Source organism: Cellulosimicrobium sp. NPDC055967, assembly GCF_042269845.1.
Lineage (GTDB): Bacteria > Actinomycetota > Actinomycetes > Actinomycetales > Cellulomonadaceae > Cellulosimicrobium.
This window is the reverse complement of record NZ_JBHJYJ010000022.1, coordinates 1-53,546: the sequence shown is the minus strand read 5'-3', so window position 1 is coordinate 53,546 and position 53,546 is coordinate 1. Positions and strand designations below refer to the sequence as shown.

The 53,546-nt window shown below is 74.3% G+C and carries 54 protein-coding genes and 1 tRNA gene; 23 read left to right on the top strand and 32 right to left on the bottom strand.

The features are described 5' to 3' along the window. Positions 1–179 precede the first annotated feature (179 nt). The 5 genes from ACFC2L_RS19260 to ACFC2L_RS19240 form a co-directional block, all read right to left on the bottom strand. Entirely contained in the window at positions 180–1,469 is a 1,290-nt protein-coding gene (locus ACFC2L_RS19260) for an MFS transporter (protein ID WP_375825956.1), read from the bottom strand. A 120-nt stretch (positions 1,470–1,589) separates the two neighbouring features. After that, a complete protein-coding gene (locus tag ACFC2L_RS19255) occupies positions 1,590–2,333 on the bottom strand; it encodes a metal-dependent transcriptional regulator (RefSeq protein WP_375825955.1) in 744 nt (247 codons plus the stop codon). 34 nt (positions 2,334–2,367) lie between these two features. Next, entirely contained in the window at positions 2,368–3,072 is a 705-nt protein-coding gene (locus ACFC2L_RS19250; RefSeq protein WP_375825954.1) for a YceI family protein, read from the bottom strand. 54 nt (positions 3,073–3,126) lie between these two features. Next, positions 3,127–4,986, bottom strand: a complete 1,860-nt coding sequence (locus ACFC2L_RS19245) for a metallophosphoesterase (protein WP_375825953.1) — start codon at positions 4,984–4,986, stop codon at positions 3,127–3,129. Positions 4,987–5,083: 97 nt separating this feature from the next. After that, positions 5,084–6,646: an MFS transporter gene (locus ACFC2L_RS19240; RefSeq protein WP_375825952.1), complete on the bottom strand. Its 1,563-nt coding sequence runs from the start codon at positions 6,644–6,646 to the stop codon at positions 5,084–5,086. A gap of 203 nt (positions 6,647–6,849) precedes the next feature. On the opposite strand from ACFC2L_RS19240, the gene ACFC2L_RS19235 reads away from it, so the two are divergent. Continuing rightward, entirely contained in the window at positions 6,850–7,479 is a 630-nt protein-coding gene (locus tag ACFC2L_RS19235) for a TetR/AcrR family transcriptional regulator (RefSeq protein ID WP_375825951.1), read from the top strand. A gap of 88 nt (positions 7,480–7,567) precedes the next feature. Here the strand turns inward: ACFC2L_RS19235 and ACFC2L_RS19230 are convergent, their stop codons facing one another. From ACFC2L_RS19230 to ACFC2L_RS19220, 3 genes are all read right to left on the bottom strand, one after another. Next, on the bottom strand, positions 7,568–9,049 hold the full coding sequence (locus ACFC2L_RS19230; RefSeq protein WP_375825950.1) for a hypothetical protein: 1,482 nt from the start codon (positions 9,047–9,049) through the stop codon (positions 7,568–7,570). A gap of 134 nt (positions 9,050–9,183) precedes the next feature. Next, complete coding sequence (locus ACFC2L_RS19225; protein WP_375825949.1) at positions 9,184–9,636, bottom strand: VOC family protein; 453 nt, start codon at positions 9,634–9,636, stop codon at positions 9,184–9,186. Between the two features lie 128 nt (positions 9,637–9,764). Beyond that, a complete protein-coding gene (locus tag ACFC2L_RS19220; protein WP_375825948.1) occupies positions 9,765–10,775 on the bottom strand; it encodes a Ku protein in 1,011 nt (336 codons plus the stop codon). Positions 10,776–10,915: 140 nt separating this feature from the next. On the opposite strand from ACFC2L_RS19220, the gene ACFC2L_RS19215 reads away from it, so the two are divergent. Further along, positions 10,916–11,218, top strand: coding sequence for a DUF1905 domain-containing protein (locus tag ACFC2L_RS19215; protein WP_047233722.1), 303 nt, complete (start codon positions 10,916–10,918; stop codon positions 11,216–11,218). A 6-nt stretch (positions 11,219–11,224) separates the two neighbouring features. Here the strand turns inward: ACFC2L_RS19215 and ACFC2L_RS19210 are convergent, their stop codons facing one another. Continuing rightward, a complete protein-coding gene (locus ACFC2L_RS19210) occupies positions 11,225–11,893 on the bottom strand; it encodes a response regulator (protein WP_375825947.1) in 669 nt (222 codons plus the stop codon). Next, positions 11,890–13,089: a histidine kinase gene (locus ACFC2L_RS19205; protein WP_375825946.1), complete on the bottom strand. Its 1,200-nt coding sequence runs from the start codon at positions 13,087–13,089 to the stop codon at positions 11,890–11,892. Before ACFC2L_RS19205 ends, ACFC2L_RS19210 begins: the two co-directional genes overlap by 4 nt. 175 nt (positions 13,090–13,264) lie before the next feature. Between ACFC2L_RS19205 and ACFC2L_RS19200 the strand changes: the two genes are divergently transcribed. Further along, on the top strand, positions 13,265–14,236 hold the full coding sequence (locus ACFC2L_RS19200) for an ABC transporter ATP-binding protein (RefSeq protein ID WP_375825945.1): 972 nt from the start codon (positions 13,265–13,267) through the stop codon (positions 14,234–14,236). Continuing rightward, positions 14,233–15,039: an ABC transporter permease gene (locus ACFC2L_RS19195; RefSeq protein ID WP_375825944.1), complete on the top strand. Its 807-nt coding sequence runs from the start codon at positions 14,233–14,235 to the stop codon at positions 15,037–15,039. The genes ACFC2L_RS19200 and ACFC2L_RS19195 overlap by 4 nt, the downstream gene beginning before the upstream one ends. Before the next feature lie 51 nt (positions 15,040–15,090). Here the strand turns inward: ACFC2L_RS19195 and ACFC2L_RS19190 are convergent, their stop codons facing one another. Continuing rightward, positions 15,091–15,789, bottom strand: coding sequence for a GTP pyrophosphokinase family protein (locus ACFC2L_RS19190; RefSeq protein WP_375825958.1), 699 nt, complete (start codon positions 15,787–15,789; stop codon positions 15,091–15,093). A gap of 255 nt (positions 15,790–16,044) precedes the next feature. Here ACFC2L_RS19190 and ACFC2L_RS19185 point away from each other — a divergent pair, with 255 nt between their 5' ends. From ACFC2L_RS19185 to ACFC2L_RS19160, 6 genes are all read left to right on the top strand, one after another. After that, the gene (locus ACFC2L_RS19185; protein ID WP_375825943.1) at positions 16,045–18,735 is read left to right on the top strand and encodes an ATP-dependent DNA ligase; all 2,691 of its coding nucleotides are present in this window, start codon (positions 16,045–16,047) and stop codon (positions 18,733–18,735) included. Between the two features lie 94 nt (positions 18,736–18,829). Next, positions 18,830–19,339: a nitroreductase/quinone reductase family protein gene (locus ACFC2L_RS19180; protein WP_375825942.1), complete on the top strand. Its 510-nt coding sequence runs from the start codon at positions 18,830–18,832 to the stop codon at positions 19,337–19,339. 113 nt (positions 19,340–19,452) lie between these two features. Further along, positions 19,453–20,709: a hypothetical protein gene (locus ACFC2L_RS19175; protein WP_375825941.1), complete on the top strand. Its 1,257-nt coding sequence runs from the start codon at positions 19,453–19,455 to the stop codon at positions 20,707–20,709. Beyond that, entirely contained in the window at positions 20,706–21,935 is a 1,230-nt protein-coding gene (locus tag ACFC2L_RS19170; RefSeq protein ID WP_375825940.1) for an amidohydrolase, read from the top strand. The genes ACFC2L_RS19175 and ACFC2L_RS19170 overlap by 4 nt, the downstream gene beginning before the upstream one ends. 130 nt (positions 21,936–22,065) lie before the next feature. Next, positions 22,066–22,473 carry a VOC family protein gene (locus ACFC2L_RS19165; protein WP_375825939.1) on the top strand — a complete coding sequence of 136 codons (408 nt, stop codon included), beginning with the start codon at positions 22,066–22,068 and terminating at the stop codon, positions 22,471–22,473. A gap of 128 nt (positions 22,474–22,601) precedes the next feature. Next, positions 22,602–23,537, top strand: coding sequence for an NADP-dependent oxidoreductase (locus tag ACFC2L_RS19160; RefSeq protein WP_375825938.1), 936 nt, complete (start codon positions 22,602–22,604; stop codon positions 23,535–23,537). A gap of 20 nt (positions 23,538–23,557) precedes the next feature. Here the strand turns inward: ACFC2L_RS19160 and ACFC2L_RS19155 are convergent, their stop codons facing one another. After that, positions 23,558–23,938: a cupin domain-containing protein gene (locus tag ACFC2L_RS19155; protein WP_375825937.1), complete on the bottom strand. Its 381-nt coding sequence runs from the start codon at positions 23,936–23,938 to the stop codon at positions 23,558–23,560. Between the two features lie 125 nt (positions 23,939–24,063). On the opposite strand from ACFC2L_RS19155, the gene ACFC2L_RS19150 reads away from it, so the two are divergent. Then, positions 24,064–25,242 (top strand): M24 family metallopeptidase, encoded by a 1,179-nt coding sequence (locus ACFC2L_RS19150; protein WP_375825936.1) that lies wholly within the window; start codon positions 24,064–24,066, stop codon positions 25,240–25,242. After that, positions 25,239–25,844, top strand: coding sequence for a class I SAM-dependent methyltransferase (locus ACFC2L_RS19145; RefSeq protein WP_375825935.1), 606 nt, complete (start codon positions 25,239–25,241; stop codon positions 25,842–25,844). Before ACFC2L_RS19150 ends, ACFC2L_RS19145 begins: the two co-directional genes overlap by 4 nt. Before the next feature lie 11 nt (positions 25,845–25,855). Here the strand turns inward: ACFC2L_RS19145 and ACFC2L_RS19140 are convergent, their stop codons facing one another. Beyond that, complete coding sequence (locus ACFC2L_RS19140) at positions 25,856–27,259, bottom strand: MFS transporter (RefSeq protein ID WP_375825934.1); 1,404 nt, start codon at positions 27,257–27,259, stop codon at positions 25,856–25,858. A gap of 121 nt (positions 27,260–27,380) precedes the next feature. On the opposite strand from ACFC2L_RS19140, the gene ACFC2L_RS19135 reads away from it, so the two are divergent. The 4 genes from ACFC2L_RS19135 (at position 27,381) to mqo (ending at position 31,222) form a co-directional block, all read left to right on the top strand. Continuing rightward, positions 27,381–27,956 carry a TetR/AcrR family transcriptional regulator gene (locus tag ACFC2L_RS19135; RefSeq protein WP_375825933.1) on the top strand — a complete coding sequence of 192 codons (576 nt, stop codon included), beginning with the start codon at positions 27,381–27,383 and terminating at the stop codon, positions 27,954–27,956. Further along, complete coding sequence (locus ACFC2L_RS19130) at positions 27,953–28,642, top strand: pyridoxal 5'-phosphate synthase (protein ID WP_375825932.1); 690 nt, start codon at positions 27,953–27,955, stop codon at positions 28,640–28,642. The genes ACFC2L_RS19135 and ACFC2L_RS19130 overlap by 4 nt, the downstream gene beginning before the upstream one ends. Next, on the top strand, positions 28,633–29,466 hold the full coding sequence (locus ACFC2L_RS19125) for a maleylpyruvate isomerase family mycothiol-dependent enzyme (protein ID WP_375825931.1): 834 nt from the start codon (positions 28,633–28,635) through the stop codon (positions 29,464–29,466). The genes ACFC2L_RS19130 and ACFC2L_RS19125 overlap by 10 nt, the downstream gene beginning before the upstream one ends. A 235-nt stretch (positions 29,467–29,701) precedes the next feature. Further along, on the top strand, positions 29,702–31,222 hold the full coding sequence (gene mqo, locus ACFC2L_RS19120; protein WP_375825930.1) for a malate dehydrogenase (quinone): 1,521 nt from the start codon (positions 29,702–29,704) through the stop codon (positions 31,220–31,222). 193 nt (positions 31,223–31,415) lie between these two features. On the opposite strand, the gene ACFC2L_RS19115 is transcribed toward mqo, so the two are convergent. Beyond that, positions 31,416–31,847: a hypothetical protein gene (locus ACFC2L_RS19115; RefSeq protein ID WP_375825929.1), complete on the bottom strand. Its 432-nt coding sequence runs from the start codon at positions 31,845–31,847 to the stop codon at positions 31,416–31,418. Between the two features lie 90 nt (positions 31,848–31,937). Here ACFC2L_RS19115 and ACFC2L_RS19110 point away from each other — a divergent pair, with 90 nt between their 5' ends. Beyond that, a complete protein-coding gene (locus ACFC2L_RS19110; RefSeq protein WP_375825928.1) occupies positions 31,938–32,891 on the top strand; it encodes a helix-turn-helix domain-containing protein in 954 nt (317 codons plus the stop codon). 150 nt (positions 32,892–33,041) lie between these two features. Beyond that, positions 33,042–34,151: a fatty acid desaturase family protein gene (locus ACFC2L_RS19105; RefSeq protein WP_375825927.1), complete on the top strand. Its 1,110-nt coding sequence runs from the start codon at positions 33,042–33,044 to the stop codon at positions 34,149–34,151. A 52-nt stretch (positions 34,152–34,203) separates the two neighbouring features. On the opposite strand, the gene ACFC2L_RS19100 is transcribed toward ACFC2L_RS19105, so the two are convergent. After that, a complete protein-coding gene (locus ACFC2L_RS19100; protein WP_375825926.1) occupies positions 34,204–35,034 on the bottom strand; it encodes a siderophore-interacting protein in 831 nt (276 codons plus the stop codon). Positions 35,035–35,208: 174 nt separating this feature from the next. Between ACFC2L_RS19100 and ACFC2L_RS19095 the strand changes: the two genes are divergently transcribed. Beyond that, positions 35,209–35,427 (top strand): SCO4848 family membrane protein, encoded by a 219-nt coding sequence (locus tag ACFC2L_RS19095; protein ID WP_375825925.1) that lies wholly within the window; start codon positions 35,209–35,211, stop codon positions 35,425–35,427. On the opposite strand, the gene ACFC2L_RS19090 is transcribed toward ACFC2L_RS19095, so the two are convergent. From ACFC2L_RS19090 to ACFC2L_RS19070, 5 genes are all read right to left on the bottom strand, one after another. Beyond that, entirely contained in the window at positions 35,414–36,334 is a 921-nt protein-coding gene (locus ACFC2L_RS19090; RefSeq protein WP_375825924.1) for an RNA polymerase sigma-70 factor, read from the bottom strand. The two genes, ACFC2L_RS19095 and ACFC2L_RS19090, sit on opposite strands and share 14 nt — an antisense overlap. Next, positions 36,331–36,924 (bottom strand): carboxymuconolactone decarboxylase family protein, encoded by a 594-nt coding sequence (locus tag ACFC2L_RS19085; RefSeq protein WP_375825923.1) that lies wholly within the window; start codon positions 36,922–36,924, stop codon positions 36,331–36,333. Before ACFC2L_RS19085 ends, ACFC2L_RS19090 begins: the two co-directional genes overlap by 4 nt. 107 nt (positions 36,925–37,031) lie before the next feature. Next, positions 37,032–37,283, bottom strand: coding sequence for a hypothetical protein (locus tag ACFC2L_RS19080; protein ID WP_375825922.1), 252 nt, complete (start codon positions 37,281–37,283; stop codon positions 37,032–37,034). Between the two features lie 9 nt (positions 37,284–37,292). Next, positions 37,293–38,573: an MFS transporter gene (locus ACFC2L_RS19075; RefSeq protein ID WP_375825921.1), complete on the bottom strand. Its 1,281-nt coding sequence runs from the start codon at positions 38,571–38,573 to the stop codon at positions 37,293–37,295. Further along, on the bottom strand, positions 38,570–39,523 hold the full coding sequence (locus tag ACFC2L_RS19070; protein ID WP_375825920.1) for a LysR family transcriptional regulator: 954 nt from the start codon (positions 39,521–39,523) through the stop codon (positions 38,570–38,572). The genes ACFC2L_RS19075 and ACFC2L_RS19070 overlap by 4 nt, the downstream gene beginning before the upstream one ends. Before the next feature lie 162 nt (positions 39,524–39,685). Here ACFC2L_RS19070 and ACFC2L_RS19065 point away from each other — a divergent pair, with 162 nt between their 5' ends. The 3 genes from ACFC2L_RS19065 (at position 39,686) to ACFC2L_RS19055 (ending at position 42,064) form a co-directional block, all read left to right on the top strand. Beyond that, positions 39,686–40,546: an aldo/keto reductase gene (locus ACFC2L_RS19065; protein WP_375825919.1), complete on the top strand. Its 861-nt coding sequence runs from the start codon at positions 39,686–39,688 to the stop codon at positions 40,544–40,546. Positions 40,547–40,589: 43 nt separating this feature from the next. Then, positions 40,590–41,522, top strand: coding sequence for an aldo/keto reductase family oxidoreductase (locus ACFC2L_RS19060; protein WP_375825918.1), 933 nt, complete (start codon positions 40,590–40,592; stop codon positions 41,520–41,522). 92 nt (positions 41,523–41,614) lie between these two features. Next, complete coding sequence (locus ACFC2L_RS19055; RefSeq protein ID WP_375825917.1) at positions 41,615–42,064, top strand: hypothetical protein; 450 nt, start codon at positions 41,615–41,617, stop codon at positions 42,062–42,064. An 80-nt stretch (positions 42,065–42,144) separates the two neighbouring features. On the opposite strand, the gene ACFC2L_RS19050 is transcribed toward ACFC2L_RS19055, so the two are convergent. Beyond that, entirely contained in the window at positions 42,145–42,990 is an 846-nt protein-coding gene (locus ACFC2L_RS19050) for an aldo/keto reductase (RefSeq protein ID WP_375825916.1), read from the bottom strand. Positions 42,991–43,161: 171 nt separating this feature from the next. On the opposite strand from ACFC2L_RS19050, the gene ACFC2L_RS19045 reads away from it, so the two are divergent. Then, on the top strand, positions 43,162–44,136 hold the full coding sequence (locus tag ACFC2L_RS19045) for an SH3 domain-containing protein (RefSeq protein ID WP_375825915.1): 975 nt from the start codon (positions 43,162–43,164) through the stop codon (positions 44,134–44,136). A gap of 16 nt (positions 44,137–44,152) precedes the next feature. Here ACFC2L_RS19045 and ACFC2L_RS19040 read toward each other — a convergent pair whose 3' ends face one another. The 11 genes from ACFC2L_RS19040 to proB form a co-directional block, all read right to left on the bottom strand. Continuing rightward, entirely contained in the window at positions 44,153–45,490 is a 1,338-nt protein-coding gene (locus ACFC2L_RS19040; protein WP_375825914.1) for a hypothetical protein, read from the bottom strand. A gap of 156 nt (positions 45,491–45,646) precedes the next feature. Next, on the bottom strand, positions 45,647–46,420 hold the full coding sequence (locus ACFC2L_RS19035) for a MerR family DNA-binding transcriptional regulator (protein ID WP_375825913.1): 774 nt from the start codon (positions 46,418–46,420) through the stop codon (positions 45,647–45,649). 44 nt (positions 46,421–46,464) lie between these two features. Next, positions 46,465–47,271 carry a hypothetical protein gene (locus tag ACFC2L_RS19030; protein WP_375825912.1) on the bottom strand — a complete coding sequence of 269 codons (807 nt, stop codon included), beginning with the start codon at positions 47,269–47,271 and terminating at the stop codon, positions 46,465–46,467. Between the two features lie 222 nt (positions 47,272–47,493). Continuing rightward, positions 47,494–47,566, bottom strand: a tRNA-Ala gene (locus ACFC2L_RS19025). 79 nt (positions 47,567–47,645) lie between these two features. Beyond that, complete coding sequence (locus ACFC2L_RS19020; protein WP_375825911.1) at positions 47,646–48,326, bottom strand: histidine phosphatase family protein; 681 nt, start codon at positions 48,324–48,326, stop codon at positions 47,646–47,648. Further along, a complete protein-coding gene (rsfS, locus tag ACFC2L_RS19015) occupies positions 48,323–48,769 on the bottom strand; it encodes a ribosome silencing factor (protein WP_375825910.1) in 447 nt (148 codons plus the stop codon). The genes ACFC2L_RS19020 and rsfS overlap by 4 nt, the downstream gene beginning before the upstream one ends. Positions 48,770–48,794: 25 nt before the next feature. Then, complete coding sequence (locus tag ACFC2L_RS19010) at positions 48,795–49,904, bottom strand: hypothetical protein (protein WP_375825909.1); 1,110 nt, start codon at positions 49,902–49,904, stop codon at positions 48,795–48,797. Beyond that, positions 49,897–50,502: a nicotinate-nucleotide adenylyltransferase gene (gene nadD, locus ACFC2L_RS19005; RefSeq protein ID WP_253050436.1), complete on the bottom strand. Its 606-nt coding sequence runs from the start codon at positions 50,500–50,502 to the stop codon at positions 49,897–49,899. Before nadD ends, ACFC2L_RS19010 begins: the two co-directional genes overlap by 8 nt. Positions 50,503–50,545: 43 nt before the next feature. Next, a complete protein-coding gene (locus tag ACFC2L_RS19000) occupies positions 50,546–50,701 on the bottom strand; it encodes a hypothetical protein (protein ID WP_021483496.1) in 156 nt (51 codons plus the stop codon). A 191-nt stretch (positions 50,702–50,892) separates the two neighbouring features. Further along, on the bottom strand, positions 50,893–52,239 hold the full coding sequence (locus ACFC2L_RS18995; protein ID WP_375825908.1) for a glutamate-5-semialdehyde dehydrogenase: 1,347 nt from the start codon (positions 52,237–52,239) through the stop codon (positions 50,893–50,895). 53 nt (positions 52,240–52,292) lie between these two features. Beyond that, complete coding sequence (proB, locus tag ACFC2L_RS18990; protein ID WP_375825957.1) at positions 52,293–53,438, bottom strand: glutamate 5-kinase; 1,146 nt, start codon at positions 53,436–53,438, stop codon at positions 52,293–52,295. Between the last annotated feature and the right edge of the window lie 108 nt (positions 53,439–53,546).

The following is a 53,546-nucleotide window of genomic DNA, read 5'->3' as shown; positions in this document are numbered from 1 at the left end:
GGTGGTGGTGCCGCGTCTACCATCCGCGCCGCTCGTTCCTCGCGTCGCTCCCGCCGGGCCCGACCACGACGCGGCACCACCACCCACCCCGACCCGGTGTCGACTCACCCGGGTCGGTGCTCACCACGACCAGGGCTCTACCTCGGCCGACCAGGGCTCTACCTCGGCGGACCTGGGCTCTACCTCGGTAGGCTGACCGGCTCCGTCGCAGGCGAGCGGGCGTCGTCGGGCGGGGTGGCGCCGGCGACGCCGACGACGTCGGCGGGGCGGCGGCCGACGAGGAGGATGATCCCCAGGCCGGCGGCCGTGAGCACGACGCCGGTCCAGGCCGGGGCGAGGTAGCCCCAGCCGGCGGCGATGACGAGGCCGCCGAGGAACGCGCCGTTGGCGTTGCCGACGTTGAGCGCCGAGTGGCACAGGGCCGCGCCGAGCGACGGCGCGGCGGGCGACAGGTCCATGAGGCGCGTCTGCAGCGCGAGACCGAGGACCTGGGAGGTGACGCCGAGCAGGAAGAGCGACAGCACGGCGGGGACGGGGTGGCGGCCCGTGAGGGCGAACAGCGCGAGCGTCACGCCCGTGGAGACGAACCCGAGGTAGACGGTGCGCATGACGGAACGGTCGGCGAGCCGGCCGCCGAGGACGGTGCCGACGGTCATGCCGACGCCGAAGATCGCGAGCACGAGCGGTACCGCGGCGGACGAGAGGCCGGTGACGCGCGTGATGGTCGGCTCGACGTAGGAGTAGACGGCGAACATGCCGCCGAACCCGACCGCGGCCCCGACGAACCCGAGCCAGAGCGGACCGTTGCGCAGGGCGCCGAGCTCGCGGCGCACGCTCGAGTCCTCGTTCCCCGCGCCGGCCGGGATCAGCCACCAGAGGGCGGCGAGCGTGACGAGACCGAGCGCGCCGACCACGACGAACGCGGCGCGCCAGCCGAGCTGCTGCCCCGCGAACGTCGAGAGCGGGACGCCGACGACGTTCGCGATGGTCAGCCCGGCCATCATGGTCGCGACGGCGCGCCCCCGGCGCCCGGGGCCCGCGACGGCGGCGCCGACCGCAGCCCCGACGCCGAAGAACGCGCCGTGCGGCAGCCCCGCGAGGAACCGCCCGGCGACGAGCGTCTCGATGCTCCCGGCGGTCGCGGAGAACAGGTTGCCGAGCGTGTAGAACGCCATGAGCGCGACGAGCAGCGTCTTGCGGGGCAGGCGCGCCGCCACGACGGTGAGCAGCGGCGCCCCGACGACCACGCCCACGGCGTAGGCGGTGATGGCGTGGCCCGCCGTGGGGATGGAGACGTCGAGGTCGGTCGCGATGTCGGAGAGCAGGCCCATCGTCGCGAACTCGGTCGTGCCGATGGTGAAGCCGCCCATCGCGAGCGCGAGGAGCGCGGGCCCGGCCCCGCGCAGGCGTCCGGCGCGTGTGGGAGGGACGTCCGCGGGGGGCGCGGGCGTGGCGGTGCTGTCGGTCATCGTGTCCTCGGGGCGTCGTGGCAGGGCGGCGGTGGAGACCTCGGACCGAAACACCGGCGATCGAATCGATTCGAGGATCGTCGACGACGTCGGCGACGAGAACAGGGGCAGGCGGCCAGTCTAGGCGGGGACCGGCTCCGCGCGCACGACCCACACGTGGTCCGCGGCGCGCAGGCCGAGCTGCGCGGGCGGCGTCGGGCGCGCGCCCGACGCGGCGTCGGGACCGACGCCCGCTTCGTTACCGTCCGGCGGCGACCACACGACGGAGAGGATGCCCGCGTACTCGCGGCGCTCGCGCACCTCCACGCCCGTGTCGAGGCCGACACCGATCTCCGCGAGGTAGCGCAGGACGTCCGGGTCGGCGTCGGAGATCCGCACCACGGTCCCCCGGTCCCCCACGACGAGGTCGGCGAGCGGGACGGCGGGCGGGCGGACGACGGTCCCGTCGGCACCGGGGATCGGGTCGCCGTGCGGGTCGCGCGTCGGGTGCCCGAGGCGCGCGTCGATCCGCTCCACGAGCAGGTCGGAGACGGCGTGCTCGAGCACCTCGGCCTCGTCGTGCACCTCGTCCCAGCCGTAGCCGAGCTCGGACACGAGGTAGGTCTCGAGGAGGCGGTGGCGTCGCACCATGGCGAGCGCGAGGCTGCGCCCGCGCTCGGTGAGCGTGATCGCCCCGTAGGGCGCGTGCTCGAGGAGCCCCTGGGCGCTGAGCCGGCGGACCGTCTCCGACACCGTCGAGGCGCCGACGCCGATGCGCTCGGCGAGGAGCTTGGTCGTCACCTTCTCGTCCGACCACTCCTGGGCGGCCCAGACGACCTTGAGGTAGTCCTGGGCGACGGGCGTCAGGTCGGTCGGGTGGTCCACCCGACCACCCTAGGTCACGGGCCCGTCGAGGCCCTCAGGGGCTCGCGGGCCGGACGAGCTGGAGCCGCACCTCGACCGTGCCCTCGTCCCGCACCTGGACGGGGGCGCCGGGCGGCACCGCGATGCCGTAGTCGGAGAAGCGCACGCCGATCGCCCCCGTCGCGAGCACCCCGTCGCCCGACCGGCGGGCCTCGAGCGCCACCGTCACGGCCTCGGTCTCGTCGCGGATCGTCAGCGCACCCGACGCCTCGAGGCGCACCGGCGCCGTCGTGGACGCCAGCTCGCTCACGTCGAGCGGCGAGGTGAGCGAGAACAGCGTGGTCGGGTAGAGGTCGGTCTCGAGGGCCTGCTGGAGCTGGCGGTCCGCCACGGAGGACCCGGTGCGGAGCGTCGTCGTCTGGACCGTCACCGTCGCGGTCTGCAGCGAGCCCGACCGCACGTGGAACGCTCCCGTGACGTCCGGGGTGACGCCCAGGAGCACGGCCTCGTCCGCCGGGACGTCCAGGACGTCGGCGCGGAAGCCCGCCTCGGACCCGGCGCCGACGACCCACTCGCCGTCCACGTCGAACGGGCCGGGGACGACCGGGGCGGCCGACGCCGTCTCCTCCCCCGGCGACTGCAGGCCCAGCGGCGGCGGGGTGCGGCCCTCGCGCACCTCCGAGTACACGAACGGCGCGAGGAGCACCACGACGAGCGCGAGGACCACCGACACGACGATCCAGCGCGTGGACCTGCTCATACGGCACATCCTGCCGTGTCCGGCCGCGCGCGGCGAGGACCGACGCGCGCCGTCTCAGCCCTCGGTGGCGGGCGCGCCGTCGGTCGGCTCGTCGGCGGGGACGTCCCCGCCCTCGACGCCCTCCTCGCCGCCGTCGTCACCCGCGGGCTCCTCGACCACCGGCACGCCCGACGGCGTGGGCCAGGCGATGCGCGGCCAGACCTTGGCGGACTCGTCGGTCCCGATCTGCACCAGCTGCCAGTCGACGATGCGGCGCCGCTCGGGGTCGAAGCGGAGCACCGTCATCTCGGCCGTGCCCTTGAGCGGGCCGATCCGGAGCTGGTCCTTGACGGCCCCCGCGGTGCTGCCGCTCACGTACCGGACGCCGCCGCCCATCCGCGCCGGCCCGGAGCGGGTGTGCATGTGACCGGAGATCTGGTTCGGGACGCAGCCCGAGTCGAGCGCCTCGTTCCCCATGCGCGGCGTGTGGATCAGGAGGAGGTCGATGCCGTCGCCGTCCTCCTGCTCCGCGCACGCGACCTCGGTCAGGCGCGCGGCGTACTCCTCGGGCGTCTCCTCGCGGGGCGGCTGGCTGCCGAGGCCGAGGCGCGTCTCGAGCGGGTCGCGGTCGCCGAGGATGCGGATCCCCTCGACCTCGACGACCTTCCCGTCCAGCACGGTCTGTCCGTTGGCGCGCTCCTGCGCCGAGGTCTCGACGCTGTCGTGGTTGCCGTCGGAGACGACCATGGTCGCGCCCTTCGGCACCGCGGACGCGAACGAGTCGACGCAGAACGACTCGACCGCCGTGCCGTTCATCGTCGTGTCCCCGGCGTTGAGCACGATGGACGCGCCCGACCGCTCGGCCGCGGTCCGGATGAGCGGCGCCATGCCCGTGTTGCAGTGCAGGTCGCTCACGACCAGGAGCGTGACGAGGTCCTCCTCGGCCGCGGGCTCCGGAGCGGGCTCCTCCGTCGCCTCGGCGTCGGCCGAGCCCTCCGCGCCGGAGACCTCGCCGCCCGCGTCCTCGTCGCCGGTGCCCGACGGCGGGGCGTCGGTCGCCCCGTCCTCGTCCCCCGTGGCGCGGGTCCCCTCGGGCGACGTCGCGTCGTCGGGCGACGGCTCGTCGTCGGACGTCGCGGTGGCCGCGGGGCGCGGCGCGGTGAGGCGCTGGATGCGGTCGCGTCGGTCCCAGGCCGCGACGAGGTTGGCGTCCGCGCGCGCGTAGAAGTCCTCGTTCTCGCGGTACAGGTCGATGAGCATCGCGCCGTAGGTGTCGACGACGCCCGCGAGCCGGCCGGTGATGCGCGCGCCCTCGAGCGGCGTCCCGTCGAACACGGCGGACGCACGCTGGGACGGGCCGGTCGTCGTGCCGGGGTCGCTCGCGACGAGCGACCCGGCGACGAGGGACACGAGGACGACGCCCGCCGTGATCTCGTACGTGCGCGGCGCGACCCGCTCGGTGAGCTCGCGGCGGCGCGGCGGGCCGAGCAGCAGGTAGAGCCCCGCACCGACGGCCGCGACGACGAGGATCGCGAAGCCCGTCCGGCGCAGCGCGTCGACGACGAGGGCTCGCGCGACGGAGCCGATCGTCTCCTGCGGGCCGCCGAAGAAGCGCAGGTAGTCCTCGAGGTCCTGCGACAGGCCCTCGAGCGTGTCCGCCTGCCCGACCGCGGTGAGGTCGGCGGGGATCTCCTCGACGGTGACGTCGGCGCCGAGGCCGAGCGGCAGCGGGGAGTCGATCTGGATGGTGCCGAGCGGGCCGAGGTCGACGGTGACGAGGCCGTTGGTCGTGACCTCGTAGAGCGCCTCGTGCGGGCCGAGGCTGCGCTCCGCGGTCGCGGTCGTGACCCCCCACACGACGCACGGCACGAGCGCGAGCAGGACGGCGAGGGTCCAGCGGACCCAGCGGGGCGGGGTGCGGTGCGGACGGCTCATCACCGCCCAGCCTCCCGGATCCGGGCTCCCGTCGCCAACCGCGAGCGCCGCGCGCCCCGCCGCGAGGGTGCGGCGGGACGCGCGGTGCGTGGCGTCGTCAGGACTTCGCGCCCCGCAGCGTGACGAGCGCCACGCCCGCGGCGACGAGCATGAGCACGACCCCGATGAGCGACGTCGTGCCCACGCCGCTGCCGAACGCGGCGTGCGCGGAGTCGAGCAGCGCCTGCGCCTGCCCGGCGGGCAGGGTGGACGCGACCTGGGTGGCGCCGCCGAGCGTCTCGGCCGCGGCGACGGCGTCGGCCGCGGGGACGCCCGCCGGGACGACGACGTTCGCGTGGTACGACGCGGTGAGGATGCTCCCGAGCACGGCGGTGCCGAGGACGGCGCCGACCTCGTACGCGGTCTCGGAGATCGCGGACGCCGCGCCCGCCTTGGCGGCGGGGACGGACGACACGATGAGGTCGTTCGACACGGTCTCCGCCGCACCGACGCCGAGCGACAGGACGACGAACGCCACGACCAGCAGCAGGAGGGTGCTCTCCCCCGCGCCCGCGGCGACGACCGCGTAACCGGCCGCGGAGAACAGCAGCGCGACGGCGACGACGTGCGCGGGTCGCACCCGGCGCACGACCCGCACGACGCCCAGGCCCGCCACGATCATGACCAGCAGGCCGGGCAGGAGCGCGACACCCGCCTGCATGGGGGTGAGCCCGAGCACGAGCTGCACGTCCTGGGAGACGAAGAACAGGAACCCGACGAGCGAGAACACCGACAGCAGGTTGACGAGCACGGCGCCGCTGAACGCGCCGTGGGTGAAGAGCCGCACGTCGATCATCGGGTCGGGCCGGCGCAGCTGGCGGCGCACGAACAGCGTCCCGGCGACCAGCCCGACGACGACGCTGCCGACCGCGAGGGTGCTCACCCCGGACTTGGCGAGCATCTTGATGCCGTAGACGACGGGGGTCATGGTCGCCATGACGAGCACGATCGACAGGACGTCGATGCGGCCCGGGGCGGGATCGCGCGACTCGGGCACGAAGAACGGTGCGAGCGCGAGCAGCAGCACGAGCACCGGGACGGCGAGGAGGAAGACCGAGCCCCACCAGAAGTGCTCGAGCAGGAACCCGCCGACGATCGGGCCGAGGGCCGACCCGGCGGCGAAACCGGCCGCCCAGATCGCGATGGCCAGACGTCGCTCCTCGCGGTCGACGAAGACGTTGCGCAGGAGCGAGAGCGTCGACGGCATGAGCATCGCGCCGAAGAAGCCGAGAGCGGCGCGGGACGCGACGAGCGCGCCGGCCGTCGGCGCGTAGGCGGCGACGACCGACACGGCCGCGAACCCCACGGCCCCGACGAGGAGCAGCCGGCGGCGGCCGACGCGGTCGGCGAAGGAGCCCATCGGCACGAGCAGGCCGGCGAGCACGAGCGGGTAGATGTCGATGATCCACAGGAGCTGCGTCCCGCTGGGGCGCAGCGACTCGGAGATCTGGGGCAGCGCGAAGCTCAGCACGGTGTTGTCGATCGACACGAGCAGCACCGGGAGCATCAGCACGGCGAGCGCGAACCAGCGGCCGGCTGCGCCGCGCACGGGCCCGCGCGTCGCGGGCGCGTGCTGGGCGGCCGGGGTGGCCGTCGGGGTCGTCGTCACGGGGGTCGTCACGGCGAGAGGTCCTTCCACGTTCTGCGGGCGGTCGGGGCGGCGCGGTGGCGCCGAACTTCCAAACCGTCCAGACGGTACAGTAACGATCTCGACGCTCGCCGTCATCCCGAGGACGGTGTGACGCTGCGCACCGCCGCCGTCCGAGCGAGCGCCGCTCCGTCCGGACGGCCGGTGCGCCGTGCCCTCCCACTACCCTCGGAACCATGCCACCGCCCCCCGCCGCCCGCGCCAAGGTCCTGCGCGCGTTCGCGTCCCTCCTCGTCGAGCAGGGTGAGCGCGCCGCCACGCTCGAGGCCGTCGCCGAGCGCGCCGGGGTGTCCAAGGGCGGGCTGCTCTACCACTTCGGCTCCAAGGACGCGCTCGCCGACGGTCTCACCGAGCACCTGCGCGAGCTCACCGCCGCCGACGTCGAGACGATGCGCGCCGCGCCCGCGGGCGCCGTCGACTACCTCATCCGCACCTCGACGCTCGTCGACACCGAGTTCGAGCTCGTCTACCTCGCCGTGTCCCGGCTCGCGCAGGGGTCGTACCCGCGCGCCCGCGCCGCGCTCGACGGCGCGCACGACGCCTGGACCCGCGCCGTCCTCGACGAGGTCGGCGACCCCGTCGTCGCGCGCGCGATCGTCCTGCTCAGCGACGGGCTCTACGCGCACGCCGCGCTGAGCAGCGACGTGCTCGGCCGTGTCACGGGCGGCACGGCCGAGACCGACGACGGCGACGGCGTCCCCGAGGAGGACCTCGCCTTCCGCGGGCCCCGACCCGGCGACGACGTCGACGACCTCCTCCGGCTCCTCGACGAGCTCGTCGCGCTGCGCCGCCCGTCGACCGCCTGAGCCGGGACCGTCCCGCGACGCCGGAGGCCCGGTGGCACGCCTGTCGACGCGCCACCGGGCCTCCGGATCCCGGGGGTGCTGCCTGCCGCTACCCGCCGAACGAGAACGCCACGGAACGCTCCCGCGTGACCTGCTCACCGTCGACGTCGGCGGCGAACGAGACGTCCACCTGGCCCTCGACCGGCTCCGTCGTGCGCACGGCGAACGCCTGGTAGGCGCTCGCCCCCGCCGCGACGCGCGGGAAGTGCTTGCGCCCGAACGGCGTCACGACGCTCACGTCCGCGGTGCTGTCACCCTCGTTGAGCACGCGCACGCTGAGATAGAGCTTGCCCGCGAGCCAGCGCGGGCTCACGTCGACGGAGAAGTGCGGCCCGGGGTCGTCGGCGCACGGGTCGGCCGTCGGTGCGTCCTCCCAGACAGCCCCGTAGGACCGTGAGTACGCCCACCCGTCGACCCACGCCGACGCGCCGAGCACCAGATCGATGTCGTCGAGCCTCCACGTCTCGTCGTAGGCCGGCGAGACCGTACCGTCGCCGTGCGTGACGAACCCCGGCCAGGGCTCACGGGTGACCCACGGGTGGCCGAAGCCGGCGTCTCCGTACACGACGTCGTACCCGGTGTTCGGCCCCTCCCACGAGATGAGGAACGAGCTCTCGTCCACTCCCGCCGGGGGGTCGACGGCGATGTCGACGAACGGCTCGCCGGCCTCGCACACCGGGGTCACCGAGACGACCTCGAGCGCACACCGCGGCCGCACGACGGAGTGCCACTCGAGGAGGAGCCGTCCGTCCCCGAGACCTCGCCACTCATCCGTCGTCCCGGCGCCGCCGGGGAACTCGTACCCGGCCGCCGCCGTCGCGACGATGCCGCCGTCGCCGCGCGTGTACGAGACCTGCGCGGTGTCGAGCGGGAGGTGCACGTCCTGCGGCGTCGCCGCGCAGTCCGTCAGGGCCGGGGGCGTCTCGGGCACGACGATCTCGCCGCCCGAACCGCAGGACGAGACGCCCGACTCGTCGCGGTCGAAGGCGTCGTCCTCCGCGTCGACGACGACCTGCCACGCCTGGCCCGACCACTCGTCGAGCCGGGTGCCGAACCAGTAGGAGCCGTACCCGTCGACGATGCCCTCGGTGACGACCTCGGCGTCCACCGCGACGGTGACCGCCGAGCCGGCAGGAAAGCCGCCGAGCGAGACGTTGAGGTTCCCGCAGTACGCGTCAGCGGAGAACCAGTCGCTGGGCGGCTCTCCGCACGGCGTCGTCGTACCGCCGTCCGAGAAGTCCTCGTCGACGTCACCAGGGGCGTCGACGACGACGCTCCAGTCGTGCGCGACCGAGCCGTCGACGTCGTACCAGAGAGTGTGATGCCCGTCGAAGACGACGTCGTCGACGGTCTCGCCGTCGACGGTCGCGACGAACGCCGTACCGTCCGGGTATCCGTCGAGCGTGACGTAGAGGGACGAGCAGCCGGCTTGGACGTCCGGGACGGCGGCGGCTGCGGGGGTTGCCGTGGCGACGGAGATGCCGCCGAGGGCCAGCACCGTCCCCACGGTGCCGGCAAGGAGCTTCTTCACTCGGTTCGTGGTCCTTCACGAGGGACGGCGGACGCCGTCGGCGGAGATGTCGAGCGCATTCAACCAGACCTGGGCACGACCTGGACATCCCCGACGAACCGCCTGTGCGGCCGGGACCGGGAGCGGCCGGTGGATCAGCCGTCGTAAGCCGCTCGCAGCGGTCCCAGGTCGAGCTTGGCCTGCGTCATCATCACGTCGACGACGCGCTGGGCACGGGCGGGGTCCGGGTCCTGCAGCATCGCGAGGAACTCGACGGGGACGACCTGCCACGACAGCCCGAACCGGTCCTTGAGCCAGCCGCACTGCGACTCCTGGCCGCCGTCGGTGAGCGCCGCCCAGTACTCGTCGACCTCGGCCTGCGACTCGCACTCGACGACGAACGACACCGCCTCGGTGAACGGGAACTGCGGGCCGCCGTTGATGGCGGCGAACCGGTGCCCCGCGAGCTCGAAGTCGGCCGACACCGCCGTGCCGTCGGGCTGGCGGAACACGTCGCCGACCTCCGCGTCGGGGAAGACGCTCGCGTAGAAGGTGATGGCCTCCTCGAGGTTGCCGTCGAACCACAGGCTCGGCACGATCGCGCGCATCGTCGTCTCGCTTCGTCGGTCTCGCGGGCGGCCGGACGACCACCCACCGGTTCCGACGCGTCCCGGGGGCCGAACTCATCGCGCGCCCCTGGCCCCGCGTCGGGTGGGCGGGGACGGCGGGGACCGACCTACGCGGACGCCTTCTTCCGCGTCGTCTTCGCCGTCGTCTTCTCCTTCGAGGACGACGAGCGGCCCGAGGTCTTCTTGGCCGCGGGCTTCGAGCCCTCGTCCTTCGCGCCACCGCCCTTGGCCCGGGAACCGGAGGAGCCCTTGCCCGACGACGAGGCGGCCTTGCGGCCCGAGCCGCCCTTCGCCGTCGACCCACCGGACGACCCCGACCCGCCGGCGCGGCTGCTCTTCGAGGACGCGACGGACTTGCGCAGCGCCTCCATGAGGTCGATCACCTCGGCGCCCTCGCCCTTCTCGGGCTGCTCGCCGAACGTCTCGGCGGTGTCGAGCGCGTCGCCCTGCTCGAGCTTGGCCTCGATGAGCTGGCGGAGCTGCACCTGGTAGTCGTCCTCGTACTCCTCGGGCGTGAAGTCCGCCTCGAAGCTCGCGACGAGCTGCGCGGACATGGCGAGCTCCTTGTCCGTCACCTTCGCCTCGTCGTCGAGCGAGGGGAACGCGGCCTCGCGCACCTCGTCGGCCCACAGCAGCGTCTGGAGGACGAGCACGTCGTCGCGCACGCGCATCGCGGCGAGCCGCGTGCGCTGGCGCAGCGCGAACTTCACGATCGCCGTCCGGTCGGTCTCCTCGAGCGTGCGCCGCATGAGCACGTACGCCTTGTTGGACTTCGAGTCGGGCTCCAGGTAGTAGCTGCGGTCGAGCAGCAGCGGGTCGATCTGCTCGCTCGGCACGAACTCGACGACCTCGATCTCGCGGCTGCGCTCGGCGGGCAGCGCGGCGAAGTCCTCCTTGGTCAGCACGACCGTGCTCTCGCCGTCGTCGTAGGCCTTGTCGATGTGCTCGTACGGCACGACCTCGCCGTCGATCTCGCACACGCGCCGGTAGCGGATGCGCCCGCCGTCCTTGTCGTGCACCTGGTGCAGCGGCACGTCGTGGTCCTCCGTCGCGGAGTACACCTTGACGGGGACGTTGACGAGGCCGAACGTGACGGCGCCCTTCCAGATGGCCCTCATCCGTCCATGGTGGCGCCCCGCCCGCGAGCCCGCGAGGGGTGGCGGCACGCGGGACGGCGCCCGGGCGGCGTCCGGGAGACGTCCGCGGCCCGCCGGACGACGGCGGCGCGCGTGTGGGTGGCTCGCGGCACCATGGTCTCGTGGCGGGGACGAGGTTCGAGTTCGAGGCAGAGCTGTGGCGGTGGGAGGCGCGCACCGACAGCTGGGTGTTCGCCGCGCTGCCGGAGGACGTAAGCGACGAGATCGCGGAGCTGCCGCTCCCGCCCGCGGGTTTCGGCTCGGTCAAGGTCGAGGTGACGCTCGGGGCGCAGCGCTGGTCGACGTCGGTGTTCCCCGACGCGCAGCGCAAGACGTTCGTCGTCCCCATCAAGGCCGCGGTACGCCGCGCCGAGGGCGTCGACGTCGGCGACCGCGTGACGATCGGCGTCGAGACGCTGCTCTGACCGGCGTCAGCCGAGCAGGCCGACGTGCAGCGCGCGCAGCACGGCGCGCGTGCGGTCGCGCGTCCCCAGCTTGAGCAGCACGGTCGACACGTGGTTCTTCACGGTCCCCTCGGCGAGGAAGAGCGCGTGCGCGATCTCGCGGTTGGAGAAGCCTGCGGCGACGAGACGGAGCACCTCGAGCTCGCGGTCGGTCAGCTCCTGCACCGGGCCGGTGCCGTCGTCCAGGTCGTCGGCGGGGAAGGTCCCGGCTCGCACCGCCCGGAGGAGCCGGTCGGTGATCGACGGCTGCACGAGGGTGCCGCCGGAGGCGAGCGTGCGGACGGCGCCCGTGAGCTGATCGAGCGTCACGTCCTTGAGCAGGTACCCCCGTGCCCCTGCCCGCAGGGCGCGGAGCACGAGCGCGTCGTCGTCGAAGGTCGTGAGCACGAGGACGGGGACGTCGTGCCCGCTCTCGGCCATCGCCTCGAGCGCCCAGATGCCGTCGTGGCGCGGCATGCGCAGGTCGAGCAGGACGACGTCGGGCTCGTGCTCGCGCACGGCCGCGAGCGCCGTCATCCCGTCCTCCGCCTCGGCGACGACGGCGATGTCCGGCGCGAGCTCGAGGAGGCTGCGGATCCCCTGCCGCACGAGCGTCTGGTCGTCGACGAGCAGGACGCGCACCACGGGTTCGCTCATGCTCCGGTCACGGTCGAGCCGACCGGTCCGGGGCCGTGCGCGAGGGCCCGGCCCTCGCCCTCGACGTGGCGGCGCTCGACGACGCTCCGCCGCACGGGGTCGAGCTCGACCTCGACCCGGAACCCGTTCCGCCCGTCGATTCGGACGGTCCCGCCGGCGGCGCGGACCCGCTCCTCGATCCCCCGCAGCCCGTTGCCCGGCTCCACGCGCGCGGCGCCCCACCCGTCGTCCTGGGCGACGAGCCGCACCCGACCCTCGTCGGCGCTGACGACGACGTCGAGCACGGTCGCCTCGGCGTGCCGGATCGCGTTGGTCAGCGCCTCCTGGACCACGCGCACGAGCACGACCGTCTGGTCCTCGTCGACCGTGACGTCGTCGTCGACGGCGACTCGCACGCGCGGCACGGTCACCCGCTCGACGAGCGCGCCGAGCGACTCCTGCAGGCTGGGCGCCTGCCGCCGCAGCTCGCCGACCGTGGCCCGGACGTCGCCGAGCAGCTCACGGGCGACGTCCTTGGCCCGCAGCACGTGCTCGCGCGCCCGGCCGCCGTCCTGGTGGCTCGCCGTCTCGAGCTCGAGGGCGAGGACGGTGAGCTGGTGGCCGAGGACGTCGTGCAGCTCGCGCGCGATCCGCAGGCGCTCGTCGGAGCGCGTCGACTCGTCCCGCAGCACGGCCGCCGCGCGCAGCTCGACGTGCGCGACGGCGAGCTGCTCGCGCATGCGCCGCTCGCGCTGGAAGGCGAGCGTCGAGCCGACGCTCGCGACCTGGAGCAGCAGGTAGATCATCGCGGTGAGCAGGGCGTCGGTCGCCGAGCCGCGCAGCCCGACGGCAGCACCGACGACCACGGCGTTCACCGCGACGACGACCGCGACGACCGGCACGGGCACCACGTACACGCTCAACGCCGCGACGACGACGAGCAGGATCGGGAGCCAGCCCGCGCCGGGCGCCGTGAGCACGAGCGTCCCCACGAGCACGACCTGCGCGCCCAGCAGCGTGTACGCGCGGGGCGTGGCGAAGCCCGACCCGAGGACGATCCCGACGGTGGCCAGGACGAACACCGCGAACACCGCGAGCCAGGCCACGACGGGGAGCGTCAGGGCGTCGGGGGCGGCGATCGGGACGAGCGCCCCGATGCCGAGGATCACGACGAGCATCGCGATGCCCGCCCACACCTCCGGGTCGGTCCGTCGCATCCCCCCACCCTACGGATCCCCTAGGCGGGTGCGACGTGCCGGAAGTCATGGGTGAGGTCGGTGACGACCGGCACGCGCGGGACGGTCCGTGCGGTCCCTAGCGTCGGAGGAGGCCGGCAGGTGCAGGACGCCCCGACCGGTCGCACGGACGCAGCGGACGAGCAGGAAGGACGACATGGACGCCGTCGACGCACGGAACCTCACGAAGCACTACCGCCGCAGGGGCGGGACCACGACGGTGGTGGACGACGTCAGCCTCGTCGCCGTCGAGGGCGAGGTCCTGGGGATCCTCGGTCCCAACGGGGCGGGGAAGACGACGACGGTCGAGATGGTCGCGGGCGTGCGCCGCCCCGACCACGGGTCCGTGCGGGTGCTCGGCCTCGACCCGTTCACGGACCGTGCCGCGGTGCGTCAGGTGCTCGGGGTGCAGCTCCAGTCGGGGTTCCTACACGGCGCGCTGACGGTGCGCGAGCTCGCGCACCTCTACCGCACGTTCTACCCCGCGGGCCGCGACCCCGACGAGCTGGTCGCGACGCTGGGGCTCGAGGAGCAGCGCGACGTGCGCTACGAGCGGCTCTCGGGGGGCCAGCAGCAGCGGGTCGCGATCGTCCTCGCGCTCGTCGGGGACCCGCGCGTCGTGATCCTCGACGAGCTCACGACCGGCCTCGACCCGCAGGCCCGCCGCCAGGTGTGGGGCGTCGTCGAGGGTCTGCGCGACGGCGGCGCGACCGTGCTCCTCGTCTCGCACCTCATGGAGGAGGTCGAGCGGCTGTGCGACCGCGTGACGCTCATCGAGAGCGGTCGCGTCGTCGCGCACGACACCCCGGCGGGCCTCGTCGCGAGCGCCGGGCTGGACCAGCGCGTGCGCTTCCGCGTCGCGGAACCGCTCCCGCCCGCCCTCCTGGACCGGGTCCCCGGCGTGGACGAGGTGGCGGTCCGCGGGGAGCAGGTCGTGGTGACCGGGCACGGCGACCTGCTCCAGGAGGTGAGCACCGCGCTCGTGCGCGCAGGCGTCGTCGCGACCGAGACCCGGCTCGAGCGCGCGACGCTCGACGACGCGTTCCTCGCGCTGACCGGACGCCCGCTCACCGAGGTCCCGACGGGCGATCCCCGCGCGACGACCGCCCCGACCGAGGAGGCCGCATGACCACCACCGCGCCCGCCGTCACGACGCCGTCCGGGCGGCGCACCCCGCACCGCCCCGGGCCGCGCGCGTGGGTCGCCCTCGTCGGCGCCGAGGCCCGGATGGTCGTGCGCGACACCGCCGGTCTCGTCATGCCGTTCGGCATGCCCGTGCTGATCCTCGTCATGTACGGCGTCAGCGACGCCACGACGATAGTCCTTCCGGGTTCGGGGGGAAGGACGGCGTTCGACGTCTTCGTGATCCCGGTCGTGCTCGCGATCGTCGTCGGCATCATCGGCGTCATCAACATGCCGAGCTTCCTCGCCTACTACCGGCGGTCCGGGGTGCTCAAGCGCTTGTCCGTCACGCCCGCGTCGCCCGCCATGGTGCTCGTCGCGCAGGTCGTGGTGAGCGTCGCCCAGACCGTCGGGGGCGTCGCGCTCGCGCTCGTCGTCGCGACGGTCGCCTTCGACGCGCGGCTCCCGGCGTCCCCGGGGGTCGCGCTCGCCGTGCTCGCCCTGGCGTCGGCGGCGATGTACGCGGTCGGGATGCTCGTGGCCGCCGTCGCGCCCACCCCCAACGCCGCGCTCGCGCTCGGTCTCGTCGCGTTCTTCGCGTTCGGGGCGACCGGGGGCATGTTCGGCGACGTGTCGAACCTTCCCGAGCCGGTGGCACGGCTCGGGGAGCTGCTGCCCTTCGGCGCCGCGGTGCAGGCGCTCGGTGACGCGTGGGCAGGGCAGCCCGTCGAGGTCTCCCACCTCGTCGCGCTCGGTGGCGCGGTCGTCGTCGGCACCGTCGGCGCCGCGCGCTGGTTCCGCTGGACCTGAGCCCGCACCCCCGCCGGCCGTCGCCGCTCGCCCCCGCTGGGGTGGGCGGCGTCAGCCGTCGCGGCGGCGCTCGTGGAACGCCTCGTCCGCGACCTGCACCGTGCGCATGAAGCTCTCGACCATCTCGCGCGGAGACACGAGAGCGTCCGTCGTCTCGACGGGCTCTCCCGCGCCGTCCAGCTCGCGGACCTCGTCGTGGATGCGCTCCATGGTCGTGTCGAGCGTCGCCGCGACGTCGGCCGCGAGCTTGAGGGCGTCGGTGAGGTGCTGGGGCACGTCGCGCTGGTACTTGTAGTAGATCTTGTGCTCGAGGCTCGCCCAGAAGTCCATCGCGATGGTGCGGAGCTGGATCTCCACGACGACGTCCTCGACCCGGTCCGAGAGGAAGACCGGTACCTTCACGATGAGGTGCAGGCTCTTGTAGCCGTTGCCCTTGGGGTGCGCGATGTAGTCGCGTTCCTCCAGCACGGTGAGGTCGCGCTGGCCGACGAGCATGTCGCGCACCCGGTAGATGTCGGAGACGAAGCTGCACGTCACGCGCACGCCCGCGACGTCGAACATGTTCTCCCGGACGCCCTCCGGGGTGAGCGGGATCCCCTTGCGCTGGGCCTTGGCGAAGATCGAGTCGATCGACTTCAGGCGTGAGCCGAGGTGCTCGATGGGGTTGTAGTCGTGGATGTGCCGGAACTCGTCGCGCAGGACGGTGATCTTGGTCATCACCTCGTCGATGCCGAACTTGTACGTCATCATCAGCCGGCGGAACTCGCGCACCCGCGGACGGATCTCCCCGGACGGTGGGACGTCGTCGGTCGTCAGGTGCGTCACGGTGGTCCTCTCGGTGCGGCCTCGTCCCAGCGGTCTCCCCGGATGGTCGGACCGCCTCCTCCAGTGTGCACGGTCGGGGACGCCGGGAAGTTCCCGCGTCGGCCCGCGGACAGGGCCCTTGGTCCCTCGTCCGGACCCGTCCCGCGGGCGGCGCCGCCCCGTGCGCGCCACGATGGGCCCATGGCCACCTCATCGAGCCGCGGCGCGGGCGAGACGGTGAGCGTCGGGGGCCACCGCCTGCGGCTCACGAACCTCGACAAGGTCCTCTACCCCGCCACCGGCACGACGAAGGCCGACGTCCTCGCGTACCTCGCGGCCGTCGCCGACGTCATGCTCCCCCACTGCGCCCACCGGCCCGCGACGCGCAAGCGCTGGCCGGACGGTGTCGACGGGCAGGTGTTCTTCCAGAAGAACGCGGGGCAGGGTGTGCCGTCGTGGGTGCGCACGCGCCGCATCCAGCACAAGAGCAGCACGAACGACTACGTGCTCGTCGACGACCTGGCCACGCTGACGTGGCTCGGCCAGACGGCGTCGCTCGAGCTGCACGTGCCGCAGTGGCAGTTCGGCCGCACCGGCGTCCACCTGAACCCGGACCGGCTCGTCCTCGACCTGGACCCCGGGCCGGGGGCCGGGCTGGCCGAGTGCGCGGAGGTCGCGCGCCTGGCCCGGCAGATCCTGCAGGGCATGGGGCTCGACCCCCTGCCCGTGACGAGCGGATCCAAGGGCATCCACCTGTACGCCGCGCTCGACGGCAAGCAGGACGCCGCGGCCGTCTCCGCCGTCGCGCACGAGCTCGCGCGCTACCTCGAGGCCGAGCACCCCGACCTCGTCGTGAGCGACATGAAGAAGTCGCTGCGCGGCGGCAAGGTGCTCGTCGACTGGAGCCAGAACAACGGCAACAAGACGACCATCGCGCCGTACTCGCTGCGCGGGCGCGAGCACCCCACCGTCGCGGCGCCTCGCACGTGGGAAGAACTCGACGACCCGGACCTGCGCCACCTCGACAAGGACGAGGTCGTCGAGCGCGTGCGGACGATCGGCGACCCGCTCGCCGCCCTCACCCTCGGTCACCTCTCCGCGCTCGAGCCCACACCCGAGCGCATGGCGACGTTCGAGCGCAAGGGCGCTGCGACGTCGGGCAGCGACGACGACCCCGGGACGAGCGACGCCGAGCGGCCCGACCGCCTGCACCGCTACCGGTCGATGCGTGACGCCCAGCGCACGCCCGAGCCGGTGCCGGACGACGCACCGCCCCCGAGCGCGGGCAACAGCTTCGTCATCCAGGAGCACCACGCCCGGCGGCTGCACTGGGACTTCCGGCTCGAGCACGACGGCGTCCTCGTGAGCTGGGCGCTGCCCCGCGGCGAGCCGACGGACCCGAAGAAGAACCACCTCGCCGTCCAGACCGAGGACCACCCGCTCGCGTACGGGTCGTTCGAGGGCACGATCCCGAAGGGCGAGTACGGCGCGGGCGAGGTGACGATCTGGGACGCCGGCACGTACGACCTGGAGAAGTGGCGGGACGGCAAGGAGGTCATCGTCACCCTGCACGGAGAGCAGCACGGCACGCGCCGTCTCGCGCTCATCCACACGGGCGGCCGCGACGGCCGCGAGGACGACAACTGGCTCATCCACCTCATGGCCCCGCGCGGCGGCACCCCGGGACCGGTGTCCGCGGGAGGCCGCGACCAGGGCGAGACGAAGAAGGCGGGTGGGGCGCTCGCGCCGGGTCGTGGCGGGTCTGGCGGGAGCGCCGAGGAACGAGGCGCGGATGGTAGACCCTGCGCGAGCGCCCCACCCGCCACCCAGCCCGACCACGATCACGATCACGATCACGACGAGCCGACGCCAGCGCGGACGGACTGGCGGCCCATGCTCGCCTCGCCCGCGTCGGCCGGCGACCTGCACGACGGCGACGACTGGGCCTTCGAGATGAAGTGGGACGGGTTCCGAGCTCTGGCGCACGTGTCGCACGGCCAGGTGCGGCTCGTGAGCCGCTCGGGCAAGGACATGACGGTGACGTACCCGGAGCTGCAGGCGCTCGCCGAGCAGGTCCCGGCCGAGGCGCTGCCGGTCGTGCTGGACGGCGAGATCGTCGCGCTCGACGCGCGAGGACGGCCGAGCTTCCGGCGCCTGCAGCAGCGCGCGAACATCGCCAAGCCGGGGGACGTGGCGGCGGCCCGGCGCAAGGTCAGCGTCGACCTCATGGTGTTCGACCTCCTGGAGACCGCGGGCCGGTCGCTCGCCAAGCGCCCGTACGACGAGCGGCGCGAGATCCTCGAGGACGTGCTGGGCGACGCGCGAGCCCCGGTCCACGTGCCGCCCGCGTTCGACGGCGACCTCGACGCGGCGATGGAGACGTCGCGGCGGCTCGGCCTGGAGGGGGTCGTCGCGAAGCGGCGCGACGGCACGTACTCGTCGGGCCGCCGCTCGGCGCTGTGGCTCAAGCTCAAGCACGCGCAGTCGCAGGAGGTCGTCGTCGTGGGATGGCGCCCGGGGCACGGCGACCGGACGCACCTCGTCGGGTCGCTCCTGCTCGCGGTGCCCGACGGCGACCGGCTGGTCTACGTGGGGCGCGTCGGGTCGGGCTTCACGGACGCGGAGCGGCGCGACCTCGTCGCCGAGCTCGGCCGGATCGAGCGCACGACGCCGCCCGCGACGGGCGTCCCGCGCGACGACGCGCGCGACGCGCGCTGGGTGTCGCCGCGCCGGGTCGCCGAGGTCGTCTACGCCGAGTGGACGGGGCCCGGCGAGGGCGAGGGCGACGACATCCCGTTCGGCAAGCTGCGGCACCCCGTGTGGAAGGGGTGGCGACGCGACAAGGCGCCGGCCGACGTCGTGCGCGAGGAGCCCGCGACGCTCGACCGCTGACGGCCGGGTGGCGGACCGTTGACGCCGGCTCTCGCCCCCGGGACCGTTGCTGCGTCGAGGTTCCTCGGCTCCCCTCCGACGCAGGACGGTGACCATGACCGACACGTCCTCCGCACCTCCCGCCCCCGAGCGCCCGCCCCGGCTCCCGCCGCGCTGGTTCGTCCGCACGGCGTGGGTCGTGCACCGCGCGTACTACCGGGTCACGGGGCACCGGCGCGGCCTGTGGCGCCCGCAGCCCGCGAAGTGGGGCACGCTCCTGCTCCGCACGGTCGGGCGACGCACCGGCCGCGAGCACGACGTCATCGTCGGCTACGTCGTGGACGGCCCGAACCTCGTCACGCTCGCGATGAACGGCTGGGCCGCGCCCGCGCCCGCGTGGTGGCTCAACCTCCAGGCGCACCCCGACACGACCGTCGAGCTGCACGGCGAGACGCGCGCGGTCCACGGTCGCGCGGCCGAGGGGGCGGAGCGCGCCCGGCTCTGGGAGCGGTGGCGCACGTTCGACCATGCGCTGGACGGCTTCGCCGCACGGCGCCCGACCGAGACGGCGGTCGTCGTGCTGGAGCCCCGGGCTGTGGAGGCGTCGGCCGACGACCGCGCGTGAGCCGGGCGCACCACCGACGCGTCCTCCCGGGCCGTCGTCCGGTCCTCGGCGAGCCCGGACGACGGTTCGGGTCCGCGAGGGGCACTCCGACGCAATTGGTATACCATTTTGCCATGGCTCCCCTCCCCGCTCCCGGTGGCGCCGCGCCCCGGCGCCGTCGCGCGCGCCGCACCCGGCACGTCGCCGCAGCGTGGGCGACGGCCGCCGTCGTCGCGCTGCTCGCCGCCTGCACCCCCGGCGCCGCAGGCGACACCGCCTCGTCCGCTCCCGTGCCGAGCCCCGACGTCACGTCCCCCACCCCGACCCCTGCGCCCGACCCGTCGGACGAGCCCGCCGTCCCCGAGGAGCCGGTGGGGGTGCCCGCGCGCTACCTGCTCGCGACAGAGGCCGAGTCCGACGGGCTCGCCGTCGTCGACCCGACGATCCGCGAGGGCAGCGCCGTCGTCGACCGCATCGAGGTCGGCGCAGCGCCGTGGGGCGTCGCCGTGCACGCCCCGACGATGCGCGCGTACGTCTCGACCGCCCAGGGCGTCGCCGTCGTCGACCTCGCCACGCGCGAGCGCATCGACCTGATCCCCTACCGGGACACGCCCGCCCGGGTCGGGTTCGGCGAGTACCGCCGCGGGGGCATGGGCATCGCGGTGTCGCCCGACGGCACCCGGGTCTACGTGGCCGTCCACCGCGGTGACTCGTCCACGCTCGAGACGATCGACGTCGCCGCGCGCGAGGTCCTCGCGAGCACGCCCGTGGGCCTGCGGCCGTTCGACGTGCTCGTCGCGGCCGACGGCAGCGAGGTCTACACGGTCGACCACGACCAGTTCTCGGTGCACGTCGTCGACACCACGACGTTCGTGGCGCGGCGCATCGAGGTCGCCCCCTTCGGGACCGAGGGTGGGCTCGCGTCGTTCGAGAAGCCGCACTACGCCGTGCTCGACGACGACGGGTCGCTCCTCCTCCCCTACCAGGGACGCGTCCTGGTCCGTCTGGACCCGGCCACCGGCACGACGACGACCGTGCCGTCCGCGGCCGACAGCCACCAGCACGGCGTCGCCCGCACGCCCGACGGCCGCGTCGTCGTCGTGGGCAACGGCCCGTTCGGCAACGCCGCGGGCGGGCCGAACGTGACGGTGCTCGACCCCGCGACCGGGGCCGAGCAGGTCGCGCCGCTGACGCGCCGGCACGAGACCGCGACCACGTGGACCGACCCTGCGACGGGGGCCCTCCGCGCCGTGCTCGCCGGCGGCTACACCCAGGCCGAGGCGTGGGACGGCGCGACCGTCGTCGACCTCGCCACCCTCGCCACGTACGAGATCCAGATCCCCGGACGGCCCCAGGTCGTCGTCCCGCTCCCGGAAGGACCCGCCGCATGACCAGCCCGAGCAGCCCCCAGACCGTCACCGTCCTGCGCGACGTCCGCCCTTGGGGCGGCGAGCGCGTCGACCTGCACGTCGCCGACGGGCACATCGCCGCCGTGACGCCGCACGACCCGGCTACGCCCGCGCCGTCGGGCACAGGGACCGAGGACGGCGTCGTGGACGGTCGGGGCCTGCTCGCACTGCCCGGCCTCGTCAACGCGCACGCGCACGTCGACAAGAGCTGGTGGGGCAAGCCGTGGGTCAGCTACGGCGGCGAGGCGACGACCCAGGGGCGCATCGCGCACGAGCGCGCGCACCGCGACGAGCTCGGGATCCCCGGCGTCGACGTCACGCTCGCCGTGCTGCGCGAGTTCGTCCGCCACGGCACGACGGCGATCCGCACCCACGTGGACGTCGACCTCGGCCTGGGCCTGCGCGGCATCGAGGTCGTGCGCGAGGCGCTCGCCGCGCTCGGCGGCGCCGTGCACGCCGAGATCGTCGCGTTCCCCCAGGACGGCGTGCTGCGTCGCCCGGGCGTGCTCGACCTGCTCGACGCGGCCGCCGCCGCGGGGGCCGAGCACGTCGGCGGGCTCGACCCCGCGTCGATCGACCGCGACCCGGTCGGCCAGCTCGACGGGCTCTTCGCGATCGCCGAGCGCCGCGGCGTCGGGATCGACGTGCACCTCCACGACGGCGGCGACCTCGGCGCGTTCCAGGTCGAGCTCATGATCGACCGCACGCTGCGCGCGGGGCTCCAGGGCAAGGTCAACGTCGCGCACGGCTTCGCGGTCGGCGACGTCCCGGCGTCGCGCCAGGCGGACCTCGTCGCCGCGATGGGCGAGGCCGGCATCACCATGACGACGGTCGCGCCGATCGGCGCCGCGCCCCTGCCCGTGCACGCGCTGCGCGCCGCGGGCGTCGCCGTCGGGCTCGGCACGGACGGCATCCGCGACCTGTGGTCCCCCTACGGGACCGGCGACCTCCTCGCCCTCACGACGCAGCTCGCGCGCCTGTCCCGGTTCCGGTACGACGAGGAGCTCGTCACCGCAGCACGCGTCGCGACCTCCGACGCCGCGCGGTTCGTCGGCCGCGACGTGCACGACCTCGTCGTGGGGGCGCCCGCGGACGTCGTGCTCGTGGACGCCGAGAACGTGCCCGACGCCGTCGTGCGCGCCCCGCGCCGCGCGCTCGTCGTCGCCGGCGGCCGGGTCGTCGCGCGCGACGGCGACGTGCTCGTCTGAGCCCTCCCCGGGGCGGTCCGTCGCCCGGCCGCGACGCGTGCGCGGCCGGGCGATGAGTTCATGAGGCACCGGTCGTCTACCCCACGACACACGTACCGGGCGAACCGCCCACGACGCCGGAGGCGCACCCATGAGCACGCAGATCTTCGTCAACCTGCCCGTCAAGGACCTCGACGCCGCCAAGGCGTTCTACACGGCCCTCGGGTACTCGGTGAACGAGCAGTTCACGGACGAGAACGCGTCCTCGATCGTCCTCAGCGACACGATCTACGTCATGCTCCTCACCGAGGAGTTCGCGACGCGGTTCACGAACAAGGCGATCGCCGACGCGACCGCCACGACCGAGGTCATCAACGCGCTGAGCGTCGGCACGCGCGAGGAGGTCGACCGCCTCGCCGACGCCGCGTTCGCCGCCGGCGCGACCCCGGTGAAGGACCCCCAGGAGGAGGGCGGGTTCATGTACTCCCGCAGCTTCGCCGACCTCGACGGCCACCAGTGGGAGGTCCTCTTCATGGACCCGACCGCGTTCGAGGGCTGACGCACCGCTCGAGGGAGAGCCTCCCGGCTCGAGGGAGAACCCCGCGTGTCCTCCCTCGAGACCGGAGGCTCGACCTCGTGCCGGTCGGCCTCGGGAATCGGGCGGGCGCGCGCGCCGTTGCCGCCATCATGCGAGCCATCACCTACTCCCGCTACGGCGGCCCCGACGTCCTCGAGACGACCGACCTCCCGACCCCCAAGGTCGGGCCCGACTCCGTGCTCGTGCGCGTGCGCGCCGCGAGCGTCAACCCGGTGGACTGGAAGGTCCGCGAGGGGTACCTCGACCAGATCATGGACGCCGTCTTCCCGGTCGTCCCCGGCTGGGACGTCGCGGGCGTCGTCGAGCGCGTCGGGCTCGACACCCCGGAGCTCCAGGTGGGCGACGAGGTGTACGGGTACGTGCGCAAGGACGTCGTCGGCGGCGAGGTGTCGGGCGGGACGTTCGCCGAGCTCGTCGCGGCCCCGGTCCGCACGCTCGCGCGCAAGCCCGCGGCGTGGTCGTTCGAGGAGGCCGCCGCCGTCCCGCTCGCGGGTCTGACGGCGTACCAGACGATCCGGCGCGCGGGCGTCGCCGCCGGGCAGACCGTCCTCGTGCACGCCGCGGCCGGCGGCGTCGGGTCGTTCGCCGCGCAGATCGCCCGGGCGCTCGGCGCGCGCGTGATCGGCACGGCGTCCGAGCGCAACCACGACTTCCTGCGCTCGCTCGGCGCCGAGCCGGTCACGTACGGCGACGGGCTCGCGGACCGCGTCCGGGCGCTCGCGCCCGAGGGCGTCGACGTCGTCCTCGACTACGTGGGCGGCGACGCGCTCGACACCGTGCCCCAGGTGCTGCGCGACGGCGGCACGGTCGCCTCGATCGTCGACGCCCGCGCGCGCGACGAGCTCGGCGGGCACTACGTCTGGGTGCGCCCCGACGCGGCCGACCTTGCGGAGCTCGCGCGCCTCGGCGAGGAGGGCGTCCTACGTCCGGAGGTCGCGGAGGTGTTCGACCTCGCCGACGCCGCCGACGCGCACCGCGCGAGCCAGTCCGGCCACGTGCGCGGCAAGGTCGTCGTCCGGGTCTGAACCCCGCGAGATCGACGCCGTCAGGCGTCCGGCAGCTCGCGCAGCGGCGACGTGAGGTCGCCGCCCGCGTCCCCCGTGTTCACGGTCCCCCGGCGCTCGACGAGCACCGCGGAGGTCTCGACGTCGGCCCGCGGGCGGTGCTCGACGCCGCGTGGCACGACGAACAGGTCGTGCGGCCCCAGCACGACCGCACGCTCGACGCCGTCCTCGCGCAGGTCGATCGTCAGCTCGCCCGCGAGCACGAGGAACAGCTCGTCGGTCTCGGGGTGGTCGTGCCAGACGAACTCGCCCAGCACCTTGACCACCTTGACGTCCTCGTCGTCGAGGCTCGCGACCCGGTGCGGCTGCCAGTGCCCGTCGAACGCGTCGAGGGCGGCGAAGAGGTTGCGCACGTCGGTCATGTGCCCACCCTGCCACTCCCCCCGCGCAGCGCGAGATCGACCCGCACGTCCGAGATCGACCTTCAGAGGGTCGACGTCGGAGCTCTCGGGTCGATCTCGCGGGTGGGCGGTGCCACGCTGGCACCATGAGCAGCACCGACGCCGCACGTCCGGGGGGCGCGTTCGGCCCCGAGGTCTACGCCGCCCGCCGCGAGCGCGCGGCTGCGCACGCCCGTGAGGCCGGCCTCGCGGGGCTGCTCGTCTCGCCCGGCCCGGACCTCGCCTACTTCACCGGCTACGCGCCGCCGGACACCGAGCGCCTCACGCTGCTCGTCCTCCCCACGGGCGAGCCGGGCGCACGGACCGGCGCGTCCGTCGTCGTGCCGCTGCTCGAGCGGGGCGACCTGGCCTCGGCCCCGGGCGCGGACGGGCTCGACGTCGTGACCTGGCGGGACGGCGACGACGAGCACGCCGCCGCCGCGCGGCTCCTCGACGGGACCGGCACCTACGCCGTCTCGGACTCGACGTGGGCCCTGCACGTGCTCGGTCTCCAGCGAGCCCTCCCGGACGCGCGGTTCACCGCGTTCACCGACGCCGTCCCGACGCTGCGCGCCGTCAAGGACGCGCAGGAGGTCGAGCGCCTCGCCGCGGCAGGCGCCGCCGCCGACGCGGCGTTCACCCAGGTCCGCGAGGTCGCGTTCGCGGGCCGGCGCGAGCGGGACGTCGCCGCCGACCTCGACCGGTTCCTGCGCGAGCACGGGCACGAGCAGGTCGACTTCACGCTCGTGTGCGCCGGCCCGAACGGCGCCGACCCGCACCACGACGCGGGCGACCGGGTCATCGAGCCGGGCGACCTCGTCGTGCTCGACTTCGGCGGGCTGCGCCACGGGTACGGCTCCGACACGACGCGCACGGTCCTCGTCGAGGGCGGCACCGACGACGCCCTGGCAGCACAGCAGCGCGAGGTCTACGACGTCGTCCGCCGCGCCCAGCAGGCGGGGGTCGACGCGGTGCGTCCGGGCGCGACGTGCCAGGACGTCGACCGCGCCGCGCGCGCCGTCATCACCGACGCGGGCTACGGCGAGTTCTTCGTGCACCGCACGGGGCACGGCATCGGCACCACGACCCACGAGCCGCCGTACATGGTCGAGGGCGAGGACCGGCCGATCGAGCCCGGCATGTGCTTCTCCGTCGAGCCGGGCGTCTACCTGCCCGGCCGCTTCGGCGTGCGGATCGAGGACATCGTCGTCGCGTTCCCGCCCGACGTGCCCGACGGCGCACGCCGCCTCAACACCTCGACGCACGACCTCCAGACCGTCCGGTGAGAGACCCGGCGCGCTGGCCCGCCTACAACGCGGCCCAGCGCGGGCGGCCCGTGCGTGACCTGTGCCGCCGGGTCCTCGACCTCGCGGGTCCGGGCGACCGGCGCCTCGCGCTCGACCTGGGCTGCGGGGCGGGCGTCGAGACGGCCGCGATGCTCGACGCCGGGTGGCGCGTCGTCGCGCTCGACCCGGCCCCGGGGACGGGAGACCTGGTGCGCGACGCCGTCCGGCCGGGCGACCGCACCCGGCTCGCCGTGCACGAGGCCGGCTTCGCAGACGTCTCCACCCTGGTCGACCCCGCGTCCGTAGGCCTCGTTCATGCGAGCTACTCGCTCCCGCACGTGCCCCGCCCGGCGTTCGACGACGCCTGGTGGCAGGTCCGCAGCGCACTCTCCCCGGGCGGGTGGCTCGCCGTCGACCTGTTCGGCGACCGCGACTCGTGGGCGGGCGCACCGGACGAGACCTTCCTGACCCGCGCCGAGGTGGGCGGCCTGCTCGCCGGGCTGGACGTCGTCGTGCTCGACGAGGTCGAGGAGGACGGCGAGGCGTTCAGCGGGCCCAAGCACTGGCACACGTACGCCGTGGTCGCCCGCGCACCCGGCTGAGCCCGCGTCGCTCAGCCGAGCGCGTCCGCGGTCGCGCGCACCTTCTCGTTGCGGATGCCGACCCAGCTCAGCGCGCCGCCGAGGACGAGCAGCGCGGCGGTGACGACGAGCGAGCGGTGGAAGCCATCGAGGTCGAGCACGCCGCCGACGATCACGCCCGCGAACGCGATGACGACGAGCCCTGCGACGCGGGACACCGCGTTGTTGACCGCCGAGCCGATGCCGGCGTCGGCCGCGGGGATCGAGCCGAGGATGGCGGACGTGAGGGGCGCGACGGTCATCGCAAGGCCGAGGCCGAAGAGCACGAGGCCGGGCAGGACCTGGGTGACGTAGACGGCGTCGTCGGTCGTCGTGAGCAGGAGCAGGTAGCCGGCCCCGCCGACGAGCGGCCCGACCGTCATGAACAGGCGCGGACCGTACCGGCCCGCGAGCGCCCCGAACCGCGTGGACAGCGCGAGGAGCACGAGGGTCACCGGGAGCTGCGCGAGCCCGGCGGCGGTCGCGCTGTACCCGCCGACCTGCTGGAGGAACAGCGTGACGACGAACCCGCCGAAGTAGAGCGCCCCGTAGATGGCGGCGGTCGCGAGGTTGCCCCAGGCGAAGTTGCGCACGCGGAACAGGCGCGGCGGGAGCATGGGGTCGGGGGCGCGCCGCTCCCACCAGACGAACACCACGAGGCACGCGACGCCGACGACGCACGGCCCCCACACCACCGGGCTCGCCCACCCGAACCGCCCCTGCTCGATGAGCGCGAACACGGTGCCCGCGAGCCCGACGGCGGCGAGCGTCGCCCCGGCGACGTCGATGTGCCGTCGCCCGTCTGGGCCACCCGCGGCGCCCGGCTCCTCCGCCGCCGACCGCGGCACGCCGCGCAGCAGCCACAGCGTCACCGCGACGGGGAGCACGTTGATCCAGAACACCCAGCGCCACGAGATGGTGTCGATGAGGATCCCGCCGAGCAGCGGCCCCACGAGCGACGCCGTGCTGGTCCACGCGGTCCAGGAGCCGATCGCGCGGGACTGCCGCTCGCCGTCGAACGTCGAGATGATCATGGCGAGCGAGCTGGGCACGAGCAGGGCGCCCGCGACGCCCTGGAGCCCGCGCGCCACCACGAGGAAGAGCCCGTCGGGGGCGAGCGCGCACGCGACCGACGTCACCGCGAAGCCGACGAGGCCGATCGCCATGACGCGGCGCCGGCCGTGGACGTCGGACAGCGAGCCCGCCAGGAGGATGAGCGCGCCGAGCGTGATCATGTAGGCGTCGACGACCCACTGCTGCAGCGCCAGACCCGTGACCGGGCCGGTGGTCAGCTCGGCGGAGATCGCGGGCAGCGCGACGTTGACCACCGAGCCGTCCAGGAACGACACGAACGACGCGAGGACCGCGACCACCAGCACCCGCTGCTGCACCGTCACCGACCCACCGTACGACTCCGCTCTCATGCCGTCCCGACCGAGCGGGGCGGCACGGCGTGACGCGTGGGGAGCAGCTGGCGACCGCTCGACACCATACCTAGAGGTAGGTATGGTACGGAGCATGACGACGACCACCGCCCGCGCGCGCCTCGTCGCCGCCGCGCAGGAGCTGTTCTGGGCCCAGGGCGTCGGCGCGACCAGCCCGCGCGAGGTCCTCGCCGCGAGCGGCGTGGGCCAGGGCAGCCTCTACCACCACTTCCCCACCAAGCACGACCTCGCGGCGGCCGCCGTGCACGCCACGACGACGGCCGGCCTCGACGCCGCGCACCGCGACCTCGACGCGGGCGGATCGGCCGTCGAACGCCTCGTCCGCTACCTCGAGCGGCCGCGGCCCGCGCTCGCCGGCTGCAAGGTCGGGCGGCTCGTGAGCGACCAGGCCGTCATGGACGACGCCACGCTGGCGGCGGAAGTCCGGGCCTACTTCCGCGGGCTCGTCGACCTGGCCGCCGCCGTCCTGGCGGACGACGGGGTGCCCGACGACGCCGCCCGCGACCGCGCGCTCGCGGCCGTCGCCGTCGTGCAGGGCGGGTACGTCCTCGCGCGCGCCCTCGACGACCCCGACGCGATGACCGCGGCGGCCCGCGGGTTCGTCGCGCTCCTGGACCCTCGACCCGCCGACCCGCCGGAGGACGCATGACTGCCGCACCCGACCGCCCGTCCCTGCGCGAGCGCCTGCGCGCGCTGCCGGTGCTCGGCGCCGAGCTCCCCGGCCTCGACGTCGACGCGGCGCCCGACGAGCCGAGCACGCTCTTCGTCGAGTGGCTCGAGGAGGCGATCGACGCCGGCCTGCCGGCACCGCACGCCGCGACCCTCTCGACCGCCGACGCGAGCGGCCGGGTCGACGCCCGGACGCTGATCCTCAAGGACGTCGACGGCGACGGCTGGCTCTTCGCCACCCGCGCCGACTCGCCCAAGGGCCTGGCGCTCGCGCAAAACCCGAACGCCGCGCTGACGTTCTTCTGGCGCGAGCTCGGCCGCCAGGTGCGGGTGCGCGGTCCGGTGGTCCCGCTCGGCCCCGACGCGTCCGCCGCCGACTTCCGCGCCCGCTCCGACTTCTCCCGTGCGACCGCGCTCGCCGGGCCGCAGAGCGCCCCGCTCGCGTCGCGGGACGCCTACCGGACCGCGTGGGACGCGGCGCTCGCGCGGGTCCGCGCCGAGCCCGACGTCGTCCTCGACGCCTGGACGGCGTACGCGCTGGAGCCCACGAGCGTCGAGTTCTGGGCGTCCTCGCCCGAGGGCCAGACCCGACTCCGCTACACCGCACGACCCGACGCCGGAACCGACGAACGCCTCCCCTGGACGAAGGAGCTCCTGTGGCCCTGACCGGAACCAGCCCGCTCGCCCTCCCCGACGTCGAGGACGTGCGCCACGACGCCCGGTCCGCGCTCGCCGCCGTCACCGCCGCGACGCGCGCCCTCGACGACGACGCCCTCGCCGGCTCCTCGGACCTCCCCGGCTGGTCGCGCAGCCACGTGCTCGCGCACGTCACGGCGATCGGCGAGGCGATGGCCCGCCAGGCGGAGCGCGCCGCGCGCGACGAGCTCGTCGAGGTGTACGACGGCGGAGCCGCCGGCCGCGAGGCCGGCATCCAGGCGGGTGCCCGCCGGTCCGTCGCCGAGCACGTCGCCGCGCTCGAGTCGCTCGCCGAGCGCCTCGACGCCGCGTGGCCCGCTCCCGGGTCGTCCGGGTGGGACGCCCCCGTGACCTACCGCGACGGGACCGTCGCCGACGCGCTCGTCGCATGGTGGCGCGAGTCCCGCATCCACGCCGTGGACCTCGACGCCGGGATCGGCCTCGACACCTGGCCGCGCGCGCTCGGCCTCCACCTCCTCGACTTCCTCGGGGTCCGCCTCACGGACGACGTCGTGGTCGAGGTCGCGAGCGAGCCCACCGCGCTCGGGGTGGGTCCGGGCGGCCTTCGCCTCGCCGCCGAACCCGGGGTCTCTCCCGACTCGGAGACTCCCGTGGGGAGCGACCCCGGGTTCGACGCGCGAGCCGGTGTCGTCGTCCGGGGTCGCCTCACCGACGTCGCCGCCTGGCTCGCGGGCCGCGCCCCCGACGCCGAACCCCTCGCCTTCCGCTCCGGCGAACGGGTCACCCTCCCCGACATCGGCCCCTGGCCCTCCCCGTACTCGCCGCCGCGGTAGACCCGCGGTGCGGTTCGGCGCGTGGTCTGGTCTCGGGCACGAGCCGAACCCGCCGCTCAGCCGTCGACGCTTCTGAGCACTCCGCGGCCTTGCTCTACCTCGGCGGACGGGGCCCCGGGGTGTGGGTGAGACGTCCGGCCTGTGCCGGTCGGGACGTTCGTCCCGGGAAAGTGTGACGCACGCCCGTGATGGAACGCACACTTAGTGCACTCTTTCACAAGCGTAGAATCGGAGCGTGTCGAGTCGAGCGAGCAACCCCGCAAGCAGCGCAGACCAGATCGACGTAGCACTCATCGGCGGTGGCATCATGAGCGCCACGCTGGGAGCCCTCCTCAAGGTCCTGGAACCCTCCTGGACCGTGCGCATCTACGAGCGTCTGGACGCCGTGGCGCAGGAGTCGTCGAACCCGTGGAACAACGCCGGGACCGGCCATGCCGCCCTGTGCGAGCTGAACTACACGCCGGAGAAGGCGGACGGCTCGATCGACATCACCAAGGCGGTGAAGATCAACGAGCAGTTCGAGGTGTCGCGCGAGTTCTGGCACCACCTGCTGACGACGGGCGCGCTCCCGCAGCCCGCGAGCTTCATCTCCCGCACGCCGCACATGACCTTCGTGCGCGGCGCGAAGAACGTCGACTACCTGCGCCGCCGGTTCGAGACGCTGCGCCAGCACCCGCTGTTCAGCGAGCTCGAGTTCAGCGACGACCCCGCCGTGATCGCCGAGTGGGCCCCGCTCCTCGTCGCCGAGCGCGACGGTGACGAGCCGGTCGCGGCGACGCGCGCGACGAGCGGCACGGACGTCGACTTTGGCGCCCTCACGCAGCAGCTCGTCGACCACCTCGTCTCGCAGGGCACGCAGCTCTACCTCGAGCACGAGGTCAAGAACCTCAAGAAGACGAAGGACGGTCGCTGGCGCCTGACGGTCAAGGACCGTTCGTGGAACGCCCCGAAGCGCCGCTCCACGGTCGAGGCCCGGTTCGTGTTCGTCGGCGCCGGAGGCGGCGCCCTGCCGCTGCTCCAGGCCGCGGGCATCCCGGAGGCCAAGGGCTACGGCGGCTTCCCCATCAGCGGCGAGTTCCTGCGCACCGACAGCCCCGAGTTCGTCGCGCAGCACCAGGCCAAGGTCTACGGCAAGGCAGACGTCGGCTCGCCGCCCATGTCCGTCCCGCACCTGGACACGCGCGTCGTCGACGGCAAGACGTACCTGATGTTCGGCCCGTACGCGGGGTTCAGCCCCAAGTTCCTCAAGAAGGGCAAGTACCTGGGCCTGCTCACGTCGCTGCGCCTGCACAACATCGGCTCGATGCTCGGCGCCGGGCTCAAGAACATGGACCTCACCCAGTACCTGGTGGGCCAGCTCCTGGCGAGCCCGGAGACCAAGTTCACCGCCCTCCAGGCCTTCATGCCGACGGCGCACCCCAAGGACTGGGAGACGATCACCGCGGGCCAGCGCGTCCAGGTGATCAAGAAGGACGAGGACGGCAAGGGTGTCCTGGAGTTCGGCACCGAGGTCATCGCCGCGGGCGACGGCTCCATCGCGGGCCTGCTCGGCGCCTCTCCGGGCGCGTCGACCGCGGTCCCCGCGATGATCGACCTGCTGGAGCGCTGCTTCCCCGCCCGCTTCACCAAGTGGCGCCCCGAGCTCGCGACGATGATCCCGAGCCTCGGCCACGCCCCTTGGGAGGCCGAGGAGCTCGAGGGTCTCGACCAGCTCACCGGCGGCGCGGACGTCGACGCGGTCGGCTCGCGCGCCTGACCTCGACCTGACGTCCCTCCCCCGACGACGGCCCGGACCTCCACGAGGTCCGGGCCGTCGCGTCTCTCTCGCCGCGTCTCGGTCGTCGCATCTCTGTCGCGGCGTCTCTGCAGCCGCCTCCCTGCCGTCCTGGCCGTCTCGCGTCCGCCGTCGTGCGTCCGCCGGCGTGCGTCCGCCGCGGGCACCGACCAGGTCAGCGCGGGAGCGGCACGCGCCGCGCCGCGCTCGGCGGACGCCGGGACGACGTCGGCGGCTCAGGGAGCGTCGCCGGCGCCGGGAGCGCACCCCGGACGCCGTCGCGCACGGCGGGGTTCGGGACGACGCGTCGCAGCACGAGCTCGGCCGCGACCTCGTGCGGGTCGACGGGCGCGCCCGACGCACCCTGCGCGCCTTGCGCCTCCGGGCGGGAGGCCGCTGCCCGCAGGTCGGCGTCGAGGCGCTCCGCGTCCCGGTCCCACCGCTCGCCCTGGACCGCCCGGTCGCCCCACGCGCCGGCACCCGGCCATGCGCCGTCGGACCCCGCGGGGAACCACGGCCACGCGCGGTCCTCGCGCCGCACCGCGAGCGCCCCGACGGTCGGGCCGACGACGAGGAGAAGAACCATCACACCCCAGAAGATGTCCATGCCCCCACCCTTCCGCCGGGCGGCACCGCCGACGAGTGGCAGGACTGACACCTCTCGACAAGATCCCGCCACGGGCGTAGCGTGCCGTGCATGGTGCACTCCGTCGCGACCGTCGTGTGCGACGGCCTGGCCCCGTTCGAGTTCGGCGTCGTGTGCGAGGTGTTCGGCCTCGACCGCAGCGAGGACGGCGTCCCGCCGTTCGACTTCCGCGTGTGCGGTCCGGTCGCCGGGTCGCCCGTCCGCACCTCGGTCGGCGCGCAGGTCGTCCCCGACCACGGGCTCGACGCGACGGACGACGCCGACCTCCTCATCGTCCCGGCGATCCGCATCGGCTCGCACTACCCGCCCGAGGTGCTGGACGCGGTCCGGCGCGCGTCCGAGCGCGGCGCGCTGCTGCTGAGCGTGTGCTCGGGGGTCTTCCTCCTCGCCGCGGCCGGGGTGATCGAGGGCCGGCGGGTCACGACCCACTGGATGCACGCCGACGAGCTGCGCCGCCGGTACCCGAGCCTCGACATCGACCCGGACGTCCTGTTCGTCGACGACGGCAACCTCGTCACGAGCGCCGGGACCGCCGCGGGGATCGACGCGTGCCTGCACCTCGTGCGGCGCGAGCTCGGGGCCAAGGCCGCGAACACGATCGCGCGGCGCATGGTCGTGCCGCCCCAGCGCGAGGGCGGGCAGCGGCAGTTCATCGAGCGCCCGGTCCCCGAGTGCGCGGAGGACTCGTTCGCCGAGCTGCTGGAGTGGATGACCGAGCACCTCGACGAGCCGCTCACGGTGCGGGACCTGGCGCTCCGGGCCCACACCTCGGAGCGCACGTTCGCGCGCTCGTTCGTCGCCCAGACGGGCACGACGCCGCTCGCGTGGCTCACGTCGCAGCGCGTGGGGCACGCGCAGTCCCTCCTCGAGGAGTCGACGCTGGACCTCGAGGAGGTCGCGCGGCGCTGCGGGTTCGGGTCGGCGGCGCTCCTGCGCCACCACTTCCGGCGCGCGGTCGGCATCACGCCCACGGAGTACCGCCAGACTTTCCGCTTCGCCGCCTGACCTCGCCGCGCCGGTCGGCTCCTTCGCGAGTCCTTCACCTGCCCTGCGTGTGCGAGCAACCTACGGTCCCGTAGGGTAGAGCCATCTGCACCACGAGCACCCGCTCACCTCCGCGGCTGGGAAGTCGACACCGACACCCCGCGAGGACACATGACCTCTGCCGCAGTGCGCCCGGGCTTCCGGGCCACCCGCCCCCGCACCGACGAGCCGGGCGCCGTCACCAGCACGTACAGCGCGCTGTCGCGCACCGTGCGCGACGCCGGTCTGCTCCACCGGACGCACGGCTACTACCTGTGGACCCTCGCCGTGCTGACGCTCGCGCTCGGCGGCGCCGTCGCCGGGTTCGTCCTCCTGGGCGACTCGTGGTTCCAGCTCCTGATCGCCGGCGCGCTCGGCCTGATCTTCACCCAGTTCGCGTTCGTCGCCCACGAGGCGTCGCACCGGCAGGTCTTCGCGTCGGGCCCCGCGAACGACCGCCTGGGGCGCATCCTCGCGAACGGCGTGGTGGGGATCAGCCACTCGTGGTGGATGAACAAGCACACGCGCCACCACGCGAACCCCAACCAGCGCGGCAAGGACCCGGACATCGCGCCCGACGTCGTCGTGTTCCTCGACGACGACGCCGCGGCCGCCAAGGGGCTCAACGCGCTCATCAACCGGTACCAGGGCTGGCTGTTCTTCCCGCTGCTCACGCTCGAGGGACTCAACCTGCACGTCCAGGCGTACCGCTCGCTCCTCGCGGGCGGCCGCACGCGCGGCAACCTCCGCGACCGGGTCCGTGAGCTCGTCATCCTCACGCTGCGCCTGTCGCTCTACGTGGGGGCGATCTTCTGGTTCCTGCCGCTCGGCATGGCGTTCGCGTTCCTCGGCGTGCAGCTCGCCGTGTTCGGGGTCTACATGGGGGCGTCGTTCGCGCCCAACCACAAGGGCATGGCGATCATCCCCGAGAACACCAAGATCGACTTCCTGTCCAAGCAGGTCCTCACGTCGCGGAACATCCGCGGCGGCTGGTGGATGAACGTCCTCATGGGCGGGCTCAACTTCCAGATCGAGCACCACCTCTTCCCGAGCATGCCGCGCCCGCACCTCGCGCGGGCGCGCGAGATCGTGCGCGAGCACTGCGCGAACCTCGGCCTGCCCTACACGGAGACGAGCCTCGTGCAGTCCTACGGCATCGTCGTGCGGTATCTCAACCGCGTCGGCCTCTCGGCGCGCGACCCGTTCGACTGCCCGATGTTCCGCCAGCTCCGCAAGGTCTGACGGGGCCGCGGCGCGCCGTCGGGTCCCGCGGGCCCGACGACGCGCGAGCCGGTCAGGCCGACGCCGCGTGCCCGTGCCGCCAGTACCCGACGAAGTCGACGTGCGTCTTGGGGACGCCGCGGTCGTTGACGAGGTGGCGGCGCACCCCGGTCGCGAGGGTCGACTCCCCGACCGCGTACGCGTAGACGGGACCGGACGGCAGGTCGGCCGACCGCACCGCCTCGAGCGCCAGCGCGCCGGGCAGGAGCGCGTGCGGGTCGGTGCCCTCAGGAGCGGAGTCCTCCCGCACGACCCAGCGCAGCTCGACCCCGGCCGGGACGCGGAAGTCCTGCGCGTCCGCCGCCTCGGGAATCTCGACGATCGCGAGGCCGCGCGCGTCGTCGGGCAGCGACTCGCAGATGCCCGCGACCGCGGGCAGCCCGGTCTCGTCGGCGACGACGAGGGTCCAGTCGTGCGGGACGCGCGGGTTGTACCCCACCCCCTGGTCGAGCACGCCGACACGGTCCCCCGCCTGGGCGGACAGCGCGAACGAGGACGCGGGCCCGGCGTCGCCATGCACGACGAAGTCCACGTCGATCTCGCGCAGATCGGGCCGCGCGGCGCGCACCGTGTAGTTGCGGACCCAGGGCCGGCGCGCCTTGGGTGTCGCGAGGTACTGGACGTACCACATGCCCGAGGTCCGGGTAGGCAGGCGCAGGGAGTCCTGGTCGTCGCGGGCGAGGAACATCCGGAACCACTGGTCGAAGCCCATGGGCGTGAAGAGGTCCATGTCCTCGCCGCCGAGGGTCACCCGCACGACGTTCGGGCTCACCCGCTTGCTGCCCACCACGCTCAGCGTGACGACGTGCGCGTCGGCGGGCTTGACCATCGTGAAGGTGGCCACCAGCGGCTCCTCGGGGTGCGGCCCGGGCCTCCCGGGCGGACGACGGCCCCGCGACCACGGCGACCCGTAGCAAGGTTAGCCTCACCTATGGGTCGCCGTCGATGTGGTCGATCCCACACCCCCCGCGGCGCTCCCCCGGCCGGAGACGCCGCGCGCCGCTGTCATGCTCGACGCGTGGAGCTCCCCGTCGCCTGGTCCGTCGTCCTGCTCGTCGCCGCCGCGTGGAACCTGCTCATCTGGCCGCGCTTCCTCCAGCGCATCGCCAAGGACCCGCGCTCGCGCGACGCCGACGGCCGCGCGACCCGCTTCCTCACCGTCCACGTCGTGCTCATCACGGTCTCGCTCGTGCTGGCCGCCGCGGTGGGGGCGCTCGGCGTCCTCACGCTCGTCTGAGCCCGGCGAGCCGCTCCGGGTTCCGGAAGAGCAGGACGCGCACGACGCGCTCGCCGTCGTACTCGACGGACGCCGCCATCGCCGGCACCCCGTCCCGGGTCCACACGCCGCCCAGCGCGCCGTTGACGAACGCCGGCTCGAACGCCATCGCGGTCGTCTCGGGCTTCGCCGAGAGGCCCACGAGCATCCGTGCCACCTTGTCCGCGCCCATGACCGGGCGCAGCGCCGCGCGCGCCTTGCCGCCGCCGTCGCTCACCACGACGACGTCCGGCGCGAGGACCTCGACGAGCGCGGTCGTGTCGCCCGTGGCGCACGCGGCCATGAACCGCTCGACGGCGGCGCGCTGCGCGTCGTCGGGCGGCGTGAACCGCGGGCGACGCGCCCGCACGTGCTCGCGCGCGCGGTGCGCGGTCTGGCGCACGGCCGCAGGCGAGCGGTCGAGGCCCTCGGCGATCTCGTCGTACGGGACGTCGAACACCTCGCGCAGCACGAACACGGCGCGCTCGAGCGGGCTCAGCGTCTCCAGCACGACGAGCAGCGCCATCGAGACGTCCTCCGCGCGCTCGACCTGCAGCGCGGCGTCCGGCATCGTGAGGAGCGGGTCGGGCAGCCACGATCCCACGTACGTCTCGCGCCGCGTCCGCAGCGTGCGCAGCCGGTCGAGCGCGAGCCGGGTCGTCACGCGCACGAGGTAGGCGCGCGGGTCCAGGACGTCGGACCGGTCCGCCGACGACCACCGCAGCCACGCCTCCTGGACCACGTCCTCGGCGTCGGCCGCGGAGCCCGTCATCTCGTACGCGACCGTGAAGAGGAGCCGGCGGTGCACGGCGAACGGCGCGAGGGCCGGGCCGGGTCCGCGAAGGTCCGCGACGTCGTCGGGCAGCCGGTGCTCTGGGCGGTCGCTCACCCGGCCAGCCTGCCCGCCGTGCCCTCCGCACGCAGCCCGCCGCCGAGCGGGACCTCGCACCGGTCGCTGAAGCCCTGGCTGGACAGGCCGAGGGCCGCGTTGATCCGGCTGCGCAGGTTCTCCAGCGCGACGACGGCGGTGAGCTCGACGAACGCGGGCTCGCCCAGGTCGTCGACCAGCGCGGCCGCGAGCTCGTCCGTCACCGTCGGCGGGGTCGCGGTGGCCGCCTCGGCGTACTCGAGCACGCGCCGCTCGACGGCGGTGTACACGTCGCTCTCGCGCCACGCGGGCACGTCGTGGAGCTTGCGGGGGTCGACGTCCCCGTGCTCCGACTCCCAGTAGCCGAAGTCGACGCACCACGAGCAGCCGATCCGCACCGCGGACGCCATGACCGCGAGCGCGGACAGCGTCGGGTCGAGCGTCCGCCACCGCGCGACGCCGGCCTCGAGGACGCAGTACGTCGTCGCGACGCGCGGGTGGTGCCCGACGGCGGCGAGCGGCTCGAGCACGGCGCCGTACCGGCGTCGCGAGAGCGCCGCGAGCGTGCGGTTGAGCAGGGTCCGGGGTGGGTCGAGCGAGATGCGGGCCACGAGGGTCTCCTTCCGTCAGCCGGCGCGGTGCGCGCCGGTCGAGCGCGGGGTCGACCATCCAGACGCGCGCCACGGGCCGCGCGTGACACGCCCGCGCGTGACCTGCGTCACGGCCGGTGGGCGCGCTTCTCGTTGCCCCGGCGGTAGTTCCCCGTCGCCCGGGCGAGCAGGAGCTGCACCTCGCCCTCGTCGTCGCGCGCCTCGGCCCGCTCCAGGGCCGCGACGAGCCGGTCGGCCGCCGCCCCCGCGACGGTGACGACGACGCGACCGCCACGTGCGACCCGGACGCGACCGTCCTTGGTCACCTGGTGGTCGAACGGGTCGGGAAACGGGTCGGGGGGCGTGCGGTCGCTCGTCATTCCGCCACGCTAGGGCGCGTCGGACGGCACGCGCACGGCCTTTTGCCCGGCGCGCGGCGGCACGAGGTTCGCGAGCGGCGAGTAGCGCGGCACCCAGCGCGCGAGGGCCGCCGCGGACCCCGCGCCGAGGAGCGACGTCGCCCAGACGCCCGCCGCGAGCGACCCCAGCGCGGCACCCGCCGAGAGCACGAGGGGGCCGAGCGCGTCGCCGGTGTCCTGGAAGAGCCGCCACACGCTGAGGAAGGTCGGGCGCACGGCCGCCGGGGCGACGTCGGCCCCGAGCGTCATGACGATGCCCGACCCCATCCCGTTGCCGATCCCGAGCACGGCCGCGACGACGGTCACCGCGCCCACCGTGTGGGCGAGGGGCAGGAGCGCGAGGCCGACGGCCATGGTGAGCATCGACGGCACGGCGACCCACAGTCGCCCGAACCGGTCCATGACCTTGCCCGCCGGGTAGAACAGCAGCATGTCGAGCGCGCCGGAGACGCCGAAGACCAACGACGTCACCTCCGCGTCCAGCCCGAGGTGCTCGCCCCAGAGCGGGATGACGGTCTGGCGCGCCCCGCGGACCGCGCTCACGAGGAGGATCGCGACGCCGAGCGTCGCGAAGAGACGCCGGTGCTCGCGCGCGACGGCGGCGATCGTGACGCGTGGTCCGCCCGCCGCACGGCCAGCCCGGGAGCGGGCCCGACCGTCGCGCTCGCTCGCGTCCGGGCGCACGACGGCGAGCACCGCCACCGCGGCGAGCGCCGCCCCCGCCCCGAGCCAGTAGGCGCCCCGCACGTCCGTCGCCGCGATGACCGCGGCCCCGGCGAACGGGCCGAGGAACAGGCCGATACGGTGCACGCCCGCGAGCGTGGACAGGACGCGAGCTCGCCGCAGGGGCGGGGTGATCTCCGTGAGGTACGCCTGCCGGGCGAGGTTGAAGACGGCGGTCGACGCCCCGAGCGCGAGCACGCCCGCGGCGAGGCCCCCCAGGCTCGGCGTGAGCGCGATCGTCGTGAAGGCGGATGCTGCGACGCCGCCCGCGAGGAGCATCGCCGCGCGGTCTCCGAGCCGCTGGGCGAGGGCTCCGGCCGGGAGGTCGAACAGGATCTTGCCGATCGGGACGAGCGCGGCGACGAGCCCGGCGACCGTGAGGCTCGCGCCGCGCCCGGTCGCGGTGACCGCGACCACGGGCAGCATCGCGCCGACGCCGATCTCGAGGACGAGCGTCGGGACGAACGCGCCGAGGACGACGCTGCGGAGCGGGAAGAGCGGCGCGTCGGTGCCCGCCGGGGCGGTCACCGCACCTCCGCCGCGACCTCGACGCCCACCGGCTCGCCGTCGGGTCGCGCCACCTCCACCCCGCGGCACGCGGGAGCGTCGGCGAGGAGCTCGAGGAGCTGGGGCGCGGCGGACGCGGTGCTGTCCCAGCGCCCGGTCACGACCGACACGACCCAGCTCGGCGCGCCGCCCTCCGGCAGCGCGAGCGTGACGAGGCGCTCGGCCTGCGGCTTCGCGGCGACGTGGCGGGGCACGAGCGCGATGCCGAGGCCGCGGTCGACGAGCTCGAGGAGCGTGTGCACGTCGTTGACCGAGCAGCGCACGCGCCGGTGGACGCCGTGCGCCGCGCACGTCGCGTCGTTGACGGGACGCGCGCCCCACGAGGGGTCGAAGTCGACGAACTCCTGGCCGGAGAGGTCGGCCCAGTCGACCCGGCCGCGCGCGGCGAGCGGGTGCTCGGGCGCGCACACGAGCACGAGCGGCTCGCTCCCCAGGACCGTCTGGGACAGCGACCCCAGGTGCTCGGTGGTCGCGACGAACGCGACGTCGAGGTCGCCCTCGCGCACGCGCGCGAGCAGGTCGTGGGAGCCCGCCTGGACGAAGTGGATCTCGACCTGGGGGTAGCGACGGTGGAAGCGTTCGAGCAGCGCGGTGACGTCGAGGACGCCGAGGCACTGCTCGGAGCCGACGCGCAGCGAGCCGGACAGGGCGCGCGTCGCTCGGACGACGGCGTCGCGACCGGCGGCCGCCTGCGCGAGCATGGAGCGTGCGTGGGGCAGCAGCGCCAGGCCCGCCTCGGTGGGCTCGACGCGGCGCGTCGTGCGCGTGAACAGGCTCGCGCCCAGCTCCTCCTCGAGGCTGCGGACCGCGGCGGACAGGCCCGACTGGGAGACCCCGACGAGCTGGGCGGCCCGGGTGAACTGGCGCTCGTCCGCGAGCGCGACGAGGTACTCCATCTGACGAAGATCCATTGACCACTCGCACTTCTCGATATGACAACTACTAGTTGTTGGACTTCTAGGTTATCGCTTCCTAGGCTCGAGCAGTCCCGGTCGGTCGTCTCGCACCGCCCGGCCTCCCGCCTCGCGGGCGGGCGACGTCCCTTCTACCTCTGACCCGTGAGGAAGTCCCCCATGCAGCAGCGCAGTCTCGGATCCCGGACGGTCTCCGCGATCGGTCTCGGCGGCATGCCGATGTCGATCGAGGGTCGCCCGGACGAGGCCCGGTCCGTCGCGACGATCCACGCCGCGCTCGACGCGGGCGTCACGCTGATCGACACGGCCGACGCCTACCACCTGCACGCCGACGAGGTCGGGCACAACGAGGAGCTCATCGCGCGCGCCCTGCGCTCCTCCGGCGCCGACACGTCCGGCGTCCTCGTCGCGACCAAGGGCGGTCACCTGCGCCCCGGCGACGGCACCTGGACCCGCGACGGCGACCCGGCCTACCTCAAGCGGGCCGCGAAGGAGTCCGCGCGCCGGCTCGGGGTCGACGCGATCGGCCTCTACCAGTTCCACCGCCCCGACCCGGCCGTCCCGTACGCCGACTCGGTCGGTGCGCTCGTCGAGCTGCTCGACGAGGGCGTGATCGAGCAGGCGGGGATCTCCAACGCCGACGTCGCGCAGATCGACCTCGCGCACGAGCTCCTCGGCGGCCGCCTCGCGTCGGTGCAGAACCAGTTCTCGCCCCGCTTCCGGTCCAGCCAGGGCGAGCTCGAGCACTGCGCGGCGCTCGGCGTCGCGTTCCTGCCCTGGAGCCCGCTGGGCGGCATCACGAACGCCGCCGAGCTCGGCGCGCGCCACGCCGTCTTCCAGGAGGTCGCCGACGCGCACGGCGTGAGCGTCTACCAGGTGACGCTCGCGTGGGAGCTCGCGCTCGCGCCCGTCGTGATCCCCATCCCCGGTGCCTCGCGGCCGGAGTCGATCCAGGACTCCGCCGCCGCCGCCGACCTCGTCCTGACCCCGGAGGAGGTCACGCGGCTCTCCGCCGCGTGACGACCCGCCGGAACCCGCCCACCCCCGCGAAGGAGCTCCACCGATGAAGACCTTCACCCTGCCCGGCACCGACCTCGTCGTGCCGAACGTCGTCCTCGGCCTCATGCGCATCCAGGAGAAGACCGACGACGAGGTCCGCACCCTCGTGCGCACGGCCCGCGACGCCGGCATCACGTTCCTCGACCACGCCGACGTCTACGGCACGGACCTGCACGGCTGCGAGCGCCGCTTCGCCGAGGCGCTCGACCTCTCCCCCGCCGAGCGCGCGGAGTGGGTGATCCAGTCCAAGGCCGGGATCGTGCGCGAGGGCCCGTACTTCGACTTCTCCTACGAGCACCTCGTCGCGTCCGTCGAGGGCTCGCTCGACGCGCTGCGGACGGACTACCTCGACGTCCTCCTGCTGCACCGGCCCGACGCCCTCGTCGAGCCCGAGGAGGTCGCGCGCGCGTTCTCCGACCTGCACGCCGCCGGCAAGGTGCGCGCGTTCGGGGTGTCCAACCACACGCCGGGCCAGATCGAGCTGCTGCGCCGGTACGTGGAGCAGCCGATCGTCGCGAACCAGCTCCAGCTCTCGATCACGCACGCGCCCGTCGTCGCGCAGGGCGTCGCGGCGAACATGCAGGGCCTCGACCAGTCGGTCAGCCGCGACGGCGGGATCCTCGACTACTGCCGCCTGCACGACATCACGGTCCAGGCGTGGTCGCCGTTCCAGGCGGGGTTCTTCACCGGCGTGTTCCTCGGCTCGGAGAAGTACCCCGAGCTCAACGCCGTGATCGACCGGCTCGCGGCACGGTACGACGTGCCGCCCATCGCGATCGCGACCGCCTGGATCACGCGGCACCCGGCACGGATGCAGGTCGTGCTCGGGACCACGAACCCGGAGCGCGTCGCAGGCGCGGCCCTCGGCTCCGACGTGCCGCTCACGCGCGCCGAGTGGTACGAGCTGTTCCGCGCCGCGGGCTACACCGTCCCCTGACGGTCGTGCGACGGCGAGCGCCCCGGACCCCCGTGCCGAAGGTCACGCACGGGCCGTCCGGGGCGCCCCGTACGGCGGTCTAGGCTCGTGCCGTGGCAACCTTCTCGGCAGTGACCCGGCAGCACATCCTCCAGGCGATCGCGGACTGGGACGACCGGGGCCGGGACGCGTTCCTCGGGGTCTACGGGTTCGCCGCGACCCCGGGCACGCCCCTCCTCCACGAGGACCGGGCGTACGACGCCCAGGCGATCCTCGGCGTCGCACACCGGTACGCGACCGGTCGCGTGGCGACGGCCGAGGAGTTCCGCAACAGCCCCGTCGGCGTCGCCGACCTGCTCCGCAAGCGTGGGTTCGACGTCCCCGGCGCCGCCCCGGCGGCGCCGGCGCCCACGCGTCGGACCGCGGCGAAGGCCCCGACCGCTCCCCGCACGCCGCGGCGCACGACGACGACCCGCGCGTCCGAGCCCGAGAAGCCGCCGGCCGTGTGCCCCACGTGCTTCACGGTCCTGCCCGCGACGGGCATCTGCGACGACTGCGGCTGACCGGGTCTCCCGAACGCACGACGAAGGGGCGCTGTCCTGTCGGACGGCGCCCCTTCGTCGTACGTTCGCTGCGGTACCGGTCAGTTGACCTCGGACGGGTGCGCGCTCACGCGACCCGAGCCGTCACCGGTGTCGAGGGCGTCGATCGCGGCGACCTCGTCGGCCGTGAGCTCGAAGCCGAAGAGGTCGAAGTTCTCCGCCATGCGCTCCTTGCGCGACGACTTGGGAAACACGATGAAGCCGCGCTGCAGGTGCCAGCGCAGGACCGCCTGCGCGGGCGTCACGCCGTGGGCGGTCGCGGCGTCGACGACGGCCTGCCGCTCGAACAGCGGGTACTTGCCCTGGCCGAGCGGGCCCCACGCCTCGATCTTCGTGCCGTGCGCGTCCGCCCACGCGAGCACGTCGCGCTGCTGGTACGCCGGGTGCAGCTCGATCTGGTCGACGGCGGGGACGACGCCCGTGTCCGCGACGATCCGGTCGAGGTGCTCCGGCAGGTGGTTCGAGACGCCGATCGAGCGCGCCAGGCCGGCGTCGCGGATCTCGACGAGCTTGGCCCAGGCGTTCGTGTACTGGTCCTGGGCGGGCGCCGGCCAGTGCGTGAGGTAGAGGTCGACGAACTCGAGGCCGAGCTTGTCGAGGCTCTCGCGGATCGCGTCGTGCGGCTGCTCGCCGGACTGGCGGTCGTTCCAGAGCTTGGTCGTGACGAAGAGCTCGTCGCGCGGGACGCCGCTCTTCGCGATCGCGGCGCCGACACCCTCCTCGTTACGGTAGATGGCGGCCGTGTCGATGTGGCGGTAGCCGACCTCGAGGGCGTCGCTCACGGCCTTCTCGGCCTCGTCCGGCGGTACGAGGAAGACGCCGAAGCCGAGCTGGGGGATGGTGTGCCCGGAGTTGAGCGTCACGGTCGGGACAGTGGGAGCGGTCATGCCCTCCAGCGTAGGAACCGGGTGTCCGGCCGTCCAACGACTGCCGGTCGTGCGACTCAGCGCTCCCGCTCATGAGTCCCTGACCTGCTGCGCGAGATCCGGGCTGGACTTTGTAGATCACGGTTTGGTTACATGGGCGCGGTCCTGACCACGAACGAACCGGAGCGCACCATGTCCCGAGGCCGCCACAGCGCCGCCCCCGCAGCGCCCGCGCGCTCGTTCCGGCTCCCTGCGCTGCCCCTCCCGACGCTCCCGGCGCGCGCGCTCAAGCTCCCGGCGATCGCGCTCGTCGGGCTGCTCGGCGCAGGTGTCGTCGGTGCGGGACCTCAGCCCGCCGAGGGCAACCCCGACCTCGCGCCGCTGAGCGTCGAGCCGACCGCAGGGGCGACCGTGGAGCGCGGGACCGGCGCTGCCAGCCGCTCGTCCGAGCGCGTCGCTCCCCCGGCGGCGACCCAGGAGTCGCCGCTCGTCGAGACCGCGGCGACGATCACCGTGGTCCCCGCCGCCGAGGTCGCCCCGCCGGCCCCGGTCGTCCCCGTCGCCACCGGCCAGCTCTGGACCACCGACGCCGTCAACGTCCGCACCGGGCCGTCGGCCGACGCCGGGCGCGTCGCGACCGCCGCGTTCGCCACCGCCGTCGACGTCACCGGCACGACCGAGGGCGAGTGGAGCCAGGTCGTCTGGGACGGCGCGGCAGCCTGGATCAAGTCCAGCTTCCTCGCGGACTCGCAGCCGGAGGCGCCGGCGGCGACCGCCGCGAGCGGCGGGTCGGGCGCGAGCGGGATCTCCGACGCCGCGTGCTCGGTGAGCTCCGGGATCGAGTCGTCGCTCCGGTCCAACGCCCGCGCGGTCTACCGGGCGGTGTGCGCGATCTTCCCGCAGGTGACCTCCTACGGCGGGATCCGGCCGGGCGACAGCGGCGACCACGGCACGGGCCGCGCCCTGGACATCATGATCACGGGCGAGACGGGCTGGGAGATCGCCCGCTACCTCCAGGCCAACGCCGGGGCGCTCGGGATCACCTACCTCATCTACCAGCAGCAGATCTGGATGGCCGGAGACCCCGCGAGCGCGTGGTCCGGCATGGAGGACCGCGGCGGCACGACCGCGAACCACTTCGACCACGTGCACGTCAGCACGTCGTAGGTCCACGACCGCCCGGTCACGGCACGCCGTTGGAGAACAGCCTCCTGCCCAGGGCGTCCACGTCCGACCCGTCACGGGTCAGCCCCACGTAGCCGCTGCGCTCGACGACGAAGACGTCGGACGGGGCCGCGGCTGTCAGCCGCGACACCCAGGAACGCTCGTGGCGGTAGACGACCACCTGGACGCCGTCGGAGACCAGCCGCAGCACCACGTCGACGAGCCCGGGGTGCGCGGGCAGCGGAGCAGGACCGTCCTCGTCGGCGTACCCGGCGTCCTCGGGGCCTGACCCGCCCGAGAGCTTGAGCGACCGCAGGTGCGGCACGTGCGTGAGGAACCCCCCGTCGGCGCCGTCGAGGCTCAGCGACAGCCGCTCGACGGCAGTGTGCCGCAGCACCGAGAGGTCCGCGCCCGCGGTCGCGCCGACCAGGTGCAGCTCGGTGAGCGCGGGCAGCTGCACCAGCGCCTCGAGCCCCGTGAGCCCTCCGCCGACGACGCTCACGTGGAGCCGCCGGAGGTCGGTGCACTCCGCCAGCGGCGCGAGGTCGGCGGGCCCGGTGAGGACCGCACCGAGTCCCGTGAGCCCTGGCACCGCACCGATGCCCTCGATCGTCGAGCACGCGCCGAGCTGGAGCACGGCACGCGCCGGACGGAACATCGTCGCGGAGAAGGTGCGCCGGTCGAACCTCCCCCACGCGCGGTGCAGCTCCGCTAGCTCCGCGTCGGGGTAGCTGTCGCGTGCGTACCCGGCGAGCACGTCGAGCGCCGCCGGGGTGGCCAAGGTCCCCAGCGCCCGGAGCGCGACCCGGCGCTCGGCCGCTCGCTGCCCCGGGCGCGCGGCGAACCACCGCGGGTCGGCACCGGGGTGCGCGGCGACCCAGGCCGCCACCTGCGCCACCTTCTCCGGGAGCGCGGGGACGTCGTCCCCGGCGGACGCAGGCGGCGAGGCGGGGGGAGCAGATGACGCAGGAGCGGACCCTGACGTCGCCGCGTGCTTCGCGACCGCCCGGCGGATCGACGCGACCTTCGGGGCGCCCCGCTCGGCCGCCTCGGCCGGGAGCCGGTCGAGGACGGTCACGTCCGCCCGGGCCGCGAGCGCGAGGAGCGCCCAGAGCGCCCGCGCGTCGAGCGCACCTGCGAGGCTCGACGCGGCGAGGCCGTCGGCCGCCCCGAGGTCCGGGTCCTCGAACACCCGCAGGGCAGCGCGCTCCAGCGCGGGATCGCTCGGGAGCCGCGAGGCGCCCCTGACCGCGTTGGGCTGGTTCGAGTACCGGTCGAACCGGGCCAGCAGCTGCTCCGCGCGCGCCGCGCCCACGGCACCAGAGAGCACGGCGAGGACGTCGGTCGGACCCGACATGTGGGACTCCGTTCACTGCACAGGGGTCAGGACGGCACCGGGGCTGCGACGGCGCCGACACCGCGAGCGGTGTCCTCGCGACCCTATCGGTCCCGTCCGAGGCCCGGGCGTTCGCCCGTCCGCGACGCCGTCGCGCACCCCCCGCTCACGCGCGGTTCAGCCATCTGGTGGTTCGTCACGGGCCTCCGTCAGCGAGGGACCGCCCGTCCATCGCTCCTCGATCACGGCCAGGAACGCGCTCCACACGTCGCGTTGCGCCGGGGCGAGCGCGCCGGCCTGCATCTGCTCGATCAGCGCCATGACGGGGTGCTCGTCGTCAGCGGGCGTGAACCCCGCGGCCTCCACGACCGTGTCCGCGAAGCTCACCATCTGTGCGACGAGCCGATCCACGGTCGCCGCATCGACGTGGGCCTGCGCTTCGAGCTGCTCGAACTCGGGGTACCAGGTCGCGACCTGCTCGGCCAGTCCGTCGCCGTGCAGCACGTCGAGCACCGCGGTGGCGGTGTCGGCGTCGACTCCGCCGGTCGCGGTGACCAGCGTCCAGACGTCGTGGTCGAGCTGTTGGGTCGCCGTCGGCTGCTCGGCGTTGCTGAACCGTCCGGTCTGGACCGAGAGTCTGCGCAGATCGGCAAGAGCCCTCCGTTGCGCGGCGATGCGTTCGGCCTGCTCCTCCAGCTCGTGGTCGAGGTCGGCCAAGAGACGATCCAGGTTCGTGGTGTCGTGCTCGAGGACGCTCCCGATCTTGCGCAGGGGCATTCCGCTCCCGGAAAGCTGCCGAATACGGAGCACCCTGACGAGATCGCCTGGGCCGTAACGCCGGTACCCGTTCGGGTCACGCGGCGCCTCGGGCAGCAGCCCGACCTTGTGGTAGTGCCGCAGGGCACGGGGAGTCGTCCCGGCAAGCTTCGCCAGATCGTGGCTGCGCAGCACCACCTCGCCATCAGTCCCGTCGCCTGGCGCCCTCCCTTCTGCGGTCATCTCGTCACCGCGGAGGGCGACGGTCGAAACGTCCGCAGGAGAGCCTCGGGGTCGTCGACGTACAGCTGCACCTCGGTGGCACGGAAGTCCGCCGGGAGGTGCTTCCTCGGCACGGGGGCTGACGCGGCGACCGGGTCCGCGAATCGGACGAGCACGTTCGTGCTCTGGAACTGCGTGAGGACCAGTCGCCCGCCCTCGATGACTGGTTGCGTGTGTGCGTGGTTGACGTGCGCAGTGACGGCGACGACGTTGGTCAAGGGCGTCGTGAGGACCACGTGACGCCCCCAGCGCATCTGGAGCGTCTCGTCGGTGACGAGATGCGGGTGCACGATGCGGGACGCGAAGTACCCGCAGACGAACAGCACTCCCCAGACCGTGAGGACGAGCATGACGAGCCGTAGCCACACCCAGGGCACCAGGAGGTGCGCGACCACCAGCTCCACGATGCTCACACCGATCATCACCGCAGGGAACGCCATCGTCCCTCGGGTGTAGCCGAACCAGGCGGCCCCCGGAGGAACCTTGCGCTTCCGGCGGGCGGCGAGCACCAGACTCCCGAACGCCCTGAGCTCGGCGACGGCAGGACGCAGCAGCGGCTCCTCGGCCACGAGCCTGTCGAGCACCCCCGTCTCGGACGTTCCGTCCTCGCGGCCACGACGCCGGAAGCGCAGCACCGAGACCGTCACGAGCGCGATGACCATCGGCAGCTCGATCATCAGGAACAGGCGCAGAGCCGTGCCGCCGCTGACCGCGCCGACGCGGTTCAGCACCAGCAACGTGAGAACGACCACGATCGTGAGCACGGCTTGCGCCCGATGTGTCGCTCTCCACCAGTCCCGTCTCTGCGCCACGCGTCCAGTCTCAACTATGACGCTGCGTCGTAGTCAAGATCCCGCCGAGAGCCGACCGCCTGCGGCGCCGGGACCCGCAGGGCGTCGTCGGACCGGTCATGGCTGGCGGCGGAACGACGAAGGCCACGTCCGATCCCTGTGCGGGATCTGACGTGGCCTTCGACCGTTGACGGGTGGAGCTGAGGGGACTCGAACCCCTGACCCCCTGCATGCCATGCAGGTGCGCTACCAGCTGCGCCACAGCCCCGTGGATCTGCGAAGATCCTGGTCAAACACTGGATGAACACTCCCCCGACCGGTTTCCCGTCCTGCGGAGCGTCGCTAGTCTACGCAGAAACCGGCTCCAGATTCCAATCCGGTCCCGCGTTCCACTCGTCGAGCGGGAACCCGGCGCCGACGTTGTGCGCCACGAGGCGCCACGCGGGCGTCGCGGCGGGGGCGGAGCGGTGCAGGTGGGACCAGTGGACGTTGTGCAGGCCGGAGATCCCGCGCCAGCCCTCGGGGTCCAGCCCGAGCAGCGCGGTGACGGCGAGCGTGATCGCGGCGCCGTGGGACACGACGACGAGCGTGTCGTCGTGCTCCAGGGCCTCGACGTGCTCGGTGACGGCCTCCACGAGGCGCGCCGCGACGGCGGCCTTGGTCTCGGCGCCCGCGCGCGTGGGCTCCTCGCCCCGGCGCCACGCCGCGTACTCCTCGGGCCACCGCTCGGCGATCTCCGGGCCCGTGAGCCCCTCCCACTCCCCGAAGCCGCGCTCGCGCAGTCGAGGGTCGAGCTGGACGTCCGCGCCGATCGCGCCCGCGTACGCGCGCGCGGTGTCGGTGGCGCGCACGAGGTCCGACGCCACGACGCGCGTCGCGCGGTGCGCGCTCGCGAGCGCCTTCGCGCCGTGCTCGGCCTGCCACTGCCCGACGCCGTCGAGCGGGATGTCGACCTGGCCCTGCAGGCGCATCGTGGCGTTGTACGCCGTCCGGCCGTGGCGCAGGAGGACGAGCGTGCCGGCGCTCACGCCAGGGGCTCCCCCGAGAGGCGGATGGCGCCGTCGCCGCGGGTCGTGTCGTCGGCATCGTCGGCCGCGCCGTCGCCGCCGCGCGCGTCCTCGGGGAGCTCGACGACGGGGCAGTCCTTCCACAGGCGCTCGAGCGCGTAGTAGACGCGGTCCTCCGAGTGCTGCACGTGCACGACGACGTCGCCGAAGTCGACGAGGACCCAGCGGGCCTCCTGCTTGCCCTCGCGGCGGATCGGCTTGGACCCCGCCTTGAACATCGCCTCCTCGACCGCGTCGACGATCGCCGAGACCTGGCGCTCGCTCGACCCGGACGCGATGAGGAACACGTCGGTGAGGACGAGCTGCTCGCTCACGTCGAGCGCGATGATCTCCTCGGCCTTGCGGTCGGACGCCGCCCGCGCCGCGATGACGGCGAGCTCTACGGCTCGTTCGGTGGCAGTCACGTGTCTCCGTTCGTGGTGCGGCCGCTCAGCGGCCGGTGTCGAGGGTGCCGGGGTCGTCCCACGTCGGCACGACGGTCGCCGAGGCGCTCGTGTCCTCGGTGGCGAGACCCGGGTCGTCGCGCGAGACGAGCGTCCACACGAGCAGGCCGAGGACGAACGCCACGGCGACGAGGATGAGGTAGTGCAGCCACGTGTACGAGGGACCGCGCGGCTCGTCGTCGAGGTCGTCGTCCGCCTCGTCGTCGATCTCGTCGGCGCGGCCGCGCACCCGGGGGAAGAGGTCGTCGGACGAGCCGCCCGCGGCGGCGGGTGCCGCGGCCGCCGTCTCGCGCACGCCGCCGAACGGAGACGCGGGCCCGCGGCCCGCGCCCGCCGGCTCGGGCGCCGACCCGGACGTGATCGCCGACCACGGGAGCGCGGCCCCCGGTGCCTCGGCAGGCGCGGCCGCAGCGGGCGGAGCCGCGGGTCGCGTGGCGGCCGGCGTGCGCTCGGGCGCGGGCGCCGCGGTCGCGCCCCACGGCGACGGGGCGGGTGCGGGAGCCGGCGTGGCGGGGGGCGCGGCAGGTGCTGCCGCGGGGGCCGAGAAGGCAGACAGCCGCTGCGGCTGGGCAGGCGGCGCCTCGGGCGCTCCGACCCGGCCGACCGGTGCGGCACCGAACCCACCCACGGGGGCGGACGGCGTCGCGGGACGGACGGGGCCGGTGGCACCCGGCGCGGCGGGCCGCGGCGTGCCCGCGGGCGGGCGGGAGCTCGTGCGCGTCGGCACCACGGGCGTCGGAGCCGGCGGGCGGATGGCGACCCGCTCCGCGGTCTCCTGGACCGGGGTGAGGCGGCCCGTCTCGTCGAGGCCCCGCATGCCGCCCGAGGCGGCCGGAGGACGGACGACGGACGGCTGCGACGGGTAGTCCGTCGGGCCGGTCGTCTCGCGCAGGGTGCGGCGCGACGGCGGCGGTGTCGCCGGAGCGGCGGGCCGCGCCGGGGCAGGCTGCTGCCACCCGCCGGCGCCGGGCGCCGGGGCGGGTGGAGGCGTGCCGGGCTGCGCGGACCGCTCGGCCGCGGCCGCCTGCTCGCGCTCGCGCATCTCGCGCCGCGTGAGGGGGCGGACGGGCTGCATGTTGCTGCCGTTGTCACTCATCGTGCTGACCTCGATACAAACCGTGCTTGGCGATGTACTGGACCACGCCGTCCGGAACCAGGTACCACACCGGCTGGCCCGCCTCCGCACGCCGACGGCAGTCCGTCGACGAGATGGCGAGGGCCGGGACCTCGAGCGTGGTGACCACGCCCGGCGGCAGACCCTCGACGCTCAGGCTGTGGCCCGGGCGGGAGACAGCCACGAAGTGTGCCATCTTCCACAGCTCGTCGGCATCCTTCCAGGTCAGGATCTGCTCGATCGCGTCCGCACCCGTGATGAAGAACAGCTCTGCGTCCGGTCGCGCGGCCCGCAGGTCGCGCAGCGTGTCGACCGTGTAGGTCAGTCCCGGCCGGTCGACGTCGACCCGGCTCACCGTGAACCGCGGGTTCGAGGCGGTCGCGATGACCGTCATGAGGTACCGGTGCTCGGCCGGGCTGACGCTCTGGTGCTGCTTGAACGACGGCTTGCCCGTGGGGACGAACACGACCTCGTCGAGGTCGAACCGCGCCGCGGCCTCGCTCGCCGCGACGAGGTGGCCGTGGTGGATGGGGTCGAACGTGCCACCCATCACCCCCAGTCGGGGACGGCGCGGGCTCATCGGGACGTCATCGGTCGCGGGCGCTTCCGTCGTTCGCTACCGGTCAGTGCCGCGTGCCGACGCTGCGGAACGCGTAGGTCACGAGCAGCAGGGCCACGAGCCCGCCGAACCCGAGCAGCCCGTAGGCGAGCGGCGGGATGGGCAGGTGCGACGCGGCCTCGGCGCCTTCCTCGGCGGCCAGCACGACGGCAGAGATCACGACGTCCTCCTCGAAGGTCGTCCCCGGGGCGGACGGTGTCGTGCCGCGGTCCGGGGTGGTGCGGTGGAACGGTACGCCCGCCGGGACCGGCCCGACGGCGGACCGGACGGGCTCCGGTCGCCGACCAGTCTCTCACGACCGCCCGGCGGCCCGGTCCGGCAGGTATCAGGTACTTGCCGACGAAGCACGCGTCACGGACGAACGTGACCGTCGCCGTGCACGACCCATTTCGTCGTCGTGAGCTCGGCCAGGCCCATGGGACCGCGCGCGTGGAGCTTCTGCGTCGAGATGCCGATCTCCGCACCGAGGCCGAACTGGCCGCCGTCGGTGAAGCGCGTCGAGGCGTTGACCATGATGGCGGCGGAGTCGAGCTCGGCGACGAACCGCTCCGAGGACGCGAGGTCGCGCGTGACGATCGCCTCGGTGTGCCCGGACGTCCACGTGCGGACGTGCTCGATCGCGGCGTCGAGGTCGTCGACGACGCGCACGGCGATCTCCGGCGCGAGGTACTCGGTCGCCCAGTCCTCGTCGGTGGCCGCGAGCACCTCGGTGCCCTCGGGCGCGAGACCGGCCGTGCGGTCGTCGCCGTGCAGGACGACGCCCGCCGCGGCGAGCGCCGCGAGGGCGGCGGGCAGGAAGTCGGGTGCGGCGTCCGCGTGGACCAGAAGGGTCTCGGCGGCGTTGCACACGCCCACGCGCTGGGTCTTGGCGTTGAGCAGGATCTCGAGCGCCATGGCGCGGTCGGCGCTCGCGTCGACGTACACGTGGACGTTGCCGACGCCGGTCTCGATGACGGGCACGGTCGACTCGCGCACCACCGTGCGGATGAGGGCGGCCCCGCCGCGCGGCACCAGCACGTCGACGAGCCCGCGCGCGTGCATGAGCGCGACGGCGCCCGGACGCCCGTGGCGGTCGATCGACTGCACGAGGTCGCCGGGCAGCCCCTGCGCCTCGAGCGCGCGGGCGAGCACGCCCACGATCACCTCGTTCGAGCTCGCCGCCGCGGACCCGCCGCGCAGGATCACGGCGTTGCCGCTCTTCAGCGCGAGCCCCGCGGCGTCGACCGTCACGTTCGGCCGCGCCTCGTAGATCATGCCGACCACGCCCATGGGCACGCGCAGCTGGCGCAGGCGCAGCCCGTTCGGCAGCGTCGAGCCGCGCACGACCTCCCCCACCGGGTCCGGCAGGCCGGCGAGCGCCCGCAGCGCGTCGGCGATCGCGACGATGCGCGGGCCGTCGAGCGCGAGCCGGTCGAGCAGGCCCTCGCTCATGCCGTTCGCGCGCTCGCGCGCGAGGTCGACCGCGTTCGCGGCCACGATCTCGTCCGTCGCCGCGACGAGCGCGTCGGCGAGTGCGAGGAGGGCGGCGTCCTTGGTCGCGCGCGTGGCGGTGGCCAGCGTGCGCGAGGCGACCTTGGCGCGGCGCGCGACGTCCTCGACGGCCGTCGCGACGTCGGTCCCGGTGCCGGCTGCGGCCGGACCGGCGGGCTGGGGCTCGGTGGCGCCCGCGACGACGGGCGCGTCCTCGGTGGTGGTCATGGACCGAGCCTACGTCGGTCGGCCTCGCGCCGGGGGCGCCGTCCGACGGCCGGTCAGCGGGCCCGCTTGCGCACCAGGACCAGGTCGTCGCGGTGCACGACCTCGCGGTCGTAGCCCTCGCCCAGCGCGGCGCGCAGCTCGCCCGTAGACCGACCGAGGAGGTCGGGGATGTCGCGGGACTCGAACGCGACGAGCCCGCGGGCGACCACGCGCCCGTCCGACGTCACGAGCTCGACCGGGTCCCCGGCGTCGAACTCCCCCTCGACGGCCGTGACGCCCGCGGGCAGGAGCGAAGCGCGCCCGCCCTGCACGGCCTTCACGGCGCCGTCGTCGAGGACGAGCCGGCCCCGCGTGCGCGCGGCGTGCGCGAGCCAGAGGCGCCTGCGCGTCGTCCGCTTGCCGGTCGCGGCGAACCACGTCCCGACGGCGTCGCCCGCGAGCGCGGCGGCGGCGTTCTGCGCCTTCGTGAGCACCACGGGGATGCCCGTGCCGGTCGCGATGGAGACGGACTCGAGCTTGGTGAGCATGCCGCCCGTCCCGACCGCGCTCCCCCGGCCCGTGACCTCGACACCCTCGATGTCGGCGGGAGAACGCACCTCGGCGATCCGGCGCGTGCCGGGGCGCGACGGCGGGCCGTCGTACAGGCCGTCGACGTCGGTGAGCAGCACCATCGCGTCGGCCCGCACGAGGTGGGAGACGAGCGCGGCGAGGCGGTCGTTGTCGCCGAACCGGATCTCGTCGGTCGCGACGGCGTCGTTCTCGTTGACGATGGGCACGACGCCGAGGTCGAGCAGCCGCTCGAGCGAGCGCTGGGCGTTGCGGTAGTGCCCGCGGCGCACGGTGTCCTCCGCGGTGAGCAGCACCTGTCCGACGCGCAGCCCGTGCCCCGCGAACGCCTCCGTGTAGCGGGCGACGAGCATGCCCTGGCCGACCGAGGCGGTCGCCTGCGCCGTCGCGAGGTCGCGCGGCCGGCTCGCGAGCCCCAGGGGCCCGATGCCGGCGGCGATCGCGCCGGACGTGACCAGGACGACCTGGCCGCCCGCCGCGCGTCGCGCCGCGAGGACGTCGACGAGCGCCCGCAGGGCCGTGAGGTCGAGGTGACCGTCCGCGCCGGTGAGCGAGGACGAGCCGATCTTCACCACCACGCGGTGGGCGGAGGCGATCTCGGAGCGGGAGGACAGCGCGTTCACGCGTCCCATCATCGCCGCCGGACGGTCGCGGGCGCGCAGGATTTCACGGACCAGGACCCCGCCAGGGCGTGCGCGTTGTCGGGCCGGGCGAGCAGTCGGCCGTACGCGGGGTCGTGC

Coding starts and splice junctions, on each gene's coding strand:
- ACFC2L_RS19260 (WP_375825956.1), bottom strand. CDS start 1,469: ATGACCGACAGCACCGCCACGCCCGCGCCCCCCGCGGACGTCCCTCCC.
- ACFC2L_RS19250 (WP_375825954.1), bottom strand. CDS start 3,072: ATGAGCAGGTCCACGCGCTGGATCGTCGTGTCGGTGGTCCTCGCGCTC.
- ACFC2L_RS19245 (WP_375825953.1), bottom strand. CDS start 4,986: ATGAGCCGTCCGCACCGCACCCCGCCCCGCTGGGTCCGCTGGACCCTC.
- ACFC2L_RS19235 (WP_375825951.1), top strand. CDS start 6,850: ATGCCACCGCCCCCCGCCGCCCGCGCCAAGGTCCTGCGCGCGTTCGCG.
- ACFC2L_RS19225 (WP_375825949.1), bottom strand. CDS start 9,636: ATGCGCGCGATCGTGCCGAGCCTGTGGTTCGACGGCAACCTCGAGGAG.
- ACFC2L_RS19220 (WP_375825948.1), bottom strand. CDS start 10,775: ATGAGGGCCATCTGGAAGGGCGCCGTCACGTTCGGCCTCGTCAACGTC.
- ACFC2L_RS19210 (WP_375825947.1), bottom strand. CDS start 11,893: ATGAGCGAACCCGTGGTGCGCGTCCTGCTCGTCGACGACCAGACGCTC.
- ACFC2L_RS19205 (WP_375825946.1), bottom strand. CDS start 13,089: ATGCGACGGACCGACCCGGAGGTGTGGGCGGGCATCGCGATGCTCGTC.
- ACFC2L_RS19200 (WP_375825945.1), top strand. CDS start 13,265: ATGGACGCCGTCGACGCACGGAACCTCACGAAGCACTACCGCCGCAGG.
- ACFC2L_RS19195 (WP_375825944.1), top strand. CDS start 14,233: ATGACCACCACCGCGCCCGCCGTCACGACGCCGTCCGGGCGGCGCACC.
- ACFC2L_RS19190 (WP_375825958.1), bottom strand. CDS start 15,789: ATGATGACGTACAAGTTCGGCATCGACGAGGTGATGACCAAGATCACC.
- ACFC2L_RS19185 (WP_375825943.1), top strand. CDS start 16,045: ATGGCCACCTCATCGAGCCGCGGCGCGGGCGAGACGGTGAGCGTCGGG.
- ACFC2L_RS19180 (WP_375825942.1), top strand. CDS start 18,830: ATGACCGACACGTCCTCCGCACCTCCCGCCCCCGAGCGCCCGCCCCGG.
- ACFC2L_RS19175 (WP_375825941.1), top strand. CDS start 19,453: ATGGCTCCCCTCCCCGCTCCCGGTGGCGCCGCGCCCCGGCGCCGTCGC.
- ACFC2L_RS19170 (WP_375825940.1), top strand. CDS start 20,706: ATGACCAGCCCGAGCAGCCCCCAGACCGTCACCGTCCTGCGCGACGTC.
- ACFC2L_RS19165 (WP_375825939.1), top strand. CDS start 22,066: ATGAGCACGCAGATCTTCGTCAACCTGCCCGTCAAGGACCTCGACGCC.
- ACFC2L_RS19160 (WP_375825938.1), top strand. CDS start 22,602: ATGCGAGCCATCACCTACTCCCGCTACGGCGGCCCCGACGTCCTCGAG.
- ACFC2L_RS19155 (WP_375825937.1), bottom strand. CDS start 23,938: ATGACCGACGTGCGCAACCTCTTCGCCGCCCTCGACGCGTTCGACGGG.
- ACFC2L_RS19150 (WP_375825936.1), top strand. CDS start 24,064: ATGAGCAGCACCGACGCCGCACGTCCGGGGGGCGCGTTCGGCCCCGAG.
- ACFC2L_RS19135 (WP_375825933.1), top strand. CDS start 27,381: ATGACGACGACCACCGCCCGCGCGCGCCTCGTCGCCGCCGCGCAGGAG.
- ACFC2L_RS19130 (WP_375825932.1), top strand. CDS start 27,953: ATGACTGCCGCACCCGACCGCCCGTCCCTGCGCGAGCGCCTGCGCGCG.
- ACFC2L_RS19115 (WP_375825929.1), bottom strand. CDS start 31,847: ATGGACATCTTCTGGGGTGTGATGGTTCTTCTCCTCGTCGTCGGCCCG.
- ACFC2L_RS19110 (WP_375825928.1), top strand. CDS start 31,938: ATGGTGCACTCCGTCGCGACCGTCGTGTGCGACGGCCTGGCCCCGTTC.
- ACFC2L_RS19105 (WP_375825927.1), top strand. CDS start 33,042: ATGACCTCTGCCGCAGTGCGCCCGGGCTTCCGGGCCACCCGCCCCCGC.
- ACFC2L_RS19080 (WP_375825922.1), bottom strand. CDS start 37,283: ATGACGAGCGACCGCACGCCCCCCGACCCGTTTCCCGACCCGTTCGAC.
- ACFC2L_RS19070 (WP_375825920.1), bottom strand. CDS start 39,523: ATGGATCTTCGTCAGATGGAGTACCTCGTCGCGCTCGCGGACGAGCGC.
- ACFC2L_RS19065 (WP_375825919.1), top strand. CDS start 39,686: ATGCAGCAGCGCAGTCTCGGATCCCGGACGGTCTCCGCGATCGGTCTC.
- ACFC2L_RS19060 (WP_375825918.1), top strand. CDS start 40,590: ATGAAGACCTTCACCCTGCCCGGCACCGACCTCGTCGTGCCGAACGTC.
- ACFC2L_RS19050 (WP_375825916.1), bottom strand. CDS start 42,990: ATGACCGCTCCCACTGTCCCGACCGTGACGCTCAACTCCGGGCACACC.
- ACFC2L_RS19045 (WP_375825915.1), top strand. CDS start 43,162: ATGTCCCGAGGCCGCCACAGCGCCGCCCCCGCAGCGCCCGCGCGCTCG.
- ACFC2L_RS19040 (WP_375825914.1), bottom strand. CDS start 45,490: ATGTCGGGTCCGACCGACGTCCTCGCCGTGCTCTCTGGTGCCGTGGGC.
- ACFC2L_RS19010 (WP_375825909.1), bottom strand. CDS start 49,904: ATGAGTGACAACGGCAGCAACATGCAGCCCGTCCGCCCCCTCACGCGG.
- nadD (WP_253050436.1), bottom strand. CDS start 50,502: ATGAGCCCGCGCCGTCCCCGACTGGGGGTGATGGGTGGCACGTTCGAC.
- ACFC2L_RS18995 (WP_375825908.1), bottom strand. CDS start 52,239: ATGACCACCACCGAGGACGCGCCCGTCGTCGCGGGCGCCACCGAGCCC.
- proB (WP_375825957.1), bottom strand. CDS start 53,438: ATGGGACGCGTGAACGCGCTGTCCTCCCGCTCCGAGATCGCCTCCGCC.